This is a genomic window from Amycolatopsis nivea (assembly GCF_004522235.1).
Taxonomy (GTDB): domain Bacteria; phylum Actinomycetota; class Actinomycetes; order Mycobacteriales; family Pseudonocardiaceae; genus Amycolatopsis; species Amycolatopsis nivea.
In genome coordinates this window covers 114,336-171,391 of the sequence record NZ_SDLT01000005.1, presented here as the reverse complement: position 1 = coordinate 171,391, position 57,056 = coordinate 114,336, and the positions used below count along the sequence as shown (strand labels likewise).

Annotated in this window: 52 protein-coding genes (2 of these 52 cut by a window edge); 17 read left to right on the top strand and 35 right to left on the bottom strand. The window is 68.8% G+C overall.

Going from position 1 to position 57,056, the window contains the following annotated elements; all coding sequences use genetic code 11:
* On the top strand, positions 1-845 hold the 3' portion of the coding sequence (locus EIZ44_RS08125; protein WP_134728140.1) for an acetolactate synthase large subunit. Its footprint begins 718 nt before the window's first position; only the last 845 of its 1,563 coding nucleotides appear in the window; its start codon lies beyond the left edge, outside the window; the stop codon is at positions 843-845.
* On the opposite strand, the gene EIZ44_RS08120 is transcribed toward EIZ44_RS08125, so the two are convergent.
* Genes EIZ44_RS08120 through EIZ44_RS08105 form a run of 4 tightly spaced genes read right to left on the bottom strand, consistent with a single transcriptional unit; the run spans position 842 to position 5,838 of the window.
* Positions 842-2,320 (bottom strand): MFS transporter, encoded by a 1,479-nt coding sequence (locus EIZ44_RS08120; RefSeq protein ID WP_338081055.1) that lies wholly within the window; start codon positions 2,318-2,320, stop codon positions 842-844. The two genes, EIZ44_RS08125 and EIZ44_RS08120, sit on opposite strands and share 4 nt — an antisense overlap.
* Before the next feature lie 56 nt (positions 2,321-2,376).
* On the bottom strand, positions 2,377-2,574 hold the full coding sequence (locus EIZ44_RS45380) for a DUF3761 domain-containing protein (RefSeq protein WP_240691241.1): 198 nt from the start codon (positions 2,572-2,574) through the stop codon (positions 2,377-2,379).
* Positions 2,519-2,971, bottom strand: a complete 453-nt coding sequence (locus EIZ44_RS08110) for a hypothetical protein (RefSeq protein WP_134728138.1) — start codon at positions 2,969-2,971, stop codon at positions 2,519-2,521. The genes EIZ44_RS45380 and EIZ44_RS08110 overlap by 56 nt, the downstream gene beginning before the upstream one ends.
* A gap of 38 nt (positions 2,972-3,009) precedes the next feature.
* Positions 3,010-5,838 carry a type 1 periplasmic-binding domain-containing protein gene (locus tag EIZ44_RS08105; RefSeq protein WP_240691240.1) on the bottom strand — a complete coding sequence of 943 codons (2,829 nt, stop codon included), beginning with the start codon at positions 5,836-5,838 and terminating at the stop codon, positions 3,010-3,012.
* A gap of 345 nt (positions 5,839-6,183) precedes the next feature.
* On the opposite strand from EIZ44_RS08105, the gene EIZ44_RS08100 reads away from it, so the two are divergent.
* The gene (locus EIZ44_RS08100; RefSeq protein WP_134728137.1) at positions 6,184-7,584 is read left to right on the top strand and encodes a hypothetical protein; all 1,401 of its coding nucleotides are present in this window, start codon (positions 6,184-6,186) and stop codon (positions 7,582-7,584) included.
* Between the two features lie 52 nt (positions 7,585-7,636).
* On the opposite strand, the gene EIZ44_RS08095 is transcribed toward EIZ44_RS08100, so the two are convergent.
* On the bottom strand, positions 7,637-9,808 hold the full coding sequence (locus tag EIZ44_RS08095; RefSeq protein ID WP_037817120.1) for a 3-hydroxyacyl-CoA dehydrogenase NAD-binding domain-containing protein: 2,172 nt from the start codon (positions 9,806-9,808) through the stop codon (positions 7,637-7,639).
* 8 nt (positions 9,809-9,816) lie between these two features.
* Positions 9,817-11,028: an acetyl-CoA C-acetyltransferase gene (locus tag EIZ44_RS08090; RefSeq protein WP_037817122.1), complete on the bottom strand. Its 1,212-nt coding sequence runs from the start codon at positions 11,026-11,028 to the stop codon at positions 9,817-9,819.
* 160 nt (positions 11,029-11,188) lie between these two features.
* Here EIZ44_RS08090 and EIZ44_RS08085 point away from each other — a divergent pair, with 160 nt between their 5' ends.
* The 4 genes from EIZ44_RS08085 (at position 11,189) to EIZ44_RS08070 (ending at position 16,376) form a co-directional block, all read left to right on the top strand.
* Positions 11,189-12,370, top strand: a complete 1,182-nt coding sequence (locus EIZ44_RS08085) for a TetR/AcrR family transcriptional regulator (protein WP_134728136.1) — start codon at positions 11,189-11,191, stop codon at positions 12,368-12,370.
* Between the two features lie 190 nt (positions 12,371-12,560).
* Complete coding sequence (locus EIZ44_RS08080) at positions 12,561-13,739, top strand: low temperature requirement protein A (RefSeq protein WP_134728135.1); 1,179 nt, start codon at positions 12,561-12,563, stop codon at positions 13,737-13,739.
* 101 nt (positions 13,740-13,840) lie between these two features.
* A complete protein-coding gene (locus EIZ44_RS08075) occupies positions 13,841-15,136 on the top strand; it encodes an acyl-CoA dehydrogenase family protein (RefSeq protein WP_134728219.1) in 1,296 nt (431 codons plus the stop codon).
* 28 nt (positions 15,137-15,164) lie between these two features.
* The gene (locus tag EIZ44_RS08070; protein WP_037817130.1) at positions 15,165-16,376 is read left to right on the top strand and encodes an acyl-CoA dehydrogenase family protein; all 1,212 of its coding nucleotides are present in this window, start codon (positions 15,165-15,167) and stop codon (positions 16,374-16,376) included.
* 63 nt (positions 16,377-16,439) lie between these two features.
* On the opposite strand, the gene EIZ44_RS08065 is transcribed toward EIZ44_RS08070, so the two are convergent.
* The gene (locus EIZ44_RS08065) at positions 16,440-16,802 is read right to left on the bottom strand and encodes a winged helix-turn-helix transcriptional regulator (RefSeq protein WP_037817131.1); all 363 of its coding nucleotides are present in this window, start codon (positions 16,800-16,802) and stop codon (positions 16,440-16,442) included.
* Positions 16,803-16,877: 75 nt separating this feature from the next.
* Here EIZ44_RS08065 and EIZ44_RS08060 point away from each other — a divergent pair, with 75 nt between their 5' ends.
* Positions 16,878-17,804, top strand: coding sequence for an NADP-dependent oxidoreductase (locus EIZ44_RS08060; protein WP_134728134.1), 927 nt, complete (start codon positions 16,878-16,880; stop codon positions 17,802-17,804).
* Between the two features lie 10 nt (positions 17,805-17,814).
* On the opposite strand, the gene EIZ44_RS08055 is transcribed toward EIZ44_RS08060, so the two are convergent.
* Complete coding sequence (locus tag EIZ44_RS08055; protein ID WP_134728133.1) at positions 17,815-18,762, bottom strand: NADPH:quinone reductase; 948 nt, start codon at positions 18,760-18,762, stop codon at positions 17,815-17,817.
* Positions 18,763-18,870: 108 nt separating this feature from the next.
* Between EIZ44_RS08055 and EIZ44_RS08050 the strand changes: the two genes are divergently transcribed.
* Complete coding sequence (locus EIZ44_RS08050; protein WP_134728132.1) at positions 18,871-19,266, top strand: hypothetical protein; 396 nt, start codon at positions 18,871-18,873, stop codon at positions 19,264-19,266.
* Here EIZ44_RS08050 and EIZ44_RS08045 read toward each other — a convergent pair.
* The 8 genes from EIZ44_RS08045 to EIZ44_RS08010 all read right to left on the bottom strand — a co-directional run bounded on the left by EIZ44_RS08045 (position 19,259) and on the right by EIZ44_RS08010 (position 28,071).
* On the bottom strand, positions 19,259-20,314 hold the full coding sequence (locus EIZ44_RS08045) for an alpha/beta fold hydrolase (RefSeq protein WP_037817139.1): 1,056 nt from the start codon (positions 20,312-20,314) through the stop codon (positions 19,259-19,261). The two genes, EIZ44_RS08050 and EIZ44_RS08045, sit on opposite strands and share 8 nt — an antisense overlap.
* Before the next feature lie 103 nt (positions 20,315-20,417).
* A complete protein-coding gene (locus tag EIZ44_RS08040; RefSeq protein WP_134728131.1) occupies positions 20,418-21,284 on the bottom strand; it encodes an SDR family oxidoreductase in 867 nt (288 codons plus the stop codon).
* 60 nt (positions 21,285-21,344) lie between these two features.
* Positions 21,345-21,854 (bottom strand): GNAT family N-acetyltransferase, encoded by a 510-nt coding sequence (locus EIZ44_RS08035; protein WP_134728130.1) that lies wholly within the window; start codon positions 21,852-21,854, stop codon positions 21,345-21,347.
* 70 nt (positions 21,855-21,924) lie between these two features.
* A complete protein-coding gene (locus EIZ44_RS08030; RefSeq protein ID WP_043832814.1) occupies positions 21,925-23,082 on the bottom strand; it encodes an acyl-CoA dehydrogenase family protein in 1,158 nt (385 codons plus the stop codon).
* Entirely contained in the window at positions 23,079-25,079 is a 2,001-nt protein-coding gene (locus tag EIZ44_RS08025; RefSeq protein ID WP_134728129.1) for an acetyl/propionyl/methylcrotonyl-CoA carboxylase subunit alpha, read from the bottom strand. The genes EIZ44_RS08030 and EIZ44_RS08025 overlap by 4 nt, the downstream gene beginning before the upstream one ends.
* A gap of 6 nt (positions 25,080-25,085) precedes the next feature.
* Entirely contained in the window at positions 25,086-26,699 is a 1,614-nt protein-coding gene (locus EIZ44_RS08020; RefSeq protein ID WP_037817151.1) for a carboxyl transferase domain-containing protein, read from the bottom strand.
* A 231-nt stretch (positions 26,700-26,930) separates the two neighbouring features.
* Complete coding sequence (locus EIZ44_RS08015) at positions 26,931-27,428, bottom strand: hypothetical protein (RefSeq protein ID WP_106961326.1); 498 nt, start codon at positions 27,426-27,428, stop codon at positions 26,931-26,933.
* A 52-nt stretch (positions 27,429-27,480) separates the two neighbouring features.
* The gene (locus EIZ44_RS08010; RefSeq protein WP_037817267.1) at positions 27,481-28,071 is read right to left on the bottom strand and encodes an SACE_7040 family transcriptional regulator; all 591 of its coding nucleotides are present in this window, start codon (positions 28,069-28,071) and stop codon (positions 27,481-27,483) included.
* Between the two features lie 195 nt (positions 28,072-28,266).
* On the opposite strand from EIZ44_RS08010, the gene EIZ44_RS08005 reads away from it, so the two are divergent.
* Positions 28,267-29,037, top strand: coding sequence for an SGNH/GDSL hydrolase family protein (locus tag EIZ44_RS08005; RefSeq protein ID WP_037817157.1), 771 nt, complete (start codon positions 28,267-28,269; stop codon positions 29,035-29,037).
* A gap of 60 nt (positions 29,038-29,097) precedes the next feature.
* Here the strand turns inward: EIZ44_RS08005 and metX are convergent, their stop codons facing one another.
* Entirely contained in the window at positions 29,098-30,225 is a 1,128-nt protein-coding gene (gene metX, locus EIZ44_RS08000) for a homoserine O-acetyltransferase MetX (RefSeq protein ID WP_134728128.1), read from the bottom strand.
* Positions 30,222-31,529 (bottom strand): bifunctional o-acetylhomoserine/o-acetylserine sulfhydrylase, encoded by a 1,308-nt coding sequence (locus EIZ44_RS07995; RefSeq protein ID WP_037817159.1) that lies wholly within the window; start codon positions 31,527-31,529, stop codon positions 30,222-30,224. Before EIZ44_RS07995 ends, metX begins: the two co-directional genes overlap by 4 nt.
* A 169-nt stretch (positions 31,530-31,698) precedes the next feature.
* On the opposite strand from EIZ44_RS07995, the gene EIZ44_RS07990 reads away from it, so the two are divergent.
* A complete protein-coding gene (locus EIZ44_RS07990; protein WP_134668683.1) occupies positions 31,699-32,187 on the top strand; it encodes a hypothetical protein in 489 nt (162 codons plus the stop codon).
* A gap of 71 nt (positions 32,188-32,258) precedes the next feature.
* Positions 32,259-33,827 (top strand): PucR family transcriptional regulator, encoded by a 1,569-nt coding sequence (locus EIZ44_RS07985; protein ID WP_134668685.1) that lies wholly within the window; start codon positions 32,259-32,261, stop codon positions 33,825-33,827.
* Here EIZ44_RS07985 and EIZ44_RS07980 read toward each other — a convergent pair.
* Positions 33,796-34,248 (bottom strand): pyridoxamine 5'-phosphate oxidase family protein, encoded by a 453-nt coding sequence (locus EIZ44_RS07980; protein WP_134668687.1) that lies wholly within the window; start codon positions 34,246-34,248, stop codon positions 33,796-33,798. The genes EIZ44_RS07985 and EIZ44_RS07980 overlap by 32 nt on opposite strands.
* Positions 34,245-35,186, bottom strand: a complete 942-nt coding sequence (locus tag EIZ44_RS07975) for a zinc-binding dehydrogenase (RefSeq protein ID WP_134668689.1) — start codon at positions 35,184-35,186, stop codon at positions 34,245-34,247. The genes EIZ44_RS07980 and EIZ44_RS07975 overlap by 4 nt, the downstream gene beginning before the upstream one ends.
* A 191-nt stretch (positions 35,187-35,377) precedes the next feature.
* On the opposite strand from EIZ44_RS07975, the gene ald reads away from it, so the two are divergent.
* Both ald and EIZ44_RS07965 read left to right on the top strand, forming a co-directional pair.
* Positions 35,378-36,493 carry an alanine dehydrogenase gene (ald, locus tag EIZ44_RS07970; protein WP_037817164.1) on the top strand — a complete coding sequence of 372 codons (1,116 nt, stop codon included), beginning with the start codon at positions 35,378-35,380 and terminating at the stop codon, positions 36,491-36,493.
* Between the two features lie 549 nt (positions 36,494-37,042).
* Complete coding sequence (locus tag EIZ44_RS07965; RefSeq protein WP_167754049.1) at positions 37,043-40,759, top strand: ABC transporter ATP-binding protein; 3,717 nt, start codon at positions 37,043-37,045, stop codon at positions 40,757-40,759.
* A gap of 182 nt (positions 40,760-40,941) precedes the next feature.
* Here EIZ44_RS07965 and EIZ44_RS07960 read toward each other — a convergent pair whose 3' ends face one another.
* The 7 genes from EIZ44_RS07960 to EIZ44_RS07930 form a co-directional block, all read right to left on the bottom strand.
* Positions 40,942-41,703: an ABC transporter permease gene (locus tag EIZ44_RS07960; RefSeq protein WP_134728126.1), complete on the bottom strand. Its 762-nt coding sequence runs from the start codon at positions 41,701-41,703 to the stop codon at positions 40,942-40,944.
* Complete coding sequence (locus EIZ44_RS07955) at positions 41,700-42,470, bottom strand: ABC transporter ATP-binding protein (RefSeq protein WP_134728125.1); 771 nt, start codon at positions 42,468-42,470, stop codon at positions 41,700-41,702. Before EIZ44_RS07955 ends, EIZ44_RS07960 begins: the two co-directional genes overlap by 4 nt.
* On the bottom strand, positions 42,467-42,850 hold the full coding sequence (locus EIZ44_RS07950; RefSeq protein WP_043832829.1) for a DUF1048 domain-containing protein: 384 nt from the start codon (positions 42,848-42,850) through the stop codon (positions 42,467-42,469). Before EIZ44_RS07950 ends, EIZ44_RS07955 begins: the two co-directional genes overlap by 4 nt.
* Positions 42,840-43,181: a PadR family transcriptional regulator gene (locus EIZ44_RS07945; RefSeq protein ID WP_037817171.1), complete on the bottom strand. Its 342-nt coding sequence runs from the start codon at positions 43,179-43,181 to the stop codon at positions 42,840-42,842. Before EIZ44_RS07945 ends, EIZ44_RS07950 begins: the two co-directional genes overlap by 11 nt.
* 75 nt (positions 43,182-43,256) lie before the next feature.
* Positions 43,257-43,847, bottom strand: a complete 591-nt coding sequence (locus tag EIZ44_RS07940) for a DUF8817 family protein (protein WP_134728124.1) — start codon at positions 43,845-43,847, stop codon at positions 43,257-43,259.
* Positions 43,848-44,009: 162 nt separating this feature from the next.
* A complete protein-coding gene (locus EIZ44_RS07935) occupies positions 44,010-44,282 on the bottom strand; it encodes a hypothetical protein (protein ID WP_037817176.1) in 273 nt (90 codons plus the stop codon).
* 329 nt (positions 44,283-44,611) lie between these two features.
* Positions 44,612-45,607 (bottom strand): acyltransferase domain-containing protein, encoded by a 996-nt coding sequence (locus EIZ44_RS07930; protein ID WP_134728123.1) that lies wholly within the window; start codon positions 45,605-45,607, stop codon positions 44,612-44,614.
* Positions 45,608-45,758: 151 nt separating this feature from the next.
* On the opposite strand from EIZ44_RS07930, the gene EIZ44_RS07925 reads away from it, so the two are divergent.
* Positions 45,759-46,793 carry a ketoacyl-ACP synthase III family protein gene (locus EIZ44_RS07925; RefSeq protein ID WP_134728122.1) on the top strand — a complete coding sequence of 345 codons (1,035 nt, stop codon included), beginning with the start codon at positions 45,759-45,761 and terminating at the stop codon, positions 46,791-46,793.
* Positions 46,794-46,850: 57 nt separating this feature from the next.
* Here the strand turns inward: EIZ44_RS07925 and EIZ44_RS07920 are convergent, their stop codons facing one another.
* The 6 genes from EIZ44_RS07920 to EIZ44_RS07895 are packed head-to-tail and all read right to left on the bottom strand — an operon-like array spanning position 46,851 to position 53,223.
* Entirely contained in the window at positions 46,851-47,624 is a 774-nt protein-coding gene (locus EIZ44_RS07920) for a cyclase family protein (RefSeq protein ID WP_037817183.1), read from the bottom strand.
* Positions 47,625-47,640: 16 nt separating this feature from the next.
* Positions 47,641-48,390 (bottom strand): SDR family oxidoreductase, encoded by a 750-nt coding sequence (locus EIZ44_RS07915; protein ID WP_037817185.1) that lies wholly within the window; start codon positions 48,388-48,390, stop codon positions 47,641-47,643.
* On the bottom strand, positions 48,387-50,240 hold the full coding sequence (locus EIZ44_RS07910) for an AMP-binding protein (protein ID WP_134728121.1): 1,854 nt from the start codon (positions 50,238-50,240) through the stop codon (positions 48,387-48,389). The genes EIZ44_RS07915 and EIZ44_RS07910 overlap by 4 nt, the downstream gene beginning before the upstream one ends.
* Positions 50,233-51,192, bottom strand: coding sequence for an aromatase/cyclase (locus EIZ44_RS07905; protein ID WP_037817187.1), 960 nt, complete (start codon positions 51,190-51,192; stop codon positions 50,233-50,235). The genes EIZ44_RS07910 and EIZ44_RS07905 overlap by 8 nt, the downstream gene beginning before the upstream one ends.
* A gap of 13 nt (positions 51,193-51,205) precedes the next feature.
* Positions 51,206-51,991 (bottom strand): 3-oxoacyl-ACP reductase FabG, encoded by a 786-nt coding sequence (fabG, locus tag EIZ44_RS07900; RefSeq protein ID WP_043832838.1) that lies wholly within the window; start codon positions 51,989-51,991, stop codon positions 51,206-51,208.
* The gene (locus EIZ44_RS07895; RefSeq protein ID WP_134728120.1) at positions 51,988-53,223 is read right to left on the bottom strand and encodes an FAD-dependent monooxygenase; all 1,236 of its coding nucleotides are present in this window, start codon (positions 53,221-53,223) and stop codon (positions 51,988-51,990) included. Before EIZ44_RS07895 ends, fabG begins: the two co-directional genes overlap by 4 nt.
* A gap of 159 nt (positions 53,224-53,382) precedes the next feature.
* Here EIZ44_RS07895 and EIZ44_RS07890 point away from each other — a divergent pair, with 159 nt between their 5' ends.
* Complete coding sequence (locus EIZ44_RS07890; RefSeq protein ID WP_037817196.1) at positions 53,383-53,844, top strand: nuclear transport factor 2 family protein; 462 nt, start codon at positions 53,383-53,385, stop codon at positions 53,842-53,844.
* A complete protein-coding gene (locus EIZ44_RS07885; RefSeq protein ID WP_205673071.1) occupies positions 53,841-54,263 on the top strand; it encodes a nuclear transport factor 2 family protein in 423 nt (140 codons plus the stop codon). Before EIZ44_RS07890 ends, EIZ44_RS07885 begins: the two co-directional genes overlap by 4 nt.
* 483 nt (positions 54,264-54,746) lie before the next feature.
* Here the strand turns inward: EIZ44_RS07885 and EIZ44_RS07880 are convergent, their stop codons facing one another.
* Positions 54,747-55,505: an SDR family NAD(P)-dependent oxidoreductase gene (locus EIZ44_RS07880; RefSeq protein WP_167754034.1), complete on the bottom strand. Its 759-nt coding sequence runs from the start codon at positions 55,503-55,505 to the stop codon at positions 54,747-54,749.
* Between the two features lie 167 nt (positions 55,506-55,672).
* Between EIZ44_RS07880 and EIZ44_RS07875 the strand changes: the two genes are divergently transcribed.
* Positions 55,673-56,695, top strand: a complete 1,023-nt coding sequence (locus tag EIZ44_RS07875; protein WP_051729290.1) for a methyltransferase — start codon at positions 55,673-55,675, stop codon at positions 56,693-56,695.
* 21 nt (positions 56,696-56,716) lie between these two features.
* Here the strand turns inward: EIZ44_RS07875 and EIZ44_RS07870 are convergent, their stop codons facing one another.
* Positions 56,717-57,056: the end of an MFS transporter gene (locus EIZ44_RS07870; protein WP_167754032.1), read on the bottom strand. 1,190 nt of this gene lie beyond the right edge of the window; the window shows 340 of its 1,530 coding nt (coding positions 1,191-1,530); its start codon lies off the right edge, out of view — the gene reads right to left on this strand; its stop codon occupies positions 56,717-56,719.

Below are 57,056 nucleotides of genomic sequence, written 5' to 3'. Positions count from 1 at the left end.
TGGAACGCGGTGCCGGCTTGCCGAACATCGAACGGCTGGGATATCTCGCCGAGCAGGCGAAGTACCAGCTGGACGGGATCAAGCACCTGATCATCGCGGGCACGAAGGCGCCGGTGTCGTTCTTCGCCTACCCCGGCATGCCGAGCGAACTGACCCCGGAAGGCGCGGACGTCCACGTCCTCGCGAACGTCGGGCAGGACGTCCCGGCCGCGCTGGAAGCGGTCGCCGCCTTGGTCGCCGCGGACACCGAGCCGGTTTTGCAGGATGCCGGACGGCCGGAGCTGCCGAGCGGTCCGCTCACCGTGCAGAACTGGGTCGACGTGATCGGCGCGCTGCTGCCGGAGAACGCGATCATCGTCGACGAGGCGAACACGTCCGGTCTCATGCTCCCCGCCGCGACCGCGGGCGCGCCGCGGCACGACGTGCTGACCCTGACCGGCGGCGCGATCGGCTACGGGATGCCGGTGGCCGTCGGCGCGGCGATCGCGGCTCCGAAGCGACCGGTGATCAACCTCGAATCCGACGGCAGCGCGATGTACACGATCTCCGCGCTGTGGACGCAGGCGCGCGAGAACCTCGACGTCACCACGGTGGTGCTCAACAACAACGCGTACGCGATCCTGCGGATGGAACTGCAGCGCGTCGGCGCGTCCGGCGACGGGCCGCGCGCGAAGGACCTGCTGGACATCGGCCGTCCGGACCTGGATTTCGTGAAGATCGCCGAGGGAATGGGCGTTCCGGCGACCCGGGCGACGACCGCGGAGGAGCTGGCCGAACAGTTCCGGCGCGCAGTCGCCGAACCGGGCCCGCACCTGATCGACGCGGCCGTTCCGCCGCTGCTCTAGACCCCGGCGAGTTCCGGGCTGGCGGCACGGAATCGCGGCACCACCGCGGTCAACGCCAGCCCGGCCACCGCCGCCACCGCGGCGACCGCGAACGTGGCGCGGAAACCCGCGAGCGAGGGCACGGTGAACGAGCCGACGGTGATCGTCAGATGGGCGAGCATCGTGGCCATCACGGCGCTGGACGTCGAGGTGCCGACGGACCGCATGAGCGAGTTGAGCCCGTTCGCGGACGCGGTTTCGGTGACCGGTACCGCGCTCATGATCAGCGCGGGCATCGCGGCGTAAGCGATGCCGACGCCCGCCCCGATGATCACCGACGCGATGATCAGCTCGACCGCGTTGGCCATCAGGAAAATCGCGAAAACGTAGCCGACCGCGATCACGGTCGCGCCGGTCATGAGCGTGACGCGCGCGCCGTAGCGGTTGGTCAGCCGCGCGGAGACCGGGGACAGCGCCATCATGACCAGGCCGTTCGGCGCGAGGCACAGACCGGCTTCGACCATGCTGAGCCCGAGTCCGTAGCCGGTCGCCGAAGGCGCCTGCAGCAACTGCGGGAACGACAACGACATCGCGTACATCGCGAAGCCGACGAGCACCGACGCGAGGTTCGTGAACAACACCGGCCGCCGCGCCGAAACGCGCAGATCGACCAGCGGGTCACGCCGGCGCAGCTGATACCAGCCCCAAGCCGCGAGCACGACCACGGCGGTCGCGGCGAACCCGAGCGTCGCCGGACTCCCCCAGCCCCATTCGCCGCCCTTCACGATCGGCAGCAACAGGCTGGTGAGACCGACGATCAACCCGAGTGTGCCGAGGAAATCGAACGGCGCGGGCGTGCGGACCGGCGATTCCGGAACGAACCGCAGGATCAGCAGCGCACACCCGAGCCCGAGCCCGGCCGCGCCCCAGAACAGGACGTGCCAGTCGGCGTGCTCGGCCACGATCGCCGCGACCGGCAACCCGATCGCGCCGCCGACACCGAGCGTCGCGCTCATCAGCGAAATCGCGCCGCTCACGCGCTCCGGCGGCAGTTCGTCGCGCATGATGCTGATGCCGAGCGGAATGACGCCCATCGCGCAGCCCTGCAACCCTCGGCCGACGATCATCAACGCGAGCGAACTGGTGAGCGCCGAGACCACGGATCCGGCGATCAGCACCGCGAGGCTCACGAGCAGCACGCGGCGTTTGCCGTAGAGATCGCCGAGCCGCCCCGCGACCGGCGTGCAGACCGCCGCAGCGAGCAGCGTGACGGTGACGACCCACGACGCGTCCGTCGGCGTGGTGTCGAGCAGTCTCGGGAACGCCGGGATCAACGGGATGACCAGCGTCTGCATGAACGAAGCGACCAGCCCGCACGAGGCGAGCACCACGATGATCGGCCCCGAACCCGCCCGCGCCACCACGTCCCCCGTTCCGTATGCCGTACCGGATTCGCACGCTACCGGGCGCGGCGCGCGGAACGGGCGGTTCGTGATCGATCCGACTTACCGGACTGGTCCGTTTGGCCCAATGCTCGCTGGGGTCGTCGGGTTCACAGCCATTGTTTGACGCCGCCGTGACCGGAGCAGGTGCCGGAACGGTGCTGGCTGTAGATGTAGGTGCCGTCGTTGCGCTGGGCGGTCGCGCGGTCGCGCCGCCCGGCGGCGAGGAGAACGCGAAACGCAACCGTCGAGTCAGTCCTTCGCGAGCCGGGAAATCGTCGCCAGCATTCGCCGCACGCCGAGGACATGGCCGCCGCTTCCGACGACGAGCAATCGGTAGCCCGCTCCGGCCACCCCGGGGAACCGGGCCCGGCTTTCGGCGCGGACCACGGTCTCTGCGGCGGAGACGGATTCGAGCCAGAACGTGAGGCGGTACTCGGAAAACTGGTGTCGTCCGGCAAGCGCGAGCTGGTGCGGCGGTTCGGCGACCACGACTCGGAAGCCGGGCACGGTGGATCCTTCCGCGAGCGGACGCGGACCGGTTGCCTTCCAATCGGCACAGCGGACCGCCCAGGCGTACGCGGTGGCCAACCTGCCGGAGAAGCGTTCCGCGACCTGATTGACCGCGCGCCAGGTGGTCTCGGCGTCGGCGGGCACGGTGACGCGATGTTCGTCCAGGACGGGCAATTGCTCTTCGGCAGTCATCGGCTCCTCCGCGGGCATCGTCTCACGCGCCCGCGGGCTCAGCCGTCCGCGGGACACCACGGGTCCGGGGCGCGCAGGACCGACTTGCCGCAGAAGCCCTGGAGCGCCGGGTCGACTTCTCCGCCTTGGACCTGCAGCACCGCGAGCGGTTTGTCCTGTGGGACGTGCCTGCCGATGTCGCCGCCGTAGTCGATGGTTCCGCTCACACCCTCGATGTATTTGTTGATCTGGTTCGCGTCCGGCCGCGAGGTGTGGATCGCGGCGATCTCCCGCCACACCGTACCGGGCGTGACCGGGATTTTCGACGACGTCTCCCGCAGGTACGCGGTCGCGGTGATCATCACCAGCGCGGCGTCGTAGGACAACGCGGCGTGACCGTCGAACGAGCGGCCTTTTTCGGTGTGTTCAAAGGAGAATTTGGCATTGAGCGTGGAGTAGAAGTCACGCGCGAGACCTTTCGCCGGTGTGGCCGGCGCGTTCGCGAGCGCGAAATAATAGTACGGCAGCGCGCGATGATCTTCTCGCGCAACGGAGTCGGCGACGAAACGCGCGACGTCGTCGTCGCCGATGATCGTCGCGGTGCTGCCGCATTGCGCGGCACCAGCCAAGAACGCTCCGAAATCGGGGACGCCTCGGCCGGCGAAGAACGCGTACCCGTCGTAGGAGCAGCTGTCGCGCCCGGCGGCACCCGCGTTGCCCACGAGCCGGTCGCCGTAGCGGAGATGCGCGGACCTCGCTTTTTGCCCTTCGTCCGGGACGAAGGCGCGTGCCTCGACCGCGAAACCCTTGCTCTTGAACTCTTTCAGCAGATTGTCGCGAAGATTGGGACTGTAGAAGTCAGTGTCGTCGTCGGAGTAATAGATGCGAAGCGAGCGCGGACCGGGGCGTTGGGCGGCAAAGGCCGCGGCCACCGCGGCTTCCCGGCGGTTTTGCGGTGCGACCTGGAAGTAGATCGGATTCTGGTCCGCCAGCTGATCGGCGGTGAGAGTCGCCGCGACCACCGGGATGCCCGCGTCGCCGAGTGCGCGGATCGTGGTGGCGGTCGGCTCGCTGCTCATGTCGAGTCCGACCACGCCGACGATGCTGGGGTCCTGTTTCGCCATCTCCAGCAGGGTGCGCGCGACCTGCGCACCCTGGAGCATTCCCTTGCCGCCGTTGGCGATCAGCATGCGCACGATCGGTTCGGCCGCCGCGGTCGCGTCGAGCTGCCGCGACTGCGCGACCGCGAAGCCCTCCAGCGATTCGCGTTCCGCGGTGAGCCCCTCGGCGGTGCCGTTCGACGACGTCAGCGCCTCCAGGTCGACCAGCGTGATGTACGGCCGTTCCGGATGCTGCCGGTGCAGTTCCTCGGCCCGCCGGTTCTGGTCCGCGACCACGGCTTCGACCTGCTGGATCGTCCCCTCCTTGTCGACCGGGGAGAACAGCGTGAAGGTGCCGTCGGACACTCCGACGCACTGGTCGTCCACCCGGGTCAGCCACTCGCTCGACGTGCCGCAGTGACTGTCCAAAACGGACTGATAACGCACCACGGCGAACGCGGCGACCAGCGCGAGCACCACCGCGGGCACCCCGGCGCGGATCCAGCGCGTCGTCCACCACGCCGCCCGCCCGCGTCCGCCGGACAGGTCGTAGTGCTCGCCGAGCGCCAGCATTCGCTTGCGTACCTCGGTTTCCTCGGCCTCCGTCTGCGGCACGTCGAGCCCGATCGGCAGGTACCAAGCGGTGGGGCGGCGAGCGCGCCGGTCCGCGCTGAGCCGGTTCTGCCACACCCGGTACGCACCGGCGGCGTCGGTCGCGTGGTACTTCGGCCGGTCCTCGCTCGGCGCGGCGTCCGGCGGCGGGGCCTGGCTCGCGCTCACCACGAGCAGCGGGTCGAAGAGGCCGACCTGGTTGCGGACGTCGTTCATCAGCCGGAGCAGCCGGTAACCGCCGTTCGCAGGACCGACCTCGTCGAGCAGCAGCACCGGATAGGTCATCCGGCGCCGTCGCCAGAACTGCCACGGCCGCAGCCGGTACTCGCGGCGCAGGTCTTCCAGGAACGCGTTGACCAGCAGCCGCGCGACGTACTCGGGCGATTCCTTCTGCCATTCGCCGTCGGTGAGCCGCAGCGCGAAGCGCACGAAACTGCCGGACATCTCCGGTGCGAGGTGCGGCTGCCGCAGGAACCACCGGTACCGCCCGGACAGCCCCGGCACGCGCCCGGTGACCGCGAGCCGGAAGGTGCCGAACGTCAGCAATCGCAGCAGCAGCAACGGAAAACGCCACGCCGGATGCTGCGGCACCAGCTCGCGGCTGACACTGTCGATGGCCGAGCGGAAGCGGACCAGCAGGCCGTTCTCCTGCAGCTCGCGCAACAGGGTGCGTTCGGGATCGGTGTCGCCGTCCGGAAACTGCTTCGCCATGAGCTGATCGACCAGCGTGAACAGCCGGAACCGCAACCGGCTTTCCCGGGTGCGGCCGCTGCGGACGAGGCTGTTGCGGACGTGCCACAGCAGGTCGCGCACGGCGTCGACGCTCTCCTTGGTCGCCTCGGCGGCGGAATCGGTGTCCGGCCGATCGGCGAGGGGCAGATAGACCGAACGCACGGTGCCCGCCGGTTCCGCGTTCTGCAGCCGGGACGCCAGCTCCTTGAGCACGCCCGCACGCGCGTCGCCGACGAGGCACACCATCGGCAGCCCGCGCCGTCCGGCACGCTCCCGGTGATAACCGGGACGCCATTCCCCGTCGTCCAGCAATTCCCGCGGCCGGTCGCCGCTTCGAGGTCGTTGGTAAAGCGCCCCGATGAGCTTGACGAGCCGATCCGCACCAGCGAACGCGAGCTGCTCCCCCGCGACTGCCACCGTCTGGTCCATGCCGAAGTAAACCACGCGGCTCAGGGGAGGGGTCCCGGAATTATGCCGCCATGCCAAGGGTTTTGCGATTTGCTCCGGGCGACTTGCGGCCGTTCGGGTGGCCAGGGTTCAGCCGTTCGCTGGACGGGAGGTTGCACTGAGCTACCGGCTCTTGTTCACAGATCGATCAATTCGCTATCATCGCTACGAAAAACGTAGAATTTGCTCATCGCAACTAGGCAATCGGACTGATCCAACGCCTGAACTCCTAGCAAATCGTCGCCTTTCGCAATATCTCATGATCACCATGATCGGAGGAAGACAGAGCAGGCTGGTTCATGTGTGGTGGAGCTGGAACCTGGTCGCCGATGAGGGGTGGGCATGAAGAACGACAACCAGAGCGCACAATTCCAGGCTGCCTACGACGAGCTGACCAAGCAGCCTTCGATCGCGGTCTCGTCTAGTCGTGCGATGGCAGCGGAGGTCAAGCAGCTTCAGGCGGACGACGAGAAGAAGGCCAACGAAGAAGAGAAAGACTTCGAAAAAGTGCCCATGCTGGAAGAGGTCCAGCTCCATCCGCACGGCTTCCGCGCTACGCCGTGGGCGATACTGCAGGCGTACGGCCGGGCGACCGCGCTGTCCAGTCAGAGCCCTTCGCGCGGCCTTGCCCACCACTGGAACTGCCTTCGCTACCTCGCCACGCTGCGTTCGGAAAACGGCCAGTTGACGCGGTCGGAGGACGGAAACGATGCCAGGTGGCACGTAAAGACCGCGCAATCGGCCGATGTCGGGGTGGCAATCGGGTTGCTCGCCGCGCAGGAGTCGCTGTCCAAGCAGCACCCAGGTTATCGGTTCCAAGCGGTCGACGCCGATCTCGTTCTGGACGCCGGTTGGGCGCTGCGCGCGCCACGCCCCAAAGAACAAACCCAGAAGCCTGCGTCCGATCGACCAGGTTATTTTCTGGTCGGCCGGAAAGCCGACGCTCCGCTTCGGGTCGTTGCTGCCGACTTCCGCGGACTGCACAACACGGCCGTCCACCAACGCAAGCAGTTGTACCGGTCGGCGACGAGGTTCCATCGGCTGGCGTTCGGACGCGAAGCCCAGCGCATGCCGAGCATCGCGGCGTCGACCACGCTCTCCGGCACGCACGGAGTCGAGGTATACCTCCTCGGTCATCAAGCTGATTTAAGCCTTGCCGTCCCAAACCATCCACTGCCCCATCTCACCGGTCCGCAGCGGGAAGAGTTGTACACCCCGTTCATTGAAACCGTGAACGATAACGGCGAAAAGGAAAGCCGACTCGGTTTCCATCTCGCGGAGGACCGGTACGAATGGTTTTCCAGGGTTTTGGTCCGAGCCTCAGCAGCGATGCTGCTGGCTTTCGCCGGAGACCGGACCAGCGCGGCAAGACAGCTCACCAAGCGGCAAGGCATCCGTGTGGGCAAGCAGGACAACGAAGACCACATGCCCCCGGCCCGCTGCGACGTCGAGGCGCGTCTGGGCGGGCTGGAGCTCGTCGGCACCGATCATGTCTTTCGCTTTCGCGGCAAGCGCGTCGAGGTGTTCTCCGGACTCCCCAAGCCGCTCTACGAAGTGCTGCGCAACGGTGCCGGTGCCCCGGACTACGAAGCCACCGTACGGGACGTCCGCGCGCACTGGAATGAAGGCAACGCTCGGGACGCTTGGCAGGGAATCATGACAATGGACGAGGACGGTGCTGTCATGGGCTTGCGCGCCCTCAGCGATGAAAACTCCGTCCAGCTCAAGCCCATCACCGCATAAACGACGGGGCTGCTCCGGGAAACCCTGGAGCAGCCCCGCCAGCCACAAAATTTTACTCGTAAATCTCGCCCTTGGCGGCCTTCTCCACCAGCGACTGCGGCGGCTCGAAGTGGCTGCCGTACCGCGCCGCCAGCTCGCGGGCCCGGTCCACGAAGCCCTGCAGGCCGCCCTCGTACTGGTTGATGTACTGGATCACGCCACCGGTCCAGGGCGGGAAACCGATGCCGAAGATGGACCCGATGTTCGCGTCCGCGATCGAGGTCAGGACGCCCTCGTCGAAGCACTTCACCGTTTCCAGCGCCTCGGCGAAGAGCATGCGCTCCTTGAGGTCCTCGAACGGCACGTCCGCCGAACCCGAGTTGAACGCCTCGCGCAGGCCCGGCCACAGACCGGTGCGCTTGCCGTTCTCGTCGTACTCGTAGAAGCCCGCTCCGGTGGAACGGCCCTTGCGGTCGTACTTGTCGAGCATCGTGTCGATGACGGCCTCGGACGCGTGCGCGTTCCAGGTGCCGCCCGCGGCCTCGATCGCGGCACGGGTTTCCGCGCGGATCTTGCGCGGCAGCGTCAGGGTCAGCTCGTCCATCAGCTGCAGCGGCGGCGCCGGGTAACCGGCCTGCGAACCCGCCTGCTCGATCGACGCCGGCTCGACGCCCTCGCCCAGCGCGGCCACGGCCTCGTTGATGAAGGTGCCGATGACCCGCGAGGTGAAGAAGCCGCGGCTGTCGTTGACGACGATCGGGGTCTTGCGGATCTGCAGCGTGTAGTCGAAGACCTTCGCCAGCGTGGCGGGCGACGTCTTCTCGCCGCAGATGATCTCGACCAGCGGCATCTTGTCCACCGGCGAGAAGAAGTGGATCCCGATGAAGTCCTCGGTGCGCTGCACGCCCTCGGCGAGGGTGGTGATCGGCAGCGTCGAGGTGTTGGAACCCAGCACCGCGTCCGCGTTGACGATGCTCTCGATCTCGCCGAACACCTTGTGCTTCAGCTCGACGCTCTCGAACACGGCCTCGATGACGAAGTCGACGCCGGCGAAGTCGGCCGGGTCGGCGGTCGGCTTGATCCGCGCCAGCAGCGCGTCCGACTTCTCCTGCGTGGTCTTGCCGCGCGAGAGCGCCTTCTCCTCGAGCTTGACCGCGTAGCCCTTGCCCTTGTCAGCCGCCTCCTGCGAGACGTCCTTGAGGACCACGTCGATGCCCGCCTTCGCGGAGACGTAGGCGATCGCGGCGCCCATCATCCCGGCGCCGAGCACGCCGACCTTCTTGGCGGTGAACTTCTCGAACCCGTCCGGACGCGAACCGCCGGAGTTGATCGTCTGCAGGTCGAAGAAGAACGCCTTGGTCATGTTCTTCGAGACCTGCCCGATGGCCAGGCTCACGAAGTAGCGCGTCTCGACCTGGATCGCGGTGTCGAAGTCGACCTGCGAACCCTCGATCGCGGCGGCGAGGATCGCGCGCGGCGCGGGCATCGGCGCGCCCTTGAGCTGCTTGCGCAGGTTCGCCGGGAACGCGGGCAGGTTCGCCGCGAAGCTCGGGTTCGACGGGGTGCCGCCCGGGATCTTGTAGCCCTTGACGTCCCACGGCTGCACGCCGCCCTCGGGGTTGGCCTTGATCCACGCCTTCGCGGCGGGCACCAGCTCGTCGACGGTGTCCACGACCTCGTGCACCAGGCCGATCTCCAGCGCCTTGCGCGGCTTCATCCGCTGGCCCTGCAGCAGGACGTTCAGCAGCGCGCTCTGGATGCCGAGCAGCCGCACGGTGCGGACCACGCCGCCGCCGCCGGGCAGCAGGCCGAGGGTGACCTCGGGCAGGCCGATCTGGCTGCCCTTGACGTCGGCCGCGATGCGGTGGTGCGTCGCGAGCGCGATCTCGAGGCCGCCGCCGAGCGCCGCGCCGTTGATGGCCGCGACGACCGGCTTGCCGAGCTGCTCGAGCCGGCGCATCTGGCTCTTCATCGCGCCGCTGGACGCGGTGATCTCCGCCGCGTGCTCCGGCTTCGCCTGGATCAGGTCGCGCAGGTCGCCGCCGGCGAAGAAGGTCTTCTTCGCGGAGGTGAGCACGACACCGGTGATGTCGTCCTTCTCCGCCTCGAGCCGGTCCACGGTCGCGGCGAGCGACTCGCGGAAGGCCTGGTTCATCGTGTTGGCCGACTGGTCCGGGTCGTCCAGGGTCAGCGTGACGATGCCGTCGGAATCCTTGTCCCAGCGGATGGTCTTGCTTTCGGTCATCTCGGTCCTCACACCCGCTCGATGATGGTCGCGACACCCATGCCGCCGCCGATGCACAGCGTCACCAGCGCCCGGCGCGCCTCGCGGCGCTCCAGCTCGTCGACCACGGTGCCGACCAGCATCGCGCCGGTGGCGCCGAGCGGGTGGCCCATGGCGATCGCGCCGCCGTTGACGTTGATCTTCTCGTCCGGAAGGTTCAGGTCCTTCTGCCACTTGAGCACGACGGACGCGAACGCCTCGTTGAGCTCCCACAGGTCGATGTCGTCCGGGGTCAGGCCCGCGGTCTTCAGCACCTTCTCGGTGGCCGGCGTCGGACCGGTCAGCATGATCGTGGGCTCGGAGCCGATCGAGGCGGTGGCGACGATGCGCGCCCGCGGCGTGAGGCCGAAGGTCTTGCCCGCCTGCTCGGAACCGACCAGCACGATGGCCGACCCGTCGACGATGCCGGACGAGTTGCCGCCGGTGTGCACGTGGTCGATCTTCTCGACCTGGTGGTACTTCTGGAGCGCGACGGCGTCGAAGCCGCCCATCTCGCCGATCGTGGTGAAGGCGGGCTTGAGCTTCGCCAGACCCTCCACAGTGGACCCCGGACGACGGTGCTCGTCGTGGTCGAGGATCGTGACGCCGTTCATGTCCTTGACCGGCACCACGGACTTCGCGAAGTAGCCGCCGGACCAGGCCGCCTCGGCCTTCTCCTGCGAGCGAACCGCGAAGGCGTCGACGTCCTCGCGGGAGAAGCCCTCCATCGTCGCGATCAGGTCCGCGCCGATGCCCTGCGGGGCGATGTAGTGGTCGTACGCGGTGGCCGGGTCCATGAACAGCGCGCCGCCGTCGGAACCCATCGGCACGCGCGACATCGACTCCACGCCGCCCGCGATGACCAGCTGGTCCCAGCCGGAGCGGACCTTCTGCGCGGCGACGTTCGTGGCCTCGAGCCCGGACGCGCAGAACCGGTTGAGCTGCACGCCCGCGACGGTCTGCGGCAGGCCCGCGACGAGCGCGGCGGTGCGCGCGATGTCCGCGCCCTGCTCGCCCACCGGGGACACGACGCCGAGCACGATGTCGTCGATCGCCTGCGGATCGAGGTTCGGGTGGCGGACCTTCAGCTCCTGGATGAGGCCGACCACCAGGTCGACCGGCTTGGTGCCGTGCAGGGCACCGCCCTTGTTCTTGCCCCGGGGCGTGCGCAACGCCTCGTAGATGTAGGCCTCGCTACTCACTGAACAACTCCTCCGCGAAGCGGCATGGATGGACACTGCGGTGTATCTCGCGGCCGACTATACCGGCCAGTAGGTGCTAATGGCCATTAACATAAGCCCGATGAACCCCATGGTGTCAATGGGTTGCCGTAGTTTCGATTAGCGCTATGGTCAGTTCACCATGAGTACGTATCCCGCCCGCGGCACGCGCCCTCGCGACCGCAAGGCCCAGCTCGCTGCCGTCGCGGCCGAGCTGTTCCGCGCGCGGGGGTTCCACGGCGTCGGGATCAATGACATCGCCGCGGCGGCGGGGGTCACCGGCCCCGCGCTGTACCGGCATTTCGCCGACAAGCAGGCGATCCTCGCCTACGTCGTGCTCGCCGGGATCGACGACATGGAGTCGGCCACCGCGGCCGCGCTCGCCGATTCCGCGCCGCCGCTCGCCCAGCTGGACGCCCTGCTCACCGGCCTTGCGACGCAGGCGGTCGAGCGCCGGGAGATCGCCGCGCTGTGGCGCTGGGAGGGCCCGCATCTGCCGCGCGAGCAGCGCCGGGAGATCCGCCGCCGGTCCGGCGCGGTGCTCGACGCGTGGACGAAAGCCCTGCTCACGCTGCGTCCGGAGCTGTCCGCGGACGAGGCCGAACTGCTGTGCTGGGCCGCGCTGTCGGTGTTCGGGAGCGTCGCGGTGCACCACACGTCGGTGGCGCGCAAACGCTTCGTGCCGCTGCTGGTCGAACTGGCGCAGACTGTGCTCAACGCCTCACTGCCGGTCCCGGACGAACCCGCGCCGCCGGTCGCGAGCAGCCTCGGCACGCCGTCCCGCCGCGAGCAGGTGCTGACCGCCGCGACCGGGCTCTTCGCCGAACGCGGCTTCCACACGGTGAGCATGGAGGACATCGGCGCGGCGGCGGGCATCGCCGGGCCCAGCGTGTACCGGCACTTCCCCAGCAAGGCCGCGCTGATGGTCGCGATCGGACACCGCGCCGCCGACCGGCTCGCACTGGCCGCCGAACAGGCACTGCAGGCCCCGGACGAACGATCCGCGCTGGGCCGGCTCGCCGCGTCGTACGTGCATATTCTGCTGCGCACGCCGGAACTGCTGGTGTCCTTCACCGCGGACCGCGCGACCATGCCGCAGCGGGACAAGGCCGATCTGCGCCGCGTCCAGCGGGACTACGTCGACCAGTGGGTTTCCTTGCTGTGCGCGGTGTTTCCGGAGCTTCCGGCGCGCGAGGCGAAGATCCGGGTGCATGCCGCGCTGACCATCGCGAACGACCTCAGCCGGACCGGGCGGATCAAGAACAGGCCGCATCTGCAGACCGAGCTGACGGCGGTGCTGCACGCGGTTCTCGGGCTCAGCTGACGGCGGCCGGGCTCGGCAGGCGGGCAGACCACTTCGCAAGTGGTTCTCTCTCAAAAGTTGTTGCAACTTCACTAGTGAAGTACTTCAGAGGTGAAGTCACAACTTCTGAGAGAAGAGAACCTCGCGAGGTCGGTCGCACGCTGTCAGCGAAACCGCCCCGATCGGTCGCCCATCCGTGTCAGCATCGGCCGTGCCCACGAGACTGCTGCATCTGGTTCGCGCGGACGAAGACCACCGCGTCACGACCCTTGAGCTTTTCTTCGACCTGGTCTTCGTCTACGCCATCACGCAGACGACCGAACTGATGGCCGGACACCTGAGCCTCCTCGGCGTCGGCGAGGGACTGCTGGTGCTGATGGTGCTGTGGTGGTGCTGGTGCAGCTACGCGTGGCTCGGCACGACCATCCACGTCGACCACGGCATCGCCCGGCTGGCGATGTTCGGCGCGATGGCGGTGATGTTCCTCGTCGCGCTCACCGTGCCGCAGGCGCTCACCAGCCAACCGGGCGGGCTCGACGGGCCGTTGCTGTTCGTCGCCTGTTACGGCGTCGTGCGGCTGCTGCACATCGTCGCGTACGTCGGGGCCGCGCGGCACGACGCCGAACTGCGCCTGGTGCTGCTGAAGATGCTGCGCGGACTGCTCCCGAGCCTGGCTTTGCTGGCCGTCGCCGATGTCGTGGGCGGGCCGTGGCAGCCCGCGCTGTGGGTGGTCGCGCTGGCGGTGGACTATCTCAACGTCTATCTGACCGGTCCCGCGGGCTGGCGGCTGCACTCGCCCGCGCACTTCGCCGAGCGGTTCGGGCTGATCGTGATCATCGCGCTGGGCGAATCGGTCGTGGCGATCGGCATCGGGATCGGGCATGTGCCGATCACCGGGCTCGTCGCCGGGTCGGCGATCTGCGGGATCGCGCTCGCCGCCGGAATGTGGTGGACGTACTTCGATCTGGTCGCGAACGTCGCCGAACGCAGGCTCGCCCAAGCCGAAGGCCTCGCGCGGACCAAGATCGCCACCGACTCCTACACCTATCTGCACCTGCCGCTCATCGCCGGCATCGTGCTCGTCGCGCTCGGGTTGAAGAAGACGTTCCTGACCCTGGACCACAGTCCGGCGGACGCACTGCACGGCGTCGCGCTGTGGGCGCTGACCGGCGGGCTCGCGCTGTATCTGGTCGCGCTCAGCTCGCTGCGGCGGCGCAACCTCGGCAGCTGGAATCGGCAGCGGCTCGTGCTCGCGGCGCTGCTGCTCGCCCTCACGCCGCTGCTGGGACACGTGCCCGCGACCTTGCTGCTGCTGATCGTCACGGCCTCGGTCCTGCTGCTCATCGCCTTCGAACGCACGTCGCTGGCCCGGCGGCCGGTCGTCGGGTGAGCCGGGCCGCACTGGCGGATTCCGCATCGCCGCGCTAACCTACTCGTGAGTAGGTAACGCGAGGGAGATGCTGCATGGCTGCGCCAAGGAAACGAGACGCGATGGGCCTCGGCCTGGCCGCGCTCACCCGGTTGGCCGGGAGCAAGGCGATCGACCGGGTCGGGCTGCGCGGGCCGGTGCAGAACCTGGTCAAGACGGGGACCCGCAGCGGGTTCCGCGCGGCGGGGGCGGCGACCAGGTCGTTCACCTCGGTCCAGCGGCTGGGCAAACCGGCGCGGCTGGCGAAGCCGGACGACCGCGGGCTGTTCGACCTGACGCCGGACGAGGACCAGAAGCTCATCGTCGAGACGGTCAGCGAGTTCGCCGCCGAACAGCTGCGTCCGGCCGCCGCGGACGCCGACGAGAAGCTCGCCGCGCCGGAGGGCCTGCTGAGCCGCGCGGCCGAGCTGGGCGTCAGCCTCGTCGGGATTCCGGAAGAGCTGGGCGGCGCGGGCACTGAGCGTTCGGTCGTGACGAACGCGCTGGTCGCGGAGGCGCTCGCGCACGGCGACCTCGGACTGGCGGTGGCCGTGCTGGCCCCGTCCGCGGTGAGCACCGCGCTGGTCGCGTGGGGCGACGAGCAGCAGCAGGCCGATTACGTGCCCGCGTTCACCGGCGAGCAGGTGCCCGCCGCGGCGCTCGTGCTGCTGGAGCGCACGCCGTTGTTCGACCCGTTCAAGCCCGCCACCAAGGCGAAGCGGACCCCGAAGGGCTACCAGCTCGACGGCGTGAAGTCGCTCGTCCCGCGTGCGGCGGAGGCCGAACTGTTCATCGTCTCGGCCGATCTGGAAGGCCGCGGACCGGCGCTGTTCCTGGTGGAATCGTCCAACGCGGGCGTGACGATCGAGTCCGAACCCGCGATGGGCCTGCGCGGCGCGGCCACCGGGAAGCTGCACCTGGAGAAGGTTTCGCTGCCCGCGGGCGCACTGCTCGGCGGCGGCAAGGCGGACGTGTTCACCGAGGTGGTCCGGCTTTCCCGGCTCGGCTGGGCGGCGCTCGCCGCCGGTGTCGGCAAGGCCGTGCTGGACTACGTGGTGCCTTACGTGAACGAGCGCACCGCGTTCGGCGAACCGATCAGCCACCGGCAGGCGGTCGCGTTCTCGGTGGCGGACATCGCGATCGAGCTGGAGGGCCTGCGCCTGGTCACGCTGCGCGCGGCCGCCCGGGCCGAGCAGGGCAAGGAATACGCGCGGGAAGCGGCGCTCGCCCGCAAGCTCGCGACGGACAAGGGCATGCAGATCGGCAACGCCGGCGTGCAGCTGCTCGGCGGGCACGGGTTCGTGAAGGAGCATCCGGTGGAGCGCTGGTACCGCGACCTGCGGGCGATCGGCGTGATGGAAGGCGCCGTCCTCCTCTGATCCTTTTTCTTGCTCCGAAAGGCAACTCATGATCAACCTGGAAGCTCCGAAGAAGGCCGGCGCGCTGATCAACCAGGCGTACCAGGCCGCGGCCGAGGTGTTCCGGCCGATCTCGCGCAAGTACGACCGCGCCGAGCACACCTATCCGTCCGAATTGGACATGTTCGCCGCGCTGCTGGACGGACTCAATTCCTCCGGCGAAGGCGGCGCGGGCGCGGCGGGCGTGCGCCGGTCCGAAAAGGACGACGGCCCCAAGGGAAACCGCAACGGCGCCAACCTGAACGTGGTGCTCGGCACGATCGAAATGTGCTGGGGCGACGTCGGCCTGCTGCTGTCCATGCCGCGCCAGGGCCTCGGCAACGCCGCGATCGGCTCGGTGGCGACCGACGAGCAGCTCGAGCGGTTCAAGGGCCTGTGGGCCGCGATGGCGATCACCGAACCCGGCTGCGGTTCGGACTCGGCCGCCATCACCACGACGGCCACCGAGGACGGCGACGACTACATCCTGAACGGCGAAAAGATCTTCGTGACGTCCGGCCAGCGCGCCGACGCCGTCGTGGTCTGGGCGACGCTCGACCGCACGAAGGGCCGCGCCGCGATCAAGTCGTTCGTGGTGGAGAAGGGCACGCCCGGCTTCGAGGTCGTGCGCGTGGAACACAAACTGGGCATCCGCGCGTCCGACACCGCCGTGCTGCGCTTCGAGAACTGCCGCGTGCCGAAGGAAAACCTCCTGGGCACGCCGGAAATCGACACGGCCAAGGGTTTCGCCGGGGTCATGCAGACCTTCGACAACACCCGCCCGCTGGTAGCCGCGATGGCAATCGGCGTCGCCCGTGCCGCGCTGGACGAAACCCGCCGCATCCTCACCGAAGCAGGCGTGGTCATCGACTACGACCGCCCGGCCCTGACCCAGCACGCCGCGGCCGCGACTTTCCTGCAACTGGAGGCGGATTACGAGGCCGCGTACCTGCTGACGCTGGAATCGGCGTGGATGGCGGACAACCGTCAGCCGAACTCGCTGCAGGCTTCGATGGCCAAGGCGAAGGCTGGGCGGACGGTGGTCGATGTGACGCTGAAGTGCGTCGAACTGGCCGGGTCGTATGGGTACACGGAGGAATCGCTGCTGGAGAAATGGTCCCGGGATGCGAAGATCCTGGACATTTTCGAGGGGACGCAACAGATCCAGCAGTTGATCGTGGCTCGGCGGGTGCTGGGGAAGTCGTCGGCTGAGTTGAAGTGATCGAGACCGCTCGGCCCGCTCGCTGGAAGCGGGCCGAGCGGTCTTCTCAGTCGACGCCGTCACTCAACTGTTCTGTTGAGCCGAATCCAGCGCATCCAAAACCGCGTCCCCATTAGCCCGAGCCCACTCCGTCAGCGTATGGATCGGCTCGATCAACGTAGCTCCCAGCGACGTCAACTCGTACTCGACCCGCGGCGGTGCCTCCGCATACGCCTGGCGGCGAACGAGCCCGTGTGCTTCCAGCCGGCGCAGCGTCTGGGTGAGCACCTTCCTCGAGATGCCGCCGATCAGCTCGACCAGGTCGCCGTGGCGGACCGGGCCCTCGCTGAGGCCCGCGAGCACGACCACGGTCCACTTGTCGGCGATCAAGTCGACGGCCAAGCGCGCTGGGCAATCGGCGAGGAAGATGCCGCGGGTACCGCTCATGGAGTCCAAGGTACCCGCAGGTACCTATCGGATTCCTAGCCTGGTTTTCGTACCCCTCCAGAAACCAGGAGAGTCATGCGAATCATCACCCAGCAGAAGCTCGGCGGTCCCGAAGTGCTCACGATCGTGGACGCGCCGGAGCCCCGGGCTTTGCCTACCGAAGTCCTCGTGCGTGTCAAGGCGATCGGGCTCAATCCGTTGGAGGCGCGGCTGCGCGAGGGCGAGTTTCCGTTGCTCGGCGAGCCGCCGTTCGTGCTCGGGTGGGACGTCAGCGGCGTGGTCGAAGAGGCGTTGAGCTGGCGGTTCCGGGCTGGCGACGAAGTGTTCGGGATGCCGTTGTTTCCCCGCGCGGCCAACGCGTACGCCGAGATGGTGGCTGCTCCGGCCTTGCATCTTGTCAAGAAGCCGAAGGAGCTTTCGCACGTCGAGGCCGCGGCGTTGCCGGTCGTCGGGTTGACGGCGTGGCAAGGGCTGGTCGACCTCGGCGGCGTGACGGCCGGCGATCGCGTTCTGATTCACGGCGGTGGCGGCGGGGTCGGGCATGTTGCGATCCAGCTTGCCAAAGCCCTTGGCGCGCACGTGATTACCACTGCCAGCGAGAGCAAGCGGGAGTTCGTCGAGGGGCTCGGGGCCGACGAAGTCATCGACTACACGAAGGTCGATTTCGCTGAAGCTGCCAAAGATATCGACGTTGTGCTCGACACGCTCGGCGGCGACGCGGCTGAGCGTTCGCTGGGGGTGCTCCGGTCAGGCGGGCACCTGGTGACGGCGGTCGCGGAGGAGGACACCGCGCTGATCGCGAAGTTCGAGGCGGCCGGGATGCGGTTCAGCGGCATCGCGGTCGAGCCGGATCCGATCGCGCTGCGGGAGCTGGTCGCGCTCGTCGAGCAGGGCAAGCTTCGGGTCCACGTGCAGGAGACGTTCCCGTTCGAGCGCATCGCTGACGCACATCGGCTGCTCGAAGGCGGTCATCTGCGGGGCAAGGTCGTCCTCACCGTGTGACGTCGCGGGATTAGACCTCCAGCACGATCCGGCCTCGCGCCTCGCCTGACTCCTGCAACCGGTGTGCTTCCGCCGCCGAGGCCAGGGGCAGGCGAGTGCCGATCCGGGGCCGGAGGATTCCGGTGGACAGGCCCCGGTTGATGACGCGGGCAGCGGAACCCAGCGCGGTGACACCGGCGTTGCTGATGGCGAAACCGCGGATGCTGGCGTCGCGGGTGTACAGCTCGCCGATCGGCAGCGTCGGTTTCGATTCCATTCCGGCCATCGCCACGATGCGGCCGCCGCGGGACAGGAGTGGCACCGCCGAGACCAGGTCGTGCTTTCCGGCGTTGTCCCACAGCAGATCCACCACGGGGAGTTTGCGGTAGAGGTCAGGATCGGAATAGTCGAAAACCTCTTCGGCACCGCATTCCCGGCACCATTCCGCGTCCTCGGCGCGGGCGGTCGCGACGACGCGCAGGCCGGCGGTCGAAGCGAGTTGGACGACCGCGCTGCCGACGCCGCCCGCCGCGCCGAGGACCGCGATCGTCTCGCCGTACCCGGCGCCCGCGTGTTCGAAGAGGCCCAGATACGCGGTGGCGGCGGTGTGCAGGACCGCGACGGCGTCGTCGGAAACCCCGTCCGGCAAGCGATAAAGCCGTTCCTCGGGCACCGCGCAGTACTCGGCGAAGGACCCTTGCCGACCGTCGTGGCCGAGGCTGTTGCACCACACTCGGTCGCCGGGAGCGAAGCGGTCTACTGGCGACGAGACAACAGTGCCCACCAGATCCCGGCCGATGACGAACGGATACGAAAGAGCGGTGGGATAAGCGCCGGAGCGGATGAAGGTGTCGACGTGGTTCACCGTCACCGCGGAGACTTTCACCAGCACCTCGCGCGGCCCCGGCTCGGGGTCCGGGAGCTGCCCGACCTTGATGTGGGAACTGTCGCCGAGCGACGTCACGTATGCAGCGATCACCGCTTCACGGTACCGCCGGTTTTTCACCGACTTCGCGCGGATATCGGATTGATCTCCGGCGCCCGCAATTCACCCGGAAAGCCGCGGAAATGCCCTAATCTGCCCGGCATGACCGCTCCGGTGGCGCCGGCCGACCTCAAACAGGCCCGCATCTTCATGTGGATCCAGGTCGCGCTGAGCGCGATCGGCCCACTGCTGCTGGCCGGGATGGCCGGGGTTTCGCTGATCGAGCTGATCAGCCTCACGCAGCTCTACATCGCGATCACCTACGCGACCGCCATCGCGCTCGCGGTGTGCGCGGTCGTATTGCCCAAGCGCCAGCAATGGGCCTACGTGACCGCAGCGGTCATCGAAAGCCTCCTGGTGCTGAACAGCGTCGTCACGCTGCTCAGCAAGGGCCTGTCCGGTCTGCTGCCGCTGATTTTCTCCGGGCTCGCGCTGCGGGCGCTGCTCACCCGCGACGTGCGGACGTGGTTCTTCCCGGCGCAGCCCTCGGCTAGCTGACCCGGTCGTCCAGGAACTCGTCCAGGTACCGCCAGGTCGTACCCCGGGCGCGACGTCCGGTGAGCACGCCGAGGTGCCCGCCGGGCGCGGTGCGGAAGCGGACCTCCGGCGCGTTCTCCAGCAACTGCACCACGCGTTCCACCGACGCCCGCGGCGCGATGGTGTCGTTTTCGCCCGCGACCACCAGCATCGGCGTCTTCACGTCGGACAGGCTGATCTTGCGCCCGTTCAGGTCGACGGTGCCCTCGGCGAGGTCGTTGGTGCGGAACAGGCGGTGGTACAGCTGGCCGAACGTGCGCCCGGGATAGGCGTACATGTTGTCCATGAAGTGGTCCACGGCCTCGATCTGCGCGAGGTAGTCGCGGTCGTCGAGGTTCTTCAGGATCGCCAGCGGTTTCGTGATCTCCTTGGAGATCCCGGTGGCGCGGAAGACCCGGGTGACCAAATAGGACGGTGCGCCGCCGAACACCCGGTACACCGGGGTGAGCAGGTGCCCGCCGGTGAGGTCCACGAGCGGGCGGAACGGCGCGACGATCGGGATCGCGGTGAAATCGACCGGCGAGCCGACCGCGGTGATCGATTCGATCGGCAGGCCCGGCTGGTCCGCGCTGACCAGCATCGAGAAGATCCCGCCGAGCGACCACGACACCAGGTGCACGCCCTGTCCGCCGGCGTCCTCGCTGACCTTCCGGATCGCCCTCGGCAGCACCTCGTCGATCCAGTGCTCGATGCCGAGCCTGCGGTCGGAGAACGCGACCATGCCGTAGTCGACCAGGTAGGTCGGGCGTCCGCCCTCGACCAGGTGCTCGATGAGGCTGCAGCCGCGGCGCAGGTCGAAGCACAGCGCGGGCGCGGCCAGCGGCGGCACCAGCAGTACCGGCGGGCCCGAGGTCGTGGCCGCGCCGTGCGTCATCCGGTACACCGACCGGTTGGGCCCCTGGTCGATCAGCACCCTCGGCATCGGCCGCAGATCGGCGACCCCACCCTGGAAAACCTTGCCCACGACATTGGCCGCCGCGGCAGCCAACCGGGCCGGTGGGGAAACCATGCTGCGCCTCCTGGAACTCGTCGTCTGCCGGGCATCTTGCCGTGCGCGCGGGCACGGCATCAACACGCCACTCCCGCAAGCACCCGGCAAGCGCACGTCCGCCTCAGCTGCTCCCACCAGGCGGGACGGCCGACGGCGCGCTCCGGGCGGCCCTGCCCTCGTACTCGGCGCGCTCGGGCGAATGCGCGGCCGACGCGAGCAGCTGGTCGCCGCCCAGGGCGCGCACCAGCCATTCGCCGAACGCGCGCGGGAACAGCCGGGTGATCCGGCCGGTCAGATCGAGCGATTTCGGGACGAAGACGTCGAACTTCGGCCGCTCCAGCGCGTCGACGATCGCCGCCGCGACGTCCTCGGGCCCCACCGACTTGATGAACCGCGCCTCGCCCAGCCCGGACGCGAGTTCGGTGCGCACCACCGCGGGCATCACGCACGACACCTCGACACCGGTGCCGCGCAGTTCCAGCCGCACCGACTCGGACAACCCGACCACGGCGTGTTTCGTAGCGCAGTACGTGGCCGCTCCGGAGAATCCGGACTTTCCGGCCATCGACGCCACGTTCACGATGTGCCCGCGACCGCGCGGCTTCATCCGCTTGACCGCCTCGCGCGTGCCGTGCACGACCGCGTGCACGTTGATCTCCAGCAGCCGCCGCGTGGCCGCGTCGTCCTCCTCGTCCAGCGGCGAAAGCGGCATGATGCCGGCGTTGTTGATCAGCACGTCGATCGGCCCGATGGTGCGTTCGACGTCATCCAGGAACGCGGTGAAGGCGGCCGTGTCGGTGACGTCCAGCGGCGACGCGACCACGTCCGGGCCCAGCTCACCGGCGGTTTTCTCGGCGCGGATCCGATCGAGGTCGCCGAGCACCAGCCGGGAGCCGCGCCGGTGCAGCGCGGCGGCGGTGGCCGCCCCGATGCCCTGCGCGCCGCCCGTGACGACAACGACCTTTCCGGAGAGCGACTGCCTCGCCATGGCGGACTCCTCAGTCTATTGACACTGTGCCAATATCGTCCTCCGGATCAGTCCGCGCCGCTATCCCCCAACTCGTTGCTCAAGGACCTGGCCGAGCCAGCCGTCGACAGTGAACTGCTCGGTCGGCTTGAAGCCCTGGCTCTCGTCATAGCGCGGCAGATCGCCGTCGCCGCCCGCCCAGCAGTCGACGCGCACGAGGTCGATCCCGCGCCGTTTCGCCTCGTCCATCGCGTGCTCCAGCAGCCGCGAGCCGACCCGGTGCCCGGTGAAGCGGCGGGAGGTGATGAGCAGCCGCACGTACAGTTCGGGCTCGTCGACCTGCGGGGTGTACGGCATCGCTTGCCCGAGGATCAACGCGCCCGCGGGCTGTCCGTCGATCTCCGCCATCCGGAACCCGGGCTCGGCTGCGAACTCGTGTACGCGTTCGACGCGTTTCGGGTTCGTGCTCCACGGCTGCGTGCCCCATTGGCCCGCGCTGCCCCGCGCGACCAGCCATGCGACGGCGTCGTCGAAAAACCCCAGCAAGACGTCTGCGTCTCCGGCGGCCCCAGGCCGGATCGTGAACTCCATATCCCCACCATAGGGACAGGTGAAGCAGCGCCGCCGGGACTCCGCCCGGACGCCCCGGCGGCGCTGGGTCTCAGGCGCCGACCCCGAGGTGGCGCGCGATCAGCATCTTCTGGACCTCGCTGGTGCCCTCGCCGATCTCCAGGATCTTCGCGTCGCGGTAGAAGCGGCTGACCGGGAATTCGTTCATGAAGCCGTATCCGCCGAAGATCTGCGTCGCGTCGCGGGCGTTGTCCATCGCCGCGTTCGACGCCACCAGCTTCGCGATCGACGCTTCCTTCTTGAACGGTTCGCCGCGCAGCATCTTCGACGCCGCCTGGTAGTACGCCAGCCGGGCGGTGTGTGCGCGGACCTCCATGTCCGCGATCTTGAACTGGATCGCCTGGTACTCGCCGATCCGGTGGCCGAACGCGACGCGGTCCTTCGCGTACTTCAGGCATTCGTCCACGCAGCCCTGCGCGAGACCGACGCTCAGCGCCGCGATCGCCACCCGCCCCTCGTCCAAAATGGACAGGAACTGCGCGTAGCCGCGCCCGCGCTTGCCGACCAGGTTCTCCGCGGGCACCCGGACGTCCGAAAAGGACAGTTCGTGGGTGTCCGAGCAGTTCCAGCCGACCTTCGAGTACTTCGGGGCCACCGAGAAGCCCGGCGTGCCGGACGGGACGATGATCGCCGAGATCTCCTTGCGGCCGTTCTCCATCACGTCGGTGACCGCGGTGACGGTGACCAGTTTCGTGATGTCGGTGCCGGAGTTGGTGATGAACGCCTTGCTGCCGTTGATGACCCACTCGTCGCCGTCGAGCCGGGCGCGCGTGCGGGTGGCCCCGGCGTCCGAGCCGCCGCCGGGTTCGGTGAGGCCGAACCCGCCGAGCGCCTCCGCCGTGGTCAGCATCGGCAGCCAGGTTTCCTTCTGCTCCTGGGTGCCGAAGCGGTAGATGGGCATCGCGCCGAGCGAAACCCCCGCCTCCAGCGTGATCGCGACCGAGGAATCGACCCGCGCCAGTTCCTCCAGCGCGAGGCACAGCGCGAAGTAATCCCCGCCCATACCGCCGAATTCCTCCGGGAACGGCAGGCCGAACAGGCCCATCTCGCCCATCTTGGCGACCAGCTCGTACGGGAATTCTTCCTTCTCGTACAGCGGCCCGATCACCGGCGCGACCTCCGCCTGCGCGAAGTCCTCGACCGTCTTGCGAAGCGCTTCGTACTCGTCGTCCAGCCGGAAGTCGATCACTGCTTCTCCTCCGCCGCGCTCACCACGGCCAGCGTCTCGTCGAGCGCGACCTGCTGGCCGACCCGCACCGAAAGCTCAGTCACCACACCGTCGATCGGCGCGGTCACGGTGTGCTCCATCTTCATCGCCTCGACGACCAGCAGCGGCGTCCCCGCGCTCACCGCGTCGCCTTCGGCGGCCTTCACCACCAGCACCGTTCCCGGCATCGGGCTCTTCACCGGACCGGCTCCCGCCGCCTCGCCGCGCGAGGACAACGTGAATTCCTGGTCGGCGAACGCGAACGAACGGCCTTCCCTCGCCAGCCACACTGTCCGTTGTGGACCGTCCGCACAGCGGTACCGCTCCACGCCGTTCGCCCGGCGCACCTCGAGCAGATCGCCCTCGCGGCGGGCGGAAATGCGCACTGGCTCGGCGTCGTCCACCCGCACCGAAGCGTCCGACGGCGTGCCCTCGACCCGCACCACGGCCTGGTTTTCCCCGGTACGCAAGCGGAAAGTGATCCCGCCGGGACCGCTGAGCCGCCATCCGCTCGGGATGTCCCACGGGTCCACGACCGCACCGCTCGGCTGCAGCGAGATCAGCCGGTCCATGGCCGCGGCGACGAAAAAGCCTGCCGGGACTTCCGAGGAGACCAAATCGGACAGTCGCCGGTCCACCAGTTCGGTGTCCAGCCGTCCGGCGCGGACGTCCTCGTCGGCGAGCAGGCCGCGCAGGAACGCGATGTTCGTGCCGAGGCCGAGCAACGCGGTGTCGGCCAGCGCGCGGTCCAGTTTCTGCAGCGCCGACGCGCGGTCCGGGCCGTGCGCGATGATCTTCGCCAGCATCGGGTCGTAGTTCGACCCGACCACCGCGCCGACCGACATCCACGAGTCCACCCGCACGCCGTCGCCGGAGGGCTCGTGCACGGCGAGCACCGTGCCGCCGGTCGGGATGAACCCGCGCGCGGGATCCTCGGCGTAAACGCGGGCCTCGACCGCGTGCCCGTCGAGGCGCACGTCGTCCTGCGTCAGCCCGAGTGGCTCCCCTGCCGCCACCCGCACCTGCCAGGACACCAGGTCGAGCCCGGTCACCATTTCCGTCACCGGGTGCTCGACCTGCAGCCGGGTGTTCATCTCCATGAAGAAGAACTCGTCCGGATTGTGCGCGGACATGATGAACTCGACCGTGCCCGCGCCGACGTAGCCGACCGACCGCGCGGCTTCCGCGGCCGCCGCGCCCATTTTCGCCCGCGTGGCCTCGTCGAGCAGCACCGACGGCGCTTCCTCGATGATCTTCTGGTGCCGCCGCTGCAGGCTGCACTCGCGTTCGCCGAGGTGCAGCACGGTGCCGTGGGTGTCGGCGAGCACTTGGATCTCGATGTGCCTTGGCGTGGTGACGAACCGCTCCATGAGCAGCGTGTCGTCGCCGAAGGAACTCTTCGCTTCCCGGCGCGCGGACTCGACCGCAGCGTCCAATTCGGACTCTTGGTGCACCAGGCGCATGCCCTTGCCGCCACCGCCCGCGGACGGCTTCAGCAGCAGCGGATAGCCGACTTTCGCGGCGGCTTCGGCGAACCCGCCCTCTGGAATGTCCATATCGGACGCACCGGGCACGACCGGAACCCCGGCCGCGGAGACCGTGGCCTTCGCCCGGATCTTGTCGCCCATCTTGTCGATCGCTTCCGGCGGCGGGCCGATGAACACCAGCCCGGCCTCCGCGCAAGCCCGCGCGAACGCGGTGTTCTCGGCGAGGAAGCCGTACCCCGGGTGCACCGCCTGCGCGCCGGTTTCCTTTGCCGCGGCGACGATCGCCGGGATCGACAGGTAGCTCTTCGCCGCTTCGGCCGGGCCGAGGCGCACCGCGGTGTCGGCCTCGCGGACGTGCCGGGCGTCGGCGTCCGCGTCGCTGTACACCGCGACCGAACGGATCCCGAGCGCACGCAGCGACCGGATTACGCGAACCGCGATCTCTCCGCGGTTGGCGACCAGAACAGTGTTAAATAGAGAACCCTCGAACATGCCCTATCACATCCGGAAAACGCCGTAGTTGACCTCGGGCAAAGGCGCGTTGGCCGCGGCCGAAAGCGCGAGGCCGAGCACCGTGCGGGTGTCCGCCGGGTCGATCACGCCGTCGTCCCACAGCCGCGCCGTGGAGTAGTACGGGCTGCCCTGTTCCTCGTACTGTTCGCGGATCGGGTCCTTGAAGGTCTCTTCGTCCTCAGTGGACCATTCGCCGCCGCGGCCCTCGATCGCGTCGCGGCGCACCGTCGACAGCACCGAGGCCGCCTGCTCGCCGCCCATCACGGAAATCCGCGCGTTCGGCCACATCCACAGGAACCGCGGCGAATACGCCCGGCCGCACATGGAGTAGTTGCCCGCGCCGAAGGAGCCGCCGATGATCACGGTGAACTTCGGCACCCGCGCGCAGGCCACCGCGGTGACCATTTTCGCGCCGTGCTTGGCGATGCCGCCCGCCTCGTACGCGCGGCCGACCATGAAGCCGGTGATGTTCTGCAGGAACACCAACGGGATCGAGCGCCGGTCGCACAGTTCGATGAAGTGCGCGCCCTTCATCGCGGACTCGGCGAACAGCACGCCGTTGTTCGCGATGATGCCGACCGGGTGGCCGTGGATGTGCGCGAAGCCGGTGACGAGCGTCGATCCGTATTCCTTCTTGAACTCCGCGAACCGGCTGCCGTCGACGACGCGGGCGATGACCTCGCGCACGTCGTACGGGGTGCGCGAATCGGTCGGCACCACGCCGTACAGTTCGCGTTCGTCCGCGGCGGGCGGCTCGATCGCCTTGACGTCCCACGGCCGCGGCGTGCGCGGGCCGAGCGTGGAAACGATGTCGCGGACGATGCGCAGCGCGTGCGCGTCGTCGTCCGCGAGGTGGTCGGTGACGCCGGACTGCCGCGAGTGCACGTCGCCGCCGCCCAGTTCCTCGGCCGTGACGACCTCGCCGGTCGCGGCCTTCACCAGCGGCGGGCCGCCAAGGAAAATGGTGCCCTGATTGCGCACGATGACCGCTTCGTCGCTCATCGCCGGGACGTACGCGCCGCCGGCGGTGCACGAACCGAGCACGGCGGCGATCTGCGGGATGCCGCGCGCGGACATGGTGGCCTGGTTGTAGAAGATCCGGCCGAAGTGCTCGCGGTCCGGGAAGACCTCGTCCTGGCGCGGGAGGAACGCGCCGCCCGAGTCGACCAGGTAAATGCACGGCAAGTTGTTGTGCAGGGCGACTTCCTGCGCCCGCAGGTGCTTCTTCACCGTCATCGGGTAGTACGTGCCGCCCTTGACCGTGGCGTCGTTGGCGACGATCACGCATTCGCGGCCGGACACCCGCCCGATCCCGGTGATGATGCCCGCCGACGGGGCCTCGTCGTCGTACAGCCCGGTGGCCGCGAGCGGGGACAGCTCGAGGAACGGGGATCCCGGGTCCAGCAGCGCGTCCACCCGGTCGCGGGGCAGCAGCTTGCCGCGTTCCACATGGCGGGCGCGCGACTTCTCCGGCCCGCCGAGCCGCGCGGCGGCGAGCCGCTTGTGCAGATCCTCGACCAATTCTCCGTGCGAAGTGACGCTGCGGGTGAAGGTGTCGCTGTTCGGATCCGCGGAACTGCGCAGTACCGGCGTGTCCATGACTCTCCGTCGAGACGTTAGCGGTCGTTAACTCCGCCGAAGATGTTAGTGCTCGTTAACCGCCCTGTCCAGCCCAGCCCTCCGCACCACGGTGTGACATTGGGTGCCGGTGGGATACCCAGTGAGGCTTTCTCGGTAGCGCGGGTGTGCGGCGGGCCCCGGCCGTCGACGCGCGGTGCTCTCGGTCGACGAGCGCGGCTGGGTTGGTGCTGAGGTCGTGAGACGAGACAGTCAGCCCGCGACGGCGTCCGAGATCCAGCCTGCCACCGGCAGATCCCGTTCGAGGCATTCGACCGACAGCCGGATCGTCCAGCGCAGTGCCTGCAGCAGGAGGCTGTCCACCTCGTTCGGCGCGGCGCTCGCCAGCGCGATCTCGACCTGTTCGCGCGCGGCGGCGGTGTTGCCGTGCACCTCGGCCAGCAGCGTACGGACGGCGGTGCGGACCGGCGGGTCCGCCTGGTCGATCGAAACCTCTTCGCCCGCCTCGTCGAACACCTGCACCTTGACCGGGGCGGTGCCGCCGTCGCCGAGGGTCGACACCATGGCGCTGCACTCGCCGAAGAGCAGCAGCATCAGCTCTTTGGTTTCCTCGTCGCGTTCGCCCGGCTCCTGCGACGTGGGCGTGACCTCTTCCAGCGCCTCCGTGTCCTCGCCAAGGCTGATGGCGACGAGCGCGCGCTGCGCCTTCTCGACGAGCCGCTGCTCGCCCTCGCTCCGGTCCGCGGTCACGTGCCTATCAAACACCAGACCGGCGGTCGGCGGGATACCCCGGATCGCGGGCTCAGCCCGCCGCGGAAAGGGCGCCCAGCGCGAGCCGGCACAGCAGATCGGCGAGCGCCCCGTCACCGAGATGGCGGTTGTAGGGCGTCGAGTTGATCAAGCCGAACACAGCGTGTGCCGCCGAGCGCGCCTGGCGTTCGCCGAGGCCGGGCACAGCTTCGCGAATCGCCCGCACCCACACCTCGACGTACTGCCGCTGGAGCGCGCGCACCTGTTTCCGGTCACCGTCGGTGAGATTCGCGAGATTGCGCTCCTGCACGGTGATGAGCGCCGGATGGTCGAGCGCGAAGTCGACGTGGAACCGCACGAGCGCGGCCAGCAGCTCGTCCGGCGTGCCGCCCGCCGCGGCGCGCGCGGTGCCGCCTTCGAGCAGGAAGTGGCTGATCGAGTTCAGCATTTCCCCGAGGATCGCGTCCTTGCTGCGGAAATGCCGGTACAGCGCGGGACCGGAGATGCCGACGGCCGCGCCGATGTCGTCGATGCCGACGCCGTGGAAACCGTGGTGGGCGAACAGCTCGGCGGCGGCGGAGAGGATCTGTTCCCGCCTGTTCGGCTTCGCGCCGTTCACCAGTGGGAGGGAATTCGCCGGCATCCGCACATAGTAGGTCCCGTGGTTAGCGAGCGCTAACTTCCGGTCCTACTTCCTGCTTGAGCCAAGTGGACGCACCCGGATTTCAGGGGTGTCTCGTGGGGATTGCACCTGGTAAAGCTTTACCGCGTCAAGCTGTCACGACAGGAGTGACCTATGGCTGCAAACACCCGTCAACCATCACGACGCATCCTCCGGATGTGCGCGGCCCTGGGGGTCGCTCTCGCTGCCTCGCTCGGCTTCGCCACCGGTGCGAGCGCTGCGTCGCAAAACTACGTCGCGCTCGGCGACTCCTACTCCTCCGGAGTGGGCGCCGGGAGCTACGGAGATTCCGGCAGCTGCAAACGCAGTGCCAACGCGTACGGCCAGTTGTGGGCCAACGCCCACTCCGGCACCAATTTCACCTTCCTCGCCTGCTCGGGCGCGAAGACCGGCGACGTGCTGAACCAGATCAGCTCGATGCCGTCCAACGCCACCTTGATCACGCTCACCGTGGGCGGCAACGACGCCGGGTTCACCGACGTGATCAAGACGTGCACGCTGGGAAGCGACCAGACCTGCGTGGACCGGGTCAACACCGCCAAGACCTACGTCCAGAACACCCTGCCCGGGCTGCTGGACAAGGTGTACTCGGCGGCCAAGAGCAAGGCCCCTGGGGCGAAGCTGGTCGTGCTCTCGTATCCGCGCTTCTACACCGTGCCGGGTTCGTGCAACGTCGGGCTGAGCGACACGAAGCGGTCGGCGATCAACTCCGGGGCGGACACGCTGGCCTCGGTGCTGTCGTCGCGGGTTTCCGCCGCGGGCGGGAAGTTCGTGGACGTCCGGTCGGCGTTCGTCGGGCACAACATCTGCTCGGCGGCCAGCGACTACCTGCACAGCTTGACGTGGCCGGTGGACGAGTCGTACCACCCGACTGCCGCTGGGCAGCGGGGCGGCTACTACTCGCCGCTGACCTCGGCGATCGGCTGACGGTTCGCAAGACTGGGTGAAGGCCGCCTCGAGTTCGCTCGAGGCGGCCTTCACCGCGTCTCAGCCCAGCAGAGTCTTGACCAGCGCGGCGATCTGCTCGGTCTCGATCAAGAACGAGTCATGGCCGTACGGCGAGGTCAACACCGTGGCTTCGCCGCCGACTCCCTCCGCGATCTCGTGCGACTGGTACGGCGGGTAGAGCCGGTCGCTGTCCACCGCCGCGACCACGGTGCGCGCGGTGACCCGGCCCAGAGCAGCGGCCACCCCGCCTCGGTCCCGGCCGACGTCGTGGGTGTTCATCGATTCGGTGAGCACCACGTAGGAACCCGCGTCGAACCGGTGGACGAGCTTGTCCGCGTGATGGTCCAGATAGGACTCGACCGCGAACCGGCCGCCGGCCAGCGGATCCTCGTCTTGCTGCGGACGGTTCCCGAAACGTGTCTCCAGTTCGGGTTCGCAGCGGTAGGTGACGTGCGCGATCCGCCGGGCCACGCCCAGTCCGCGATACGGGCCTTCGGCTGCGGTGTAGTAGTCGCCGCCGTGCCAAGCGCGGTCGCCGCGGATCGCGTGCAGCTGAGGGGCAGCCCAGGCGATTTGCTCGGCGGACGCGCGAGCGGTCGAAGCGAGAACGAGCGCGGAGGCGACCCGATCGGGTTGACTTGCGGCCCATTCGAGTGCGCGCATCCCGCCCATCGAACCGCCCGCGACGGCGGCCCAGCGGTCGATGCCGAGCGCGTCCGAGAGTTCCGCTTCGGCCTTGACCTGGTCCCGGACGGTCAAGACCGGGAATCGGCTGCCCCACGCCTTGCCGTCCGGAGCGGGCGAGGACGGACCGGTCGACCCCTGGCAGCCGCCGAGCACGTTGGGCGCGACGACGAACAGCTCGTCGGTGTCGAAAGCCTTGCCGGGACCGATCAGCCCGTCCCACCATCCGGGACTCGGATGCCCCGGTTCAGCGGGCCCGGCGACATGGCTGTCGCCGGTGAGAGCGTGCTCGACGAGGACCGCGTTGGACGCGTCGGAGTTGAGCGTTCCCCACGTTTCGTACGCGAGGGTGTAGCCGGGCAGGGTCGCACCGGCCTCCAGCGCGAGCGCGCCGGGACCGGTGAACCACTGCCGCCTGCCGGATGGGTCGCCCGCCCGCCACGCGCCGGTGACGGGCGGAAGACTCGCGCCGGGATCCGTCACAGCGCCGCCTTGGCGGCCCGGAAGCCAGCCTCGAGGTCGGCCTTCAGGTCCTCGATTCCTTCCAGTCCGACGGCGAGCCGCACGAGACCCGGCGTGACGCCCGCGGCGACCTGCTCCTCGGGGCCGAGCTGGCTGTGCGTGGTCGAAGCCGGGTGCACGATCAGGCTGCGCACGTCGCCGAGGTTCACCAGCTGGCTGTGCAGTTCGGTGCCGTCGACGAACTTCCGGCCCGCCTCGACCCCGCCGCGCAGCTCGAACGACAGCACGGCGCCGACGCCGCGCGGCAGGTACTTCTGCGCCGCCGCGTGGTACGGGCTCGACGGCAGGCCGGCGTAGTAGACCTTCTCGACCTCGTCGCGCTCTTCCAGCCATTCCGCGAGCGCCTGCGCGTTCGTGGAGTGCCGCTCGACGCGCAGCGACAGCGTCTCGATGCCCTGCAGGATGAGGAAGCTGTTGAGCGGGGCGATCGCCGCGCCGGTGTCGCGCAGGATCTGCACGCGCGCCTTGGCCGCGAACGCGCCCGGGCCGAGCGCCTCCCAGTACTTGAGGCCGTGGTAGCTCGGGTCGGGCTCGTTGAAGCCGGGGAACCGGGACGGGTCCTTGCCGAAGTCGAACGTGCCGCCGTCGACCAGCACGCCGGCGACGGTCGTGCCGTGGCCACCGAGGTACTTCGTCGCCGAGTGCACGACGATGTCGGCGCCGTGTTCGATCGGGCGGACCAGGTACGGCGTCGGCACGGTGTTGTCCACGACCAGCGGGACCCCGGCCTCGTGCGCGACGTCGGCGACCTTGCGGATGTCGAGGACGGCGCTGCTCGGGTTGGCCAGCGTCTCGGCGAAGAACAGCTTGGTGTTCGGCCGGACCGCGGCCCGCCACTGCTCGGCGTCGTCCTGGTCGTCGATGAAGGTGACCTCGATGCCGAGCTTCGGCAGCGTGTAGTGGAACAGGTTGTAGGTGCCGCCGTACAGCGACGGGCTGGTGACGAAGTGGTCGCCCGCGTTGGCCAGGGTCAGGATCGCCGCGGTGACCGCCGCCGAACCGGAGGCGAACGCGAGACCGGCGACGCCGCCTTCGAGGGTGGCGACGCGCTGCTCCAGGACGTCCTGGGTCGGGTTGTTGATGCGCGTGTAGATGTGGCCGGGCTCGGCGAGGCTGAACAGATCCGCCCCGTGCTGCGTGTCGCGGAAGACGTACGACGTGGTCTGGTAGATCGGCGTCGCGCGGGCTCCGGTGGCCGGATCGGGCGCCGCCCCCGCGTGGATCTGCTTGGTCTCGAAGGACCAGCTCGTGGTGTCTTCCGGCATCTGCTCGCTCCTAGCGGTCGGGATCGGGTCGGCTGGCGCGACGCTAACCAGGCCGGACGAAACGCCCAACAGGTCTCACGGGATGAGAGTCCTACGCACCCGGACGTAGGAACAAGTGCCGAGCGCTGACGGACGACGCGACGATGCGGTAACGCGCACGCTCAGGGGCATGGACTGGAGAATGCGGCCGTCGACCCGGAAGTGGTTCCTGTTCGGCCACGTCGTCACGTCGGTCGGCTGGATCGGAGCCGAGCTCGCGGTGCTGATCTGCAGCGTTCTCGCGATCGCCGGCTTCGATCCGGTGACCACGCGCAGCGCGAACGTCATCGCCGGGATCCTCGCGGGCACGCTTTACTTCCCGGCCAGCCTGCTCGCACTGGCCACCGGTGTGGTGCTCGGCCTCGGCACGAAGTGGAAGCTGGTGCGCTACCACTGGGTGCTGTGGAAGCTGGTGGCGACGCTCGCCCTCTTCGTCGGCGGCAACCTGCTGGTGGTCCCGTCTTTTGTCGAGCACGGCGAGCAGGCTTCGCGCGGGGAGATCGTCGGGGCGAGCGCGGTGTCGGGCACCGGGGCGATGAGCGTCGGGCTGACGTTGCTGCTGGGCGCGACGCTGGTGTCGTACTTCAAGCCGTGGCCGAAGGTGTTTCGCGCTAACTAGTGCCGCGGGTGGCGAAACCGGTGCAGTCTTCTACCGTTCCAGCAAGAACGTCAGGAGCGCTGGAGGTAGCTGTGGTTTCGGTGCGCAGCGTCGTGGACCGGGTCGGTCCCACGCTGCTCCACGCGCTCCTCGTGCCCGAAGGCTGTCCGGCGGTCGGCGACGTGGTGATCGCCGAACCGGGCGCGGAGTCCGCCATCGCCGCCGGCGACCTGGTGCTGGGCGTCGCCACGATCGAGCAGGCGGACGCGGCGGCACTCGTCCGGGTGAGCGCCGGACGGGGTGCGGCAGCGGTGCTGTTGAAACCGCCGCTGGCGGCGAAACAGTCGGTGCGGCGCGCGGCGAAGTCGGCCGGGATCGCGTTGATCCAGGTGCACGCGGCGACGTCCTGGGCTCAGCTGGTCTGGCTGTTGCGCACGGTTCTGGACGCGCTCGCCGACGAATCCGAAGCGCTCGAAGAAGGCGGTGACCCCGGTTCCGGCGACCTCTTCCGGCTCGCCGACGCGGTTGCCGCGGTGGTCGACGCGTCGGTGACGATCGAGGACACCAACTCGCGCGTGCTCGCGTACTCCGCGCGCCAGGACCTCACCGACCCGGCGCGCGTCGCGACGATCATGGGCCGCCGCATCCCGGACGACGTACTGGCCCGGTTCCGCTCGCGCGGCGTGTTCCGCGAGCTTTCCCGCGGCAGGCAGACGATCTTCGTCCCGGCCCAGCGCGACGGCACCCTGCCGCGGCTGATCGTGCCGATCCGGATGGGCGGCGAACTGCTGGGCTCGATGTGGGCGGTCGTCCCCGGCCCCGTTTCCGAGGAACGCGCGGCGGCTTTCGCGGACGCGGCCCCGGTGGTCGCACTGCACCTGCTGCGACGGCGCGCGCATACGGACGCCCAACGCCGCGCTTCCGCCGAATTGCTGCGCGCGGTCTTGGAAGGACAGGTCCCGCCGCGTCGAGTAGTCGCCGAACTGGACCTCTCCGACGAGCCGCACCGGGTCGTCGTCGTAGACGTCAGCGGTGGCGACAGCCGGGACGCCGAAGGACTGTTGCTGGCGTTGCTGGAACGGATCTCGCAGGGTTTCGGACGCCGTCCGGTCGCGGCTGAACTGGGCGGGTTGCTGTATGTCGTGGTTCCGGACCGCCCCGGCGAGGGCGGCTGGCCGGAACTGCGGGAGGCGCTGCTCGCCCAACCCGCGTCCCGCCGAGGCGGCCTACCGCGCGCGGCTGCGGGCGCGCCCGGCGATCCGACCGCGCTGGCCGCGTCGCGCGCCCAAGCGGACGAGGCCCTGGGCCTGCTGCGAGCCGGACTGGTCGAGGGTCGCGTCGTGGCTTACGACGAGGCCTGGACGGCCCTGGTCCTGCACCGCGCCGCCGCCGGAGCAGCGGCGGCGCAGGTGTCGGAACTCGGCCCGCTCGGCGTGCTGCGCGCACACGACGACGCGAGTAATGCTGGGTACGTCGACACTCTTTACGAATGGCTCCGACACCCCGGCGACCCCCGCGCTGCTGCGGAACGGTTGCGCATTCACCCGAACACGTTGCGGTACCGGATGAAGCGGCTGTTGGAACTTGTTCCGTTGAATCTTGATGATCCTGACGTACGGCTCGCTTTGCTTACCCAGCTGATCGCACTCCGCTGGAGCTGACCCGGTAGCTGAGGTCGTTGGCGCGCAACGATTCCGGCTCCATCCGGACCCACACCGTGCCGCGTTCAGCCGGATCGTCCAGCAGGTACGCGCGGAACCGCGGATCCCACGCGGACTCATCCGGGCCCAGGTACCGCACCAGTTTCCGTCGTCCGCGCGGCACGTCGAACGGTTCGAGGGCGGCTGACCCGCGCGCGATCACCTGACGCACCAAGCCGGTCGCGAGATCGCAGACGTCCACCGTCACCGCGATCCGCGGCTCCTCGCGCACCCGAGCGGGCAGCCGCGACCACGGGCCGCTGAGGATCCAGAACGCCCTGTCCTCCCAGAGATACCAGGTGGGCCGGACGGTCGGACCAGCGGTGGCGACCCGTGCGGTCAGCGGCTGCGCGAGGAAACTGTCGACGTCGAAACCGGTCACGCGACCAGCAGCGTCTTCCCAATCGTGCCCCGAGATTCGATCGCCGCGTGCGCGTCAGCCGCCCGCTCCAGCGGGAACCGCTGCCCGATCACCGGCGTGAGCTGTCCGGACGCGGCGGCCGCCAGTGCCGATTCGGTGTAGCCGCGCATCTCCGCCGCGTCGCCGATCGACCGGATCAGCTTCACGCCGCGCGCGGCAGCGTCCTCTTCGGACACTTCGGTCCACGAACCGCTTGCCAGACCGTAGATCGCCATCCGCCCGCCGGGCCGCACCAGTCCGAACGCCGCGGTGCCGACCGCGCCTCCCACGCCGTCGAACACCACGTCCACCTCCCCGGCCTCCGTGGTCCACTGCGGATCGGTGTAGTCGACCGCAAGGTCCGCACCCAATTCCCGGGCGCGGGCAAGCTTTTCCGCCCCGCGCGCCGCCGCCACGACCTCCGCGCCCGCGGCCTTCGCCAGCTGCACCAAGAGACTGCCGACCCCTCCGGCGGCAGCCTCGACGAGCACCCGTTCCCCCGGCGCCACCGCGGTCGCGTGCACCAGCCCGGTCGCCGTGCGGCCGTCTGCCAGCAGCGCGACGGCCGCGTCGAGGCTCAGCGCGTGCGGCACCGGGAACACCAACGCCGCGTCCACGACCACGCGCTGCGCGTAACCGCCGCTGCCGCCGGTCGACGTCACCACGCGTTTCCCGACCAGAGCCGGGTCGACGCCCTCCCCGGCCCGGCTGATCACACCCCCGACGCCGTTGCCGGGCACCATCGGGAGCGTGCTGCCGAACGGCCCCGTCCCCGTCGCCCGGAACTGCGTTTCCACGAAGGTGACGTTGGCGAACGCCACCTCGATCAGCACCTGTCCCGGCCCGGGAGCCGGATCGGGGGCCTCCCCCGCCTGCAGCACCGCCGGCCCGCCGAACTCCCGCAGCCACACCGCTCGCATGTAAGCCCTTCCTCGAGGTCTCCGCCGGGTGCCAGCCAACTACCTCGAGTACGGTCGAGGTCAAGTGCGTTGTCCTGGGAGCACTATTGACCCCGCGGAAGACTGTGGCGGCGGGATGATGACACCGCCGTCCGGGTAGATCACCGTGAGTGGCAACACCTTCGACAGAACCGCCGCCAGGAGGCAGGACAGTGCGCATCGCCGTTCCCCGTGAGATCAAGAAGCACGAGTACCGGGTCGCGTTGACCCCGGCAGGCGTGCACGAACTGGTCGGTCGCGGGCACGACGTCTTCGTCGAGACGGGTGCCGGGACCGGGTCGTCCATCACGGACGAGGAGTACGTCGCCGCGGGCGCGAAGGTGCTCGCCACCGCGGACGAGACGTGGGCCGAGGGCGAGCTCGTGCTGAAGGTCAAGGAGCCGATCGCCGAGGAGTACCCGCGCCTGCGCAAGGATCTGGTGCTGTTCACCTACCTGCACATCGCCGCGGACCGTCCGCTGACCGACGCGCTGCTGGCCGCGGGCACCACCGCGATCGCTTACGAGACGGTGCAGAAGCCGAACGGCGCGCTGCCGCTGCTGGCCCCGATGTCCGAGGTCGCGGGCCGGCTGGCCCCGCAGGTCGGCGCCTACGCCCTGATGAAGCCGAGCGGCGGCCGCGGCGTCCTGCCCGGCGGCATCCCCGGCGTGCACCCGGCGCGCGTGGTCGTCATCGGCGGCGGCGTGGCGGGTCTGAACGCCGCTCGGGTCGCCCTTGGCCTCGGTTCCGACGTGGAGATCCTGGACACGAACGTCGACCGTCTCCGCCAGATCGACAACGACTTCGGCGGCCGCATCCGCACCGTCACCTCGAACCGCCTGTCGGTGGAAGAGTCGGTCCTGGAAGCGGACATGGTCATCGGCGCGGTCCTGGTCCCGGGCGCGAAGGCCCCGAAGCTGGTCTCCAACGACCTGGTCTCCCGCATGAAGCCGGGCAGCGTCCTGGTGGACATCGCCATCGACCAGGGCGGCTGCTTCGCCGACTCGCGCCCGACCACGCACGACGACCCGACCTACACGGTCCACAACTCGGTCTTCTACTGCGTGGCGAACATGCCAGGCGCGGTCCCGCGCACGAGCACCTACGGCCTGACCAACGTCACCCTCCCCTACGCCGTGCAGCTGGCAGACAAGGGCTGGAAGGCCGCCCTCTCCGCCGACCCGGCCCTGGCCCTTGGCCTGAACACCCACGCAGGCGCCCTGACGAACGCCCCGGTAGCCACCGCCCACGGCCTCCCCCACACCCCCGTGGAAACCGCACTAGCGTAACCAGCCACGACAAAGCGGCGAGGGCCAAAGCCCTCGCCGCTTTGTTATGCCCCAACGCTTTTTTGTTCCACCCAACCCCCCACCCAACCGCCACCGAACGCACCGTGGGGGTCCGGGGGGCTCGGCCCCCCGGGTAATACGACGCCCCTTCCTGGGCGAAGCGCCGCCAGGCGCGAGCAGAGGAAGGGAAGAAGGGGCGACCCGCTCAACCAGCCTGGGGGTCACTGGGAGCGGGTCGCCGGGTACTAGCTTAAAGAACATTGGGCGGGAGCGCTCGTTCGGGGGTGGATTTGGCCGGGGTTCTTCCCCGTGACCAGGTGAACGTTCAACCTTTCACCTGTGCCGCCCGGACCAGGGTTTCCCTGCTCCGCAGGGCTTCCAGGGTCCGGCGGAACCCGCTGGCGTGCCGTTCGTCACCTCTGTCCGGCGGAGCGTCGGTTGTGCCCGTTTGGTCCGGGCCGGCGGCTTGCTCGGGAATAAATTGTCGGTGCCGCTCCCTAACCTTGTGATGTGACCACCACTGCGACGCCTGCGCGTCAAGACCGTCCGATCGTTGAGACGGCGCCCCGACCGGTCGGCTGGGTGCGCCGGTTGTCCACTGCCTGCTGGGAGCACCGCGGCGTTGTCGTGCTCGCGATGACGGCGGCGGTGCTGAGCGTCGGGGTGCAGGCGGCGAGTCCGTTGCTGGTGCGGTCGGCGGTGGACGACGCGGTGGCCGGGCATACGGCGCAGCTGGCCGGGCTCGCGGTGGGGCTGGTGGCGTTGCAGGTCGTCGCGTTCGGGTCGGCGTTCCTGCGCCGGTACGTGGGCGGGCGGCTGGCGCTGGACGTGCAGCACGATCTGCGGAACCGGGTGTTCGGCGCGGTCTCGCGGCTGGACGGCGGGAAGCAGGACGCGTTGCGCACCGGGCAAGTGGTGTCGCGCGCGATTTCGGATCTGCAGCTGGTCACCGGGTTGCTGATGCAGGTTCCGCTGTCGGCGGGGTCGGTGATTTTCGCGGTGCTGTCGCTGGGCGCGATGTTGTGGATGTCGCCGCTGCTCACGCTCATCGCGCTGGTGGTCGCGCCCGCGGTCGGGATCGTCGTGGCGTTGAGCAGGCGGCGGTTGTTCCCGGCGACCTGGTCGGCGCAGCAGCGCGCGGCGGATGTCGCGCAGCACGTCGAGGAGACCGTCACCGGCGTGCGCGTGGTGAAGGGTTTCGGGCAGGAGGCACGCGAGGTCGCGCGGCTGGAGCGCACGGCACGGAAGCTGTTCGCGGAGCGGTTGCGCGCGGCGAAGCTGTCCGCGTTGCCGACAGCGACCACGTCGGCACTGCCTGCCGCGGGTCAGGTCGCGGTGCTGGCGATCGGCGGCGTGCTGGCGTTGAACGGGCAGATCAGTCTCGGCACGTTCCTCGCGTTCGCCACGTATCTCGCGGCGTTGATCGGCCCGGCGCGGTTCCTGTCCGGGCTGGTGGTGCAAGCGCAGCTCACGCGGGCTGGCGCGGAGCGGGTGTACGAGCTGATCGACGCGCAGCCGGAGGTCGCCGACAGCCCCGACGCGCGGCCGTTGCCGCCCGGCACGCTGGGCGTCGAGCTGAACGACGTGAAGTTCGGCTACACCCGCAGCGACCCGGTGCTCGACGGGCTCACGCTCGAAGCGCGGCCCGGCGAAACGCTCGCGCTGGTGGGCACGGCGGGGTCCGGCAAGTCCACGATTTCCATGCTGCTGCCCCGGTTTTACGACGTGCACTCCGGTTCGGTGCGGGTCGGCGGGCTGGATGTGCGCGACGTGCCGTTGAAGGATCTGCGGCAGGCGATCGGCGTGGTCTTCGAGGAAGCGTTCCTGTTCTCCACCTCGGTGCGGGACAACATCGCGTACGGCCGCCCGGACGCGAGCGACGAGGAGGTCTTCGCGGCCGCCCGCGCGGCGGAGGCGGACGAGTTCATCCGCGCGCTGCCGGACGGCTATGCCACCGAGGTGGGCGAGCGCGGGCTCACCCTGTCCGGCGGGCAGCGGCAACGGCTCGGTCTCGCGCGCGCTCTGCTCACTGACCCGCGAGTGCTGATCCTGGACGACGCGACGTCGGCGATCGACACCGTCACCGAAGCCGCGATCCACGACACGCTGCGCGCGGTCACCGCCGAACGCACCACGTTGCTCATCGCACATCGCCGGTCAACGCTGCAGCTGGCGGACCGGATCGCGGTGATGGATCAGGGCCGGGTGGTCGACGTCGGCACCGAGGAGGAGTTGCTGGCGCGGTGCGCGCTGTTCCGCGAACTGGTCGCCGGGCCGGGCGACGACGTTGAAAAACCGCACCGCTGCGACAACCTCGAGCCAGGCTCGGACGGCACCACGGCAGTGCTGTGGCCGGAGGACGAGCGCGACGAGGTCGACGCTCTCGCCGAGGCCGCGCAGGCCCGCGGCGGCGTGCCCGGCGGCGGCACCGGATTCGCGGGCAGCGGCGGCGCCGACGTGCCGCCGACCCCCGAGCTGCTGGAAGGCGTCCGCAGGCTGCCTCCGGCCACCGACCGGCCGCGACTGTCCGATGTGGACGTCACGGCCCCGGATCCCGGCTTCAAGCTGTCCCGGATCCTGCGTCCGGTGCGGTGGCCGCTCATCGGCGTGATCGGGCTGGTCGCGGCCGACGCGCTGGCCTCGCTCGCACTGCCCGCGCTGTATCAACGCGGGGTCGACCACGGCGTCCTGCCCGGCGTGGCGAGCGTCGTGTGGCTGCTGGCCGGGATCGGCGCGCTCGTGGTGGCAGCCGACTGGTTCGTGGTGCGCTGGCAAACCCGGCTCACCGCCCGCGTCGGCGAGACGGTGCTCTACTCGCTGCGCGTGCGGAGCTACGCACACCTGCAACGGCTCGGGCTGGACTACTACGAGCGCGAGCTGTCCGGGAAGATCATGACCCGGATGACCACGGACGTCGACGCGTTGTCCACGTTCCTGCAAACCGGCCTCGCCACCGCGGTCGTCAGCGCGCTCACCTTGGTGGGCATCACGGTCGCGCTGCTGGTCACCGATGCCGCGCTGGCCGTTTACGCGCTGGCCATGCTGCCGATCCTGCTCGTAGCCACGCTGATCTTCCGGCGGGTCGCCTCGCGTGCGTACAGCGAGGCGCGCGAGAAGGTGAGCGTCGTCAACGCGGACATGCAGGAGAACGTCAGCGGTCTGCGCGTCGCCCAGGCGTACACGCGCGAAGAGCGTTCGGCGGAGGTGTTCGCCTCGCGCAGTGACGACTACCGCCGGTCGCGGCTGCGCGCGCAGCGGTACATCGCGACGTACTTCCCGCTCGTTTCGCTGATGTCGGATCTGGCGACCACCACGGTGCTGGTAGTCGGCGCCCACCGCGTCGCTGGCGGCACGCTCGAAGCCGGTGTGCTGCTCGGATTCTTGCTGTACCTGCAGCAATTCTTCTCGCCGATCCAGCAACTGTCGTCGGTGTTCGACGGCTACCAGCAGGCCCGCGTCGGCCTGAGCCGCATCGGCGACCTGCTGCGCACGCCGACGTCGGTGCCGCCTGCCGAGAACCCGGTCGAACTGCCCGCACACCTGTCCGGCGAAGTGCGGTTCAAGGACCTCGATTTCTCCTACACCGGCGCGGAAAAGCCCGCGCTGGAGAACCTGACGCTGGACGTCGCAGCAGGCGAAACCGTCGCACTGGTCGGCGCGACCGGCGCGGGCAAGTCCACCGCGGTGAAGCTCGTCGCGCGCTACTACGACGCCACCGGCGGCGCGGTGTTGATCGACGGCGTCGACGTCCGCGAATACGACCTGCCCGCACTGCGCGCCCGGATGGGCGTCGTGCCGCAGGAAGCACACCTGTTCTCCGGCACCGTCGCGGACAACGTGCGATACGGCCGCCCCGAAGCCACCGACGCGGAAGTCGAGGCCGCCGTACGAGCAGTCGGCGCGCTGGACGGAGTAGCCGCCCTCCCCGCCGGTTTCCGGCAACCAGTAGGAGAACGTGGCCGCTCCCTGTCCGCCGGACAGCGGCAACTCGTCGCACTGGCCCGAGCCGAACTGGTCAACCCGGACGTGCTCCTGCTGGACGAAGCCACCGCCGCCCTGGACCCAGCCACCGAAGCCACGGTCCTCCGCGCCACCGAACACCTGGCCCGTCGCCGCACCACCTTCGTAGTCGCGCACCGCCTGGCAACCGCCGCGAAGGCCGACCGGATCGTGGTGCTCGACCACGGCCGCATCGTCGAACAGGGCACCCACCCCGAACTGGTCGCCGCCGACGGCCACTACGCGCGACTGTGGGCTTTGGGATGAGTCAGCGGCGATAGGTCACTGAGGCTCGCTCGGGTGGCCGGTGCCGCGCATCGCCGCAGCTCGCCCGTCCGCAACGACCGAGCTGGCCGTGAGGGGACCCCTGAGGGAATCTGATTCCCTCAGGGGTCCCCTCACGTACCTCCGCGGCGCCGCGCCCGTCGAGACCCCACGCGCATCCGCGGTCAGGAAATCTTGCGCCGATAAATCACGTTGGCGAAGAAATACGCCACCACCAAGATCCCCACACACCACGCCAGCGCGATCCAGATCCCGCCGCCGACCGGGCGCTCCGCGAACAGGTCGCGGATCGTGTTGACGATCGACGTCACCGGCTGGTGTTCGGCGAACGCGCGCACCGGGCCGGGCATGGTGGCGGTTGGTACGAAGGCCGAGCTGACGAACGGCAGGAAGATGAGCGGGTACGAGAACGCGCTCGCGCCGTCCGCGGATTTGGCGGTCAGGCCGGGGATCACCGCGATCCAGGTCAGGGCCAGGGTGAACAGCACCAGGATGCCGAGCACCGCGAGCCATGCCAGTGGTCCCGCGCTGGTGCGGAATCCCATCGCGAACGCCACGAGCACCACGACGACGACCGAGATCAGGTTCGCGATCACCGAGGTGAGCACGTGCGCCCACAGCACCGCCGAGCGCGCGATCGGCATGGACTGGAAGCGTTCGAAGATGCCGCCCTTCAGGTCCAGGAAAAGCCGGAACGCGGTGTAGGCGATCCCGGAGGCGATGGTGATCAGGAGGATGCCGGGCAGCAGGTAGGTCACGTACGACTCCGAGCCGGCGTTGATCGCGCCGCCGAGGACGTAGGTGAAGAGCAGCAGCATCGCGATCGGTGTGATCGTCGTCGTGATGATCGTGTCCAGGCTGCGGGTGATGTGCCGCAGCGACCGTCCTAACAGGACTGAGCTGTCGGCGACGAAGTGGCCGCTCATTGCCCGTCCCCCTTGTTTCCGGTGCCGACCAGGGAAAAGAAGACGTCTTCCAGCGTCGGCTGTTTCTCGACGTACTCGACCTTCGCCGGCGGAAGCAGCCGCTTGAGCTCTTCCAGCGTGCCGTTCACGAGCACCTGCCCCTCGTGCAGGATCGCGATCCGGTCGGCGAGGTGTTCGGCCTCTTCCAGGTATTGCGTGGTGAGCAGCACCGTCGCGCCCTGCTCCGCGAGTTCTTCGACCGCGCGCCAGACGTCGTTGCGCGCCTGCGGATCGAGTCCCGTCGTCGGCTCGTCCAAAAAGATCACCTGCGGGTCCCCGATCAGGCTCATCGCGATGTCCAGACGACGGCGCATGCCACCGGAGTACGTCGACACCTTGCGCGACCCGGCCTCAGTCAGCGCGAATCTCCGCAACAACCCGTCCGCGATCTCGCCCGCGTTCTTGAGGTGCCGCAGCTTCGCCACCAGAACCAGATTCTCGCGCCCAGTAAGGATTTCGTCGACGGCCGCGAACTGCCCGGTAAGACTGATCGACTCGCGGACATCGTCGCCCTGGCTCGCCACCGCGAACCCGTTGACCTCCGCCTCCCCCGCGTCCGCCTCGAGCAAGGTCGACAGAATCCGCACGACCGTCGTCTTGCCCGCGCCGTTCGACCCGAGCAGCGCGAAAATACTGCCGCGCGCCACCTCGAAATCGACGCCGCGCAACACTTCCAGCTTGCCGTAAGCCTTTCGCAACCCCCGCACTCGTATCGCCGGCGCCGTCATACCGCACCGCCCACCGCGCGGTCGATGGATTCGGTCAGCCGCGTCCGTTCGCGGGAAATCCAGTTCCCCTCGGGATAACTCCGGAGAAACTCCTCCGCGAACTCGACCGGCTCGTCACCGACAATGCCCCGGACCGTCGTCCCGTTCGCCACGCTCTGCTCGAACAGGTCGATGAGATCGTCCAGCATCCGCAGATGACTTTCCGCCGTCCCCGGCCCGAAGTACTGCAAATACCGGTGCAACGCCTTGATCGCCGCCCGGTAGTCCGGCGGCAGCTCCTCGACGCGCGCCTTGTACCGCCGGTACCGCTTCTTGTCCTCCAGCGGACCGGTGACCACTTCCAGATAGTGCAGATACCTGCTTTTTCCGTCATTCCCCATGATCGATCCCCTCCTTGCGCAGCTGTTCGAGCCGGTCCGAGAGAAACCGCCAGTTCCGCCAGAACTCGTCGAGGCTCGCCCGCCCCGGAGCGTTCAGCGTGTAAACCTTGCGCGGCGGTCCTTTCTCGGACGGCACTTTCTCGACGTCGACGAGCCCGCGCTGCTCGATCCGCACGAGCAGCGCGTAAACGGTGCCCTCGGCGATATCGGTGAATCCCCGCTCGCGCAGCCACGAGGTGATCTCGTACCCGTAAGCGGGCCGCCCGGCAAGAATCGCGAGGACGATGCCCTCCAAGGTCCCCTTGAGCATCTCCGTCGCCTGCTTGCCCATCGAACGCCCTTCAGCTAGTCAGTGTTGCTGAGTACCAGTAGATAGTAACACTGACTAGCGGCGGCGGGGAGGGGCTCAACCGCTTGGCTCCGCCCCCTTGATCCGTTCGACCAGCTCGTCGCGGTACTCCCGCACCGCCTCGAACTCCGGTTCGTCGCCGGTCGCTCGCTTCAACGCGCCTTCCAGGATCTTCAGGCCCTGGCGAGCGTCGCCGCGCGCATCCGCCTGCCGCGCGGCGTTTTCCAAGGCTTTCGCAAGCTTCGTCCGCGCTTCGGGTTCTTTGCCCGCCTTGTGGATCCGGATCCAATTGCCGCCCGGATCGACGACGGTGAACCCGGTGTACCGGTCGTTGCGCAGCCGCGGCCGGGTCATCCGCGGGATGCCGGAGACGAGCAGTTTTCCGTGCACGGAACGCATTCCCGCCGCGAAGGACTCGAACAGCTCGCCGATGTCCGGGACGATGACCAGGCACGTGCTGTACGACTGGGCCGGGTCGTAGCCGTCCATGCCGAAGAAGTGCAGATTGATGTCTTCCCGCCGCAGCGCGACGTGCGGGTTCGGCCGCGTCTGCCGATAGGTGATCTCGAAGCCGAGCATCTCGTAGAACGACGCGATCTCGTCGATGGACGGACAGGGCAGGAGCGGAATGGTCAATTCGTTCGCCACTGCCCGAACCTAAGCCCGGATCCGCCGAAACGACACGGAGCTATTTGCTCATGCGAACAGCGGACGTGTCCGGCAGGGTCGCGCTTTCAGCGGCGAGTGATCCGCGCGCGCGGTGGTCTCGGCAGCCTGGCCGCCGCGGGAAATCCGTGCAGCTGCCCAGCTTCAGGGCAGTTCGCGCCAGCGGAGGTCGCCCCAACCGGCGGAGGTGACGTCGGCGAGCTCAGCCCAGCGGGTCGTCCCGGGGCGGACGTGCGTGTCCGAGCCGATGGACCACTCCGGCGCTTCCGGTTCGACGTGCTCGAACTCTTCAATGCCGGACGGGGTTCGCCACACCGCGGTGCAGGAGTCGCACATCAGCACGACTTTGCCGTGTTCGGTGACAAGCGGGCGGATCAAACCCTGGTCCCAGAACGACGGACATTCGACCAGCCACATCGCGTCACCACCGCCTCGCGCCTCGGAAATCGCTGCGGCCGGGTGAGGCCGCAGCCTTTCGACAGCACAACACCGGTCAGTGAACGAGTCGCTACGCAGATCTCAACTGAGCCGTAACACGGGCGGACGTCCTTGCACCGTATCGCCCAGGTGAGTGGTGCAGCCGTGCGAGACCGACTGCCCAGCCGCCCGCAAACCCGCTGCAGCTCATCCGGCGAACTGTGGCCGGGGCCGACGAAGGGGCTGGCCCCGCCGAGGGCGATCACGGGCGGGGGCGGAGCGGCACCGTCACGCGATCCGCAGCCCTCCGCTTCGCTCGACGGCCACCATCACCCGCAGCTCCCCGCCGCCTCCAGCGCCTCTCGGCAAGCCGCCACCGCAGCAAGGTCCGCGTCCGGGCCGCCAGCTCGCGCGGGCAGCATCGCCAGCACCGAAGCCTCCTTCGCCCGCACCGTCGGATGGAGGCGCGCCGCCTTGGCCAGCAACTGCGACGGTCCCGTCTCCACCAGCACCCGTCGTCCCTCAACAGGGAGCGGCGACTCCGGCCCCAGCAGCGTGCCGACGGCGGGCCAGAACCGCACCGGTTCTACGGGGTGGGAGGCCCAGTAAGCAGGGTCCGTCGCCTCCGCATCGGTGAGCACGCGGCCGGTATAGCCCGACACCATCGGGATCTTCGGCGGCGAGGGCTGCGCGGCCGCGACGGACGGGAGGCATCGGGCGGCGGCTTCGGCCAAGGACGGGCTGTGGAAGGCGGACGTCGCGGGGACCGGGAGACACATTCGCCCATCGGCGCGCAGCTTCTCCGCCGCGTCCGCCAAGGGCGCTTCCGGGCCGGAGAGAATCAGCTGGCGGGGTGCGTTGATCGCGCCGATCACGACGTCATCGGTCAGGACCGGCGCGACGTCCTCGACGGTCGCGGCTACGGCGAGCATTCCGCCCGCGGGAGCGGACGCCAGTTCCTTCACCCGCTGCCACATCAGCTCGGCGGCGGCGGGGACTTCGAAGACCCCGGCAAGAGTCGCGGCGGCTACCTCGCCGACGCTGTGACCCAGCAAGGCGGCCGGTTGCACGCCCCAGGAAAGGATCATCCGGCCCAGGGCATGGCCGACGGTGAACAGCAGGATTTGCGAACGGGTGACGTGGTCGAGGGGAACAGCAGGCGAGTCGGTCAGCCAGTCGGCCCGGATGGCGGGGCCGTCGGGGCCCAGCGCGGCGAAGACTTCGTCCACCGCGTCGGTGAAGACGTCGTCGTGCCCGTACAGGCCGGCGGCCATCCGGACGTGCTGCGAGCCTTGGCCCGGGAACAGCAGTGCGACCTCGGTCATCACCCGAAACTCCTTCCGCCCGAAACCCCGGTGGCACCGGAAACAAACCGGATCGTGCGGCACGGCGGTCGACGGCTGCTCGACCCCTGCTGGACCGCCAGGTCGAGTCCGTTCCCACAGGCTGTCGAGAGCCCGCGGGAAGGGTGGCGGCATGAGATTCGACGGGCTGTACCTCGCCGGGCTCGGAAGCTGGCTGCCACCGGCGACGACGACCGCCGAAGCGGTGCGGAGCGGGCAATGCTCGGCCGAGACGGCGCGCAAAAGCGAGATGGAATCGGTCCTCGTCGCGCCCGAAGGGATCGCGCCGCCGGAGATGGCGGCTCGGGCCGCGCGAGTCGCCTTGGCGCGATCGGGGGTGGCGCGCGGCGACATCGCGGTGCTGCTGCACGCGACGTTGTTCCATCAGGGCTACGACTTGTGGTCGCCCGCCGCGTACGTGCAGCGGGCAGCGGTCGGCGGGACCTGTCCGGCGATCGAGGTGCGGCAGGTTTCCAACGGCGGCATGGCAGCGCTCGACCTCGCGGCCAGTTACCTTCTGGCGGACCCGGCGCGACAGGCAGCGTTGATCACCGCGGCGGATCGCTTTGACGGTCCGGATTTCGACCGCTGGCACAGCGATCCGGGCACGGCGTACGCCGACGGCGGGACGGCGATGGTGCTGTCCCGCGTGAGCGGATTCGCGCGGTTGCGCAGCCTGGCGGTGGTGAGCGGGCCGGAGCTGGAAGGCATGCACCGTGCGGGGGCGGCGTTCGGCGAGGTCGAGATGAGCAATCGGCAGCTGGTCGACCTGGACGCGCACAAACGATCATACGTGTCCGAGGCCGGAATGTCACAGACCCTCGCGGCCATTCTCGACGGGCAGCGCGAAGCGTTGAAACGCGCACTGAGCGACGCCGAACTGGAACTGTCCGATGTGGACCGTCTTGTGCTGCCGCACTTCGGGCGGCGACGGCTGGTGTCGAACTACCTGCGGCACATGGACGTTCCCCTCGAACGAACCACGTGGGACTTCGACAGCAAGATCGGCCACCTCGGTGCGGGCGACCACATCGTCAGCCTGGAAAACCTCGTGCGCACCGGTGGCTTGCAGCCGGGACAGACCTGCCTGTTGATGGGCGTCGGCGCGGGATTCTCCTGGAGCAGCGCGGTAATCGAACTGCTGGAGAAACCCGAATGGGCTGACTAAGGCACAAGGAAAGGCCCCGCGAGAGGAGGAGTCGCGGGGCCTTTTCTCGTGCGGAAGCTACTCGACGATAGCGACCGCGCGAGCCCATCCGGCGCCGGCGCCGGCCAGTTTCACCGGGAAGCACGACAGCGTGAAACCGTGCGCCCGCGGCAGTTCGGCCAGGTTCGCCAGGCGTTCGATCTGGCAGTACTCCCGGTCGCGGCCGCGCATGTGCGCCGGCCACAGTACCGACTTGTCGCCGGTCCGCTGGTAGGTCTCGATGATGTGCGTGAACGGCGCGTCGAGACTGAACGCGTCCGTGCCGATCACGCGGACCCCGAAGTCCAGCAGCAGGTCCAGCCCGGACTGGTCGAGGCCGACGAACTCGGTGAAGTACTTCGGCGTGCCCGCGTGCTGGTCGGCTCCGGTGTGGAGCAGGACGATGTCCAGTTCCTTCGGCTGATAGTCCACTCGGGACAGTTCGGCCCGCACGTCGTCCGCGGTGATGACACCCGGCGCGCGGCCGGTGAAGTCCAGGACCACGGCGGGACGGTGGAACCAGTCGACCGGCATCTGGTCGATCGTGCGCGGCGCCGAACCGTACGACGTGGCGTCGCCGTAGTGCGCCGGCGCGTCGATGTGCGTGCCGGTGTGGGTGGTCAGCGACACCGTGTCGTTGGTGAGGAATTCGGCGTCCCGCAGCACTTCCGGGTCGAGATCCATGCCGAAGTGCTCGCGCATTTCCGACACCAGGTGCTTGGCCCCGTCCTGGGCCGACATGGTGACCAGCGACAGCGGCTCGGGCTCCCAGCCTTCCGGATCGATCGGGGAGGACAGGTCAATCAGCTGCAACGGAGTTCTCCTTAGGTCAAGACCGCAGGCTGAGCCCGCCGTCGGCGGTGATCACCTGGCCGTGGATCCAGCTCGCTTCCGGTGCGCTCAGCAGCGCGACGACATCGGCGACGTCGGCGGGCGTGCTCAGCCGGCCGGCGGGCGTACGGGCCGCCAGCACCTGCACCATCTCGGGCTGGGTGGTCTCGTCGCCCTTGTCCAGCTTCGCGGTCGTCACTGCGTTGACCGTGATGCCGCGCGGAGCCAGCTCGACCGCCAGGTAGCGCACCAGCGATTCGAGCGCGGCCTTCGCGACGCCCAGCGCGACGTAACGCGGGATGACCCGCTGCGCACCGGAGCTGGAGACCGCGAGCACTCGACCGCCAGGCGCAAGGTGTTCGAGAAGCGCGGGCACCAAGCGCAGCAGCGGATCCAGTGCGGTGGCGACATCGGTGTGCAGGTCGGCAACCGACGCTCCGGCAGCGGGCATCGGATGCCACGACGCGGCGTTGTGCACCAGGACATCCAGCCCGCGACCAGCCGCCGAGACAGCTGCGGCGAGCTGTGCCGCACCGTCCTCAGTGGACGGATCGGCGCGGATCAGGGAAGCCGAACCGGGCAGCCCTTCGAGGCTCGCGAGGGCGGCTTTGGCGGCTTCGTCGTCGTGTGCGTAGTCGAGCAGCACATGCGCGCCGCTCGCGCAGAACTTGCGGGCGATGGCCAGCCCCAGCCCCTTGGTGGCGCCGACCACCAGGACGCTGCGGCCGGCCAGACCGAGATCGCTCACGCCGACGCCTCGGAGACCGTCGAGTACAGGTCCGCCTCGACGTCGACCAGCTCGACGAACTTCTTCACGTGCGCCTGGAATTCCGGGCTGGTCACGACGGCCTTGTGCGCGTTCGCGTCGACCCACTGGCCGATGTTCAGATACACCTTGGGATCGCGCAGCGACCGCACCATCTGGTAGGCGACGAAGCCGGGCTGCTCGGCCATGTACTGCGCGTGCTCGGTGAAGACCTTCTCGAACTCTTCCGGCTCGCCCTTGACGGTGAACTTGCTGATGAACGTGACCACGGTATCGGCTCCTAGCAGTGCGGTTCCGGGATTCTGGCTGCCGCGCACGGAGGACAGCGCCTCGCGCAGCTCGCGGCGGACGAGCTTGCCGTTGGGCGAACGCGGGATCGCCCTGGTCAGCTCGACGTGCTCGAGGTGCTTGTAATACGGCTGGGCGGCGTTGAACTCCGCGGCGATCTCGCCCGCGCGCGGCACCCACTCGTCGCCGGCCGGGACGATCAGCGCGGCCGCCACCGCGCCGGCGAACTCGTCAGGCTGGTCGACCACCGCGCAGTCCGCCACGCCGGGGTGGCGCAGCAGCTCGGCCTCGATTTCGGTGGGCGAGATCAGCCAGTTGTCGCGTTTGAAGACGTCCTTGATGCGGTCGACCAGGAACAGGTACCCGTCCTCGTCCAGGCAGCCGACGTCGCCGGTCGGCAGCCAGCGGTTCGCGCCGATGCCGTCGCCGTCCGGGCGGCCGAGGTAGCCGCGCATCACCTGCGGGCCGCGCACCTCGACTTCACCGCGCTCGCCGGCCGGCAGCGGCTCCCGAGTCGTCAAGTCGACAACGCGCACCTCGGTGTCGCGCACGACCTGGCCGACCGAACCCGGACGCGGTGCCGCCGGACCGTCGGAGAGGACCAGCGGTGCGGTTTCGGCGAGGCCGTAACCCTGCACGACCGGGATGCCGAACTGCTCCCGGAGGGTTTCCGCGTGCACCGGGGACAACGCCGAACCACCGGACAGGATGACCTCGCAGCCGGGCAGCTTCAGGTCCGCCAGTCGCGGGTCGGTCGCGAGCCGGGCCAGGCGGAACGGCATCGAGTAGTAGTGCGTCACCCCTGCCGCGAGCGCGATCGTGGCCACCGGATCCGGCACCAGGCAGAGCACCTGGGTGGCTCCGGCGATCAGCGCGGAGTTCAGGTGCATCGGGTGATAGCTGGGCAGGTGGTTGAACGTCACCGACGTTCCGGTCACCCCGTGCGCCTCGGCGACCTGCACCGCGTTGACCGCGATGTTGCGGTGCGTGAGCCGCACGCCCTTCGACTGCCCGGTGGTGCCGCTCGTGAAGTGAATGCAGGCGACTGCGTCCGGCTCCAGTTCCGTCAAAGCGCCGATCGGACCAGCCGCCAGCGCGGCGACCGAATTAGCGCGATCCGGATTCCCGAAGCACAGCAGGTGTTCCGGCGTAGCGGAAGCACGAGCGACCGCTGCGGTCATCGAATCGTTCAGCACCGCGGCCGCGGCGGAAGACTCGGTCAGCACCCGGCCGAGGTCGCCTTCCCGCAGCAGCGGGCTCAACGGCAGCACGACGTTTCCGCTGCGCAAGGTGCCGTAGTAGGCGATCGCGAACTCCGGGTGCAGCACCGAGGACATCGCGACGACCGAACCGGCCGACCCGATCCGCTCCGCCAGCGCGGCAGCGAACCCGGACGCGGCCCGGTCGAGTTCAGCGAACGTCAGGGCTGTCTCGCCGAGCCGGACCGCGATCTGGTTCGGGCTGTTCTCCGCGAGGATGCCCAGCGCGTCCGGCAGCAGCGGCGTGTCGAGCAGCGACGCGACCGGGAGGACACCGTCAGCCATCGGCGCGTTCCTCCGCCCAGGCCTTGGCGAGGTTCAGCGTCGCGGTGCTGTTGGTGCCCAACGCATTGCGCACGAACGCCTTGGCGTCCTCGACCGTCTTGCCTTCGCCGAGGATCTTCTCCACCGCGTCACGCTTGATCACCACGGTGTGCTCGGACGTCGCCCGCACCCCGCCGCCAGGCTGCGGCACGATCGTCCACAGTCCGTTGTGGACAGTCATCAGCGCGGGCAGCACCTGCTGCTTGTACGCGATGGCGTGCTCGTCGTCGAAGCACACGCGCACCGACTTCGTGGTGTGCACGGCGCCGGTCGCGGTCTTGGTGTCCATCTCCATGACCTGCAGACCCGGGGTTTCCTCGGTCAGGTCGAGCCGCTGGACGTGCGGCAGCCGCTCCGGCCACAGGTCCGACCGGTAGAGGAACTCGTAGACCGCCGCCGCGTCCGCGTCGATGTCGACGCTGTCCGCGAACACCGTGGTGAGTTCTTCGGTCTCGGCGAGGCCTTCCGCGATGCCGCGGAGGTTCTCCAGCTCGTGCTCGCTGTTGCGGTCGACCGCCTTGCTCACCCACTCGACGTTCTCCGGCAGGTCCCGCACCGCGCTGAACGCGTGCTCCAGGACGACGGTGCACGAGTCCGGTCCGCCGGGCTGGATGTTCCACGCCCCGGTCATCGACGCGACCGGATGCTGCGAAACCTCCTGGCGGAAGTCGATGCGCAGGCCGTCCTCGTCGAGGTCGCGCCGCGAGGTCCAGGTTTTGGGCTCATCGTTCGCGGTGGCCCACAACCGGATTCGCTCGGTGGTGCCGTCGCGTTCGAGCTGGCGCGCGTGGACCGTCGGCCCGAAGTAGACCGGCCAGCGGGTCACGTCGGCGAGCAACGCGTACACGGCCGAGGCGGGCGCGGCGACGTCGATCTTGTGTTCGGTCTCGTAGATCCGCAGTGGTGCAGCCACGTGCTCGGTCCTCTCAGTAGTTGCCAAGCCCGCCGCAGACGTTGATCGCCTGCCCGGTCATGGACGCCGCGGTGTCGGTGACGAGGTAGCCGACGAGGCCCGCCACCTCCTCCGGAGTGGAGTACCGGCCGAGCGGGATCTTCGCGGTGAACTTCTCCAGCACGGCTTCCTCGGTGGTGTTCCACGCCGCCGCGTACCGGCCGCGGATCGCCTGTGCCATCGGGGTTTCCACGTAACCGGGGCACACCGCGTTGACCGTGACGCCGGTCTTGCCCAGTTCGAACCCGAGCGCCTTGGTGAAGCCGACGACGCCGTGCTTGGACGCCGAATACGGCGCGCCGAGCACCACGCCCTGTTTGCCGGCGGTGGACGCGATGTTGATGACCCGGCCCTTGTCCTTGGCCAGCATGCCGCCCTTGGTGAGCACCTCGCGGGTCATCAGGAACACGCTGTTGAGGTTCGTGTTGATCACGTCGAACCACAGCTCGTCCGGGATCTCCGCGGTCTGCCCGCCGCCGCTGCGGCCCGCGTTGTTGACCAGGACGTCGATCGGGCCGTACCGGTCGACCGCGGCCGCGACCAGCGCCTGGATGTCGTCCTTCTCCCGGACGTCGCAGGTGCTGCCGTCCACGTCCAGTCCCTCGGCACGCAGGTCGCGCACCGTGTCGTCGACGGATCCCTGGGTGCGGGCGCAGAAGTACACCTGGTAGCCCTGCTGCGCCAGCGATCGGGTCACCGCGAGCCCGATCCCGCTGGTGCCGCCGGTGACCAGCGCTACGCCCCGGCTCTGTTCGGTCATCGTGTCCCTCCTGGGTTGCTCGGCGCGCGGAACAGGTCCGCGCGCACGTCGCGCGGGCGAGCTCCGAACGCGACGAGATTGAGGATCTTGCGGAAGATCGGGGTGTGCGGCAGCAGCTTCGCGAGCACCGGCCGCACGGCGTCGACGATCCGGCCGGAGGACAGCATTCCCTTGTTCTGCCTCGACTGGAGCGTGAAGACGGTGTCCACCGCCGCGCGTCGCTCGGCCTCGAAGCCGGCGAGCGCGGCGGGCCGGTTGTCTTTCGCGGCCACGGCGGCGACGAGTTCGGGGTGCAGCGCGACGGCGTCCGCGATGGCCAGGTTGATGCCTTGCGCGCCGATCGGGCTGTGCGTGTGCGCCGCGTCCCCGATGAGCACGAGTCCCGGCCGGACCCATTCCCGCGCACGGCCGGAAAACACGTCCAGCGGCGACAGTTCGGACAGCGCGGTCACTTGCTCGCGGATCAGGTCCGCGTGCTGCGGGACCGCGGCGACCAGCTGCTCCCGGATGTGCTCGATGCCCTTGGCGGCCACCGTTTTGTAGCTGCCCTTCGCCAGCGTCCAGCCGATCTGGACGCGGTCCGGGTAGGAATCGTGCACCAGCACCGGATCGGCGGCGGTGCGGTGGATGCGGACCGCGCTGGTGCGCCGTCCCGGGGCGACCAGTTTGAACCACACGACGTCGTGCTCGAACTTCTCGAACTTGTCGTAGCCGATCCCGGCGAGCGAACGAGTCTTCGAATACCGGCCGTCCGCGGCGACCACCCAGCGAGCGCGTACCTCTGCCTCACCGTCGCCGGAACCGCAGCGGATCCCGGTCACCGCGCCGTTCTCCTCCAGCAACGCCCGGGTCGAGCAGCCGCTGAGCAGACGGAAGCCCGGCGTCGCCTTGCATTCGTCGAGCAGCCGCTCCAGCAGGAGCCGCTGCGGCAGGCTGAGCAAATGGTCGTACGGCGCGGGAAGCGTCGTGTAGTCGATGTCCAGCAGCGTGCGTTCCCCTTGCACCAGCTGGAAATTGCGCATCGGGTAACCGCCGATGCCGTCGAGGACTCCGAGCTGGTCAAGCGTCCGCAGCGCACCGGGCTGGATGATCTCGCCGCGGTACTCGCGGTCCAGCGACGCGCTGCGCTCCGCGACGACGACGTCCACTCCCGACCGGGCGAGCAGCAGCGCCAGCACCAGACCCGCAGGTCCGCCGCCGGACACGCACACGTCCGCTTCGATCTCGCGCACTCGATCCCTCCCGCTGTCGCACCGCCTCGGGCCACCCTCCAGCGGGCCGGTCCAAAACGGCTCGACGCACAGTCGGCCGTCCCCCGCGAGTGGTCCACGAGGGGACTTTGAGCCGGCCGCGCGACTGTCGGACGACACGCGGCCGACGAGGAGGAAACGGTGGCGACAACCGCGCACCCGCGGGTGGGAATGGAGCTGTACCACCAGGTGCAGGCCTTTTACGCCAAGCAGATGCAGCTGATGGACGACGGCGACGTGGAACCGTGGGCGGAAACGTTCACCGCGGACGCCACGATCGCGAACAACGCGAATCCCGCGCCGGCTACCGGACGGGAGTTGATTTTGAAGGTGGCCCGGAAGCTAGCCGCCGACGTTGTTTCGCGAGGGGTTCAGCATCGGCATTGGACTGGGATGCTGGTGGTGACCGAGGACAGTGCGGATCAGGTGCGGACGCAGTTGTACGCGATGGTCGCCGAGATTCCCGCCGGGGGCGAGGCCCGGTTGTGGCGTTCGACGTTTTGCCGGGACACGTTGGTTCGCGGGGCTGACGGGTGGCAGGTCGCCCGGCGTGTGGTGACTCATGACGATATTCAGGATTCTCGAGCGGAGGAGCAGGCGTGACTGTGTCGGGCGAGTTGTATCAGGAGATTCAGCAGTACTACGCGTGGCAGATGCAGTTGCTTGACCAGGCTCGTACTGATGAGTGGGCGGAGACTTTTACCGAGGACGGGGTTTTCGCGGCTAATGCAGCGCCGGAGCCGGTTAAGGGGCGGGCGGCTATCGCGGCGGCTTCGGCGGCTACGCATCGGCAGCTGGCTGAGGTGCATGAGCTGCGGCGGCATTGGTTGGGGATGTTGACGGTTTCCCCTGGGGCGTCCGAGGATGAGCTGCATACTCGGTGTTATGCGCTGATTATTGCTACGCGTAAGGGTGGGGAGCCTCGGATTCATTGCAGTACGTTGTGTGAGGATCAGTTGGTGCGGGTTGATGGGGCTTGGTTCGTTAAATATCGTTCGGTTTCTCGGGATGATATTCGTTAGAGGGCGGCCTTCGGCCGAAAAGAGAGTTGCGTTGGGGCACCCCGAAGCCCGAGTGTGACTACGCGCGGAGAGGCTTGTCAAGGCTGGAAAGAGTACCTTGACAAGCCTCTCCGCGCGTGTTTTTGGCTTCGTATCGGGGTGCGGGGGGGTGTGGGTGCCCCCGGCTGTTGTGTGGGTTGGTGCGGTTTGGTTAGTGGTGTCTTGGCTTGGCTGATCGTGCTTGGTGCGGGTGGCAGGCAAGCGCCCCAATGTGGCATTGGGTGCATGCGACGCACCCAATGTGGCGTTCGGTGCGTGGGACGCACCCAATGCCACATTGGGGCGCATCCCGGCGAGCGCAGGGGCGAGCGGGCGGTCCGTGAAGGGCTCCTTGAGGGAATCCAAGTCCGTGAAGGAGCCCCTCACTGCCCGCCGACGGTCGTGAGGGGAACCCTGAGGGAATCAGAGTCAATGAGGGTGGCCCTCACGGAAGTCTCGGGAGGGTTAGCGGGTCATGTCTGAGCCGCCGTTTACGGAGACTACTGTGCCTGCGATGTAGCCTGCGTCCTTGCTGGTGAAGAAGGCTACTAGGGCGGCTACGTCTTCTGGTTCCGCTGCGCGGCCTGCTGGGATTCGCTTTTCGAAGGCGGAGAACCAGTCTGGCGGGGCTTCGCCTACGGCGTCGGTTCGGGTTAGGCCTGGGGAGACTACGTTCGCCACTACGCCGTTGGGGGCGCCTTCTCGGGCGGCGAACTTCGCGTACGAGATCAGGGCCGACTTTGCCGCTGCGTGTGCTACTACGTCCGCGCCTACTGGGCCCTTGCTCGCTTCTGCGGCCAGGTAGACGATGCGGCCGTAGCCCTGGTCTTTCATCAGTTGCCACACCGCGCGGGTGGGGTGGAAGGCTGCTGCCAGCTCGTCGTTCACCTTGGCGGAGAACGTTTCCCACGGGATTTCCGCGACCGAGCCCTGAGCCAGTCCGACGTTCGCGTTGCAGACCAGTGCGTCTACGCGGCCGTAGGCTTCGACCGTCGCGGTCACCAGTGCTTGCGCGCCCTCCTCGTTGCGGACGTCGGCTCCTACTGCGATTGCTTCGCCGCCGGCCGCGGTGATGGCTTCTACCGCTTCTTCGGCGGCCTCTTTGGACGTCAGGTAGTTGATCACCACCCGGTCGCCTCGTGCGGCCAGCCGTTCCGCGATGCCGCGGCCGATTCCGCGTGCCGCGCCGGTTACCACCGCGACGCGGCGTACCTGGTCTTCCACCCGCTGCTCCTCGGTTTCGGGCTCCCGGGCTTCTCCGCGAGCCGTTTCTGCCAATGTATCGGCTGAAACCGTTGCCGCGACACCGCCTTCAGAGATCTTCGAGAACCTTTTGAACGGCGGCAGCGAGCATCGGTCGACTACCCGAAACGGCTGAGGAGACGACCCGGATGTCCGACGATTCCGCGCGCGCGAAAACGCCGCAGCTCGAGCTGATGAATCTCATCATCGGCGACTGGAAAGCCCGCGCCGTCTACACGGCAGCCGAGCTCGGCTGGCCCGACCGGCTCGCCGACGGGCCGCGTACGGCCGCTCAGGTGGCGGCCGACTCGGGCACTGATCCTGTTGCCACCCAACGGTTCCTGCAGTACCTGACCGCGCTGGGCGTGTTCCGCGAGGACGACGGCTCGTTCTCCCTCACCGAGCTCGGCGAGCTGCTGCGCAGCGACCGGGAAGACTCCCTGCGGCCGTACACGCTCATCGCGGGCTCCGAATTCCATCGTGCCTGGACCGACATCGCCTCCGCCGTACGAACCGGACAAAATGCGTTTGAAGGCGCATTTCAGTCTAGCTTCTTCGAGTACCTCTCCGCAAACCCCGAACGCGGAAAGCTTTTCGACCGCGCGATGGCGGGCAACACGGCGTTGTTCGACGCGCTGCCCGGCGCCTACGACTTCGGTGCGCACCAGCGATTCGTCGACGTCGGCGGCGGCAGCGGCGAACTGGCGCTCCGGCTGCTCGCCGCACACGAACAACTCCACGGCACGGTCTACGACGCCGAACAGTCCGCGGAGGCCGCGAAAAAGGCCATCGCGGACGCGGGCCTCACGGAACGCTGCGAGGTGGCGTCCGGGAATTTCCTGGAGTCCGTTCCCGAAGGCGGCGACCTCTATCTGCTCGCTCGAGTGCTGGTGAACTGGCCGGACGAGGACTGTGCGCGGATCCTGGCGAACTGCGCGGCGGCAGCGGCTCCGGGGGCTCGGTTGCTGCTGGTGGAACGGGTGTCCGGACCGGGCGTGGACAACGCATTGCTGCTGTCCCACGACACCCTGATGTACGTGCTCTTCGGCGGGGGCGGGATCCGTTCCACCGCGGAAGTGACCCGGCTGCTCGAGGAAGCCGGGTTCGCGCTGGACGCGATCACTCCGCTGCCGCAGGAGTTCTCGCTGATCTCCGCCACCCGCCGAAGCTGAGAGCTCAGGCCCGGGAACGCGTCAGGAAACCTCAGCCGCTCGTCGTTCCCGGGCCGGCACCACCACGAGAACCACGATCGCCGCCAGCACCGCGGCACCGGCCGCGGCGAGGGCCGTCGTGCGCATCGCGACCGAGAACGCGTCCGCGCCCGCGGCGAACAAGTCAGTGCCCTGGTTGCCGCCTAGGCCCGCCGCGGCGGCCTTCGTCGCTTCGATCGAATCACCGGCGGCGGCGCGAGACTGCTCCGGCAGCACCGACAACGCGGGCTCAACCCCGTTGCGGTACACGACAGTCAGCAGCGAACCCAGCACCGCGATACCGATCGCGCCGCCGATGCTGCGGCCCATGTTCGTCAGCGCC

Coding starts and splice junctions, on each gene's coding strand:
- EIZ44_RS07990 (WP_134668683.1), top strand. CDS start 31,699: ATGGACTGGAGAATGCGGCCGTCGACCCGGAAGTGGTTCCTGTTCGGC.
- EIZ44_RS08005 (WP_037817157.1), top strand. CDS start 28,267: ATGTGCGCGGCCCTGGGGGTCGCTCTCGCTGCCTCGCTCGGCTTCGCC.
- EIZ44_RS08070 (WP_037817130.1), top strand. CDS start 15,165: ATGATCAACCTGGAAGCTCCGAAGAAGGCCGGCGCGCTGATCAACCAG.
- EIZ44_RS08020 (WP_037817151.1), bottom strand. CDS start 26,699: ATGGACACGCCGGTACTGCGCAGTTCCGCGGATCCGAACAGCGACACC.
- EIZ44_RS08110 (WP_134728138.1), bottom strand. CDS start 2,971: ATGACTGCCGAAGAGCAATTGCCCGTCCTGGACGAACATCGCGTCACC.
- EIZ44_RS07930 (WP_134728123.1), bottom strand. CDS start 45,607: ATGACCGAGGTCGCACTGCTGTTCCCGGGCCAAGGCTCGCAGCACGTC.
- EIZ44_RS08100 (WP_134728137.1), top strand. CDS start 6,184: ATGAAGAACGACAACCAGAGCGCACAATTCCAGGCTGCCTACGACGAG.
- EIZ44_RS07975 (WP_134668689.1), bottom strand. CDS start 35,186: ATGCGAGCGGTGTGGCTGCGGGAGTTCGGCGGGCCGGCGGTGCTGCAG.
- EIZ44_RS07875 (WP_051729290.1), top strand. CDS start 55,673: ATGTCCGACGATTCCGCGCGCGCGAAAACGCCGCAGCTCGAGCTGATG.
- EIZ44_RS07910 (WP_134728121.1), bottom strand. CDS start 50,240: ATGGCTGACGGTGTCCTCCCGGTCGCGTCGCTGCTCGACACGCCGCTG.
- EIZ44_RS08060 (WP_134728134.1), top strand. CDS start 16,878: ATGCGAATCATCACCCAGCAGAAGCTCGGCGGTCCCGAAGTGCTCACG.
- EIZ44_RS08025 (WP_134728129.1), bottom strand. CDS start 25,079: ATGTTCGAGGGTTCTCTATTTAACACTGTTCTGGTCGCCAACCGCGGA.
- EIZ44_RS07950 (WP_043832829.1), bottom strand. CDS start 42,850: ATGGGGAATGACGGAAAAAGCAGGTATCTGCACTATCTGGAAGTGGTC.
- EIZ44_RS07955 (WP_134728125.1), bottom strand. CDS start 42,470: ATGACGGCGCCGGCGATACGAGTGCGGGGGTTGCGAAAGGCTTACGGC.
- EIZ44_RS07995 (WP_037817159.1), bottom strand. CDS start 31,529: ATGCCGGAAGACACCACGAGCTGGTCCTTCGAGACCAAGCAGATCCAC.
- EIZ44_RS08065 (WP_037817131.1), bottom strand. CDS start 16,802: ATGAGCGGTACCCGCGGCATCTTCCTCGCCGATTGCCCAGCGCGCTTG.
- EIZ44_RS07945 (WP_037817171.1), bottom strand. CDS start 43,181: ATGGGCAAGCAGGCGACGGAGATGCTCAAGGGGACCTTGGAGGGCATC.
- EIZ44_RS07960 (WP_134728126.1), bottom strand. CDS start 41,703: ATGAGCGGCCACTTCGTCGCCGACAGCTCAGTCCTGTTAGGACGGTCG.
- EIZ44_RS07935 (WP_037817176.1), bottom strand. CDS start 44,282: ATGTGGCTGGTCGAATGTCCGTCGTTCTGGGACCAGGGTTTGATCCGC.
- EIZ44_RS45380 (WP_240691241.1), bottom strand. CDS start 2,574: ATGTCCTCGGCGTGCGGCGAATGCTGGCGACGATTTCCCGGCTCGCGA.
- EIZ44_RS08075 (WP_134728219.1), top strand. CDS start 13,841: ATGGGCCTCGGCCTGGCCGCGCTCACCCGGTTGGCCGGGAGCAAGGCG.
- EIZ44_RS08010 (WP_037817267.1), bottom strand. CDS start 28,071: ATGCCGGCGAATTCCCTCCCACTGGTGAACGGCGCGAAGCCGAACAGG.
- fabG (WP_043832838.1), bottom strand. CDS start 51,991: ATGACCGAACAGAGCCGGGGCGTAGCGCTGGTCACCGGCGGCACCAGC.
- EIZ44_RS08085 (WP_134728136.1), top strand. CDS start 11,189: ATGAGTACGTATCCCGCCCGCGGCACGCGCCCTCGCGACCGCAAGGCC.
- EIZ44_RS08095 (WP_037817120.1), bottom strand. CDS start 9,808: ATGACCGAAAGCAAGACCATCCGCTGGGACAAGGATTCCGACGGCATC.
- EIZ44_RS07925 (WP_134728122.1), top strand. CDS start 45,759: ATGAGATTCGACGGGCTGTACCTCGCCGGGCTCGGAAGCTGGCTGCCA.
- EIZ44_RS08040 (WP_134728131.1), bottom strand. CDS start 21,284: ATGGCGAGGCAGTCGCTCTCCGGAAAGGTCGTTGTCGTCACGGGCGGC.
- EIZ44_RS08045 (WP_037817139.1), bottom strand. CDS start 20,314: ATGGTTTCCCCACCGGCCCGGTTGGCTGCCGCGGCGGCCAATGTCGTG.
- EIZ44_RS08035 (WP_134728130.1), bottom strand. CDS start 21,854: ATGGAGTTCACGATCCGGCCTGGGGCCGCCGGAGACGCAGACGTCTTG.
- EIZ44_RS08050 (WP_134728132.1), top strand. CDS start 18,871: ATGACCGCTCCGGTGGCGCCGGCCGACCTCAAACAGGCCCGCATCTTC.